68 protein-coding genes (2 of these 68 only partly in view) are annotated in these 54,523 nt (G+C 52.3%); 39 read left to right on the top strand and 29 right to left on the bottom strand.

Annotated elements, in window-relative coordinates; genetic code table 11:
* The 3 genes in view from RHK62_RS05955 to RHK62_RS05945 are tightly spaced (at most 12 nt apart) and all read left to right on the top strand, a layout consistent with a single transcriptional unit that may run on beyond the window.
* Positions 1-178, top strand: partial view of an iron-sulfur cluster assembly accessory protein gene (locus tag RHK62_RS05955; protein WP_206201439.1) — the 3' portion only. 176 nt of this gene lie to the left of the window's left edge; 178 of the gene's 354 nt are visible here — the last part of the coding sequence; its start codon lies beyond the left edge, outside the window; it ends in the stop codon at positions 176-178.
* Positions 179-190: 12 nt separating this feature from the next.
* Positions 191-628 (top strand): M48 family metallopeptidase, encoded by a 438-nt coding sequence (locus RHK62_RS05950; RefSeq protein ID WP_225901669.1) that lies wholly within the window; start codon positions 191-193, stop codon positions 626-628.
* A 2-nt stretch (positions 629-630) separates the two neighbouring features.
* Positions 631-900: a hypothetical protein gene (locus RHK62_RS05945; RefSeq protein WP_206201438.1), complete on the top strand. Its 270-nt coding sequence runs from the start codon at positions 631-633 to the stop codon at positions 898-900.
* A gap of 3 nt (positions 901-903) precedes the next feature.
* Here RHK62_RS05945 and RHK62_RS05940 read toward each other — a convergent pair whose 3' ends face one another.
* The 4 genes from RHK62_RS05940 to aat all read right to left on the bottom strand — a co-directional run bounded on the left by RHK62_RS05940 (position 904) and on the right by aat (position 3,348).
* A complete protein-coding gene (locus tag RHK62_RS05940; protein WP_206201437.1) occupies positions 904-1,164 on the bottom strand; it encodes a YkvA family protein in 261 nt (86 codons plus the stop codon).
* Between the two features lie 76 nt (positions 1,165-1,240).
* A complete protein-coding gene (locus RHK62_RS05935; protein ID WP_024125793.1) occupies positions 1,241-1,759 on the bottom strand; it encodes a hypothetical protein in 519 nt (172 codons plus the stop codon).
* Positions 1,760-1,833: 74 nt separating this feature from the next.
* Complete coding sequence (locus RHK62_RS05930) at positions 1,834-2,568, bottom strand: TPM domain-containing protein (RefSeq protein WP_310453437.1); 735 nt, start codon at positions 2,566-2,568, stop codon at positions 1,834-1,836.
* Positions 2,569-2,757: 189 nt separating this feature from the next.
* Entirely contained in the window at positions 2,758-3,348 is a 591-nt protein-coding gene (gene aat, locus RHK62_RS05925) for a leucyl/phenylalanyl-tRNA--protein transferase (protein ID WP_310453524.1), read from the bottom strand.
* 51 nt (positions 3,349-3,399) lie between these two features.
* Here aat and RHK62_RS05920 point away from each other — a divergent pair, with 51 nt between their 5' ends.
* The 9 genes from RHK62_RS05920 (at position 3,400) to RHK62_RS05880 (ending at position 11,497) form a co-directional block, all read left to right on the top strand.
* The gene (locus RHK62_RS05920; RefSeq protein WP_310453436.1) at positions 3,400-3,927 is read left to right on the top strand and encodes a pentapeptide repeat-containing protein; all 528 of its coding nucleotides are present in this window, start codon (positions 3,400-3,402) and stop codon (positions 3,925-3,927) included.
* Positions 3,928-4,047: 120 nt separating this feature from the next.
* Positions 4,048-5,040 carry an NAD(P)H-binding protein gene (locus RHK62_RS05915; protein ID WP_149817603.1) on the top strand — a complete coding sequence of 331 codons (993 nt, stop codon included), beginning with the start codon at positions 4,048-4,050 and terminating at the stop codon, positions 5,038-5,040.
* Between the two features lie 8 nt (positions 5,041-5,048).
* Positions 5,049-5,969 (top strand): NAD(+) kinase, encoded by a 921-nt coding sequence (locus RHK62_RS05910; protein ID WP_206201433.1) that lies wholly within the window; start codon positions 5,049-5,051, stop codon positions 5,967-5,969.
* Positions 5,970-5,987: 18 nt separating this feature from the next.
* Positions 5,988-8,060, top strand: coding sequence for an NAD-dependent DNA ligase LigA (gene ligA / locus RHK62_RS05905; RefSeq protein WP_399378006.1), 2,073 nt, complete (start codon positions 5,988-5,990; stop codon positions 8,058-8,060).
* 168 nt (positions 8,061-8,228) lie between these two features.
* A complete protein-coding gene (locus RHK62_RS05900) occupies positions 8,229-8,915 on the top strand; it encodes a V4R domain-containing protein (protein ID WP_310453523.1) in 687 nt (228 codons plus the stop codon).
* Between the two features lie 45 nt (positions 8,916-8,960).
* Positions 8,961-9,434, top strand: a complete 474-nt coding sequence (locus tag RHK62_RS05895; RefSeq protein WP_310453434.1) for an allophycocyanin — start codon at positions 8,961-8,963, stop codon at positions 9,432-9,434.
* Positions 9,435-9,455: 21 nt separating this feature from the next.
* Positions 9,456-9,926 carry an allophycocyanin gene (locus RHK62_RS05890; RefSeq protein WP_302676525.1) on the top strand — a complete coding sequence of 157 codons (471 nt, stop codon included), beginning with the start codon at positions 9,456-9,458 and terminating at the stop codon, positions 9,924-9,926.
* A 148-nt stretch (positions 9,927-10,074) separates the two neighbouring features.
* A complete protein-coding gene (locus tag RHK62_RS05885; RefSeq protein ID WP_297050936.1) occupies positions 10,075-10,962 on the top strand; it encodes a PRC-barrel domain-containing protein in 888 nt (295 codons plus the stop codon).
* 16 nt (positions 10,963-10,978) lie between these two features.
* The gene (locus RHK62_RS05880) at positions 10,979-11,497 is read left to right on the top strand and encodes a DUF721 domain-containing protein (RefSeq protein WP_302679064.1); all 519 of its coding nucleotides are present in this window, start codon (positions 10,979-10,981) and stop codon (positions 11,495-11,497) included.
* On the opposite strand, the gene cysE is transcribed toward RHK62_RS05880, so the two are convergent.
* The 3 genes from cysE to RHK62_RS05865 form a co-directional block, all read right to left on the bottom strand.
* Positions 11,494-12,234, bottom strand: a complete 741-nt coding sequence (cysE, locus tag RHK62_RS05875) for a serine O-acetyltransferase (RefSeq protein WP_149817618.1) — start codon at positions 12,232-12,234, stop codon at positions 11,494-11,496. The two genes, RHK62_RS05880 and cysE, sit on opposite strands and share 4 nt — an antisense overlap.
* A gap of 75 nt (positions 12,235-12,309) precedes the next feature.
* A complete protein-coding gene (gene cimA, locus RHK62_RS05870; RefSeq protein ID WP_206201427.1) occupies positions 12,310-13,920 on the bottom strand; it encodes a citramalate synthase in 1,611 nt (536 codons plus the stop codon).
* Entirely contained in the window at positions 13,917-14,471 is a 555-nt protein-coding gene (locus RHK62_RS05865; protein ID WP_206201625.1) for a late competence development ComFB family protein, read from the bottom strand. Before RHK62_RS05865 ends, cimA begins: the two co-directional genes overlap by 4 nt.
* Positions 14,472-14,836: 365 nt before the next feature.
* On the opposite strand from RHK62_RS05865, the gene RHK62_RS05860 reads away from it, so the two are divergent.
* Both RHK62_RS05860 and RHK62_RS05855 read left to right on the top strand, forming a co-directional pair.
* Entirely contained in the window at positions 14,837-15,016 is a 180-nt protein-coding gene (locus RHK62_RS05860) for a hypothetical protein (RefSeq protein WP_255521510.1), read from the top strand.
* A gap of 51 nt (positions 15,017-15,067) precedes the next feature.
* On the top strand, positions 15,068-15,946 hold the full coding sequence (locus RHK62_RS05855) for an FHA domain-containing protein (RefSeq protein ID WP_310438416.1): 879 nt from the start codon (positions 15,068-15,070) through the stop codon (positions 15,944-15,946).
* On the opposite strand, the gene scpB is transcribed toward RHK62_RS05855, so the two are convergent.
* The 6 genes from scpB to RHK62_RS05825 all read right to left on the bottom strand — a co-directional run bounded on the left by scpB (position 15,918) and on the right by RHK62_RS05825 (position 20,443).
* The gene (gene scpB, locus RHK62_RS05850; RefSeq protein ID WP_310438417.1) at positions 15,918-16,427 is read right to left on the bottom strand and encodes an SMC-Scp complex subunit ScpB; all 510 of its coding nucleotides are present in this window, start codon (positions 16,425-16,427) and stop codon (positions 15,918-15,920) included. The two genes, RHK62_RS05855 and scpB, sit on opposite strands and share 29 nt — an antisense overlap.
* Before the next feature lie 2 nt (positions 16,428-16,429).
* Positions 16,430-17,419, bottom strand: a complete 990-nt coding sequence (locus RHK62_RS05845; RefSeq protein ID WP_310438418.1) for a beta-ketoacyl-ACP synthase III — start codon at positions 17,417-17,419, stop codon at positions 16,430-16,432.
* Entirely contained in the window at positions 17,419-18,444 is a 1,026-nt protein-coding gene (gene plsX, locus RHK62_RS05840) for a phosphate acyltransferase PlsX (RefSeq protein ID WP_206201423.1), read from the bottom strand. The genes RHK62_RS05845 and plsX overlap by 1 nt, the downstream gene beginning before the upstream one ends.
* Before the next feature lie 117 nt (positions 18,445-18,561).
* Complete coding sequence (locus tag RHK62_RS05835) at positions 18,562-19,095, bottom strand: gamma carbonic anhydrase family protein (RefSeq protein ID WP_302676532.1); 534 nt, start codon at positions 19,093-19,095, stop codon at positions 18,562-18,564.
* Positions 19,096-19,160: 65 nt separating this feature from the next.
* On the bottom strand, positions 19,161-19,835 hold the full coding sequence (locus RHK62_RS05830) for a DUF4335 domain-containing protein (RefSeq protein WP_206201421.1): 675 nt from the start codon (positions 19,833-19,835) through the stop codon (positions 19,161-19,163).
* On the bottom strand, positions 19,835-20,443 hold the full coding sequence (locus RHK62_RS05825; RefSeq protein ID WP_225901665.1) for a DUF3038 domain-containing protein: 609 nt from the start codon (positions 20,441-20,443) through the stop codon (positions 19,835-19,837). The genes RHK62_RS05830 and RHK62_RS05825 overlap by 1 nt, the downstream gene beginning before the upstream one ends.
* Positions 20,444-20,638: 195 nt before the next feature.
* On the opposite strand from RHK62_RS05825, the gene RHK62_RS05820 reads away from it, so the two are divergent.
* Positions 20,639-21,076, top strand: a complete 438-nt coding sequence (locus tag RHK62_RS05820; protein WP_206201420.1) for a hypothetical protein — start codon at positions 20,639-20,641, stop codon at positions 21,074-21,076.
* A 25-nt stretch (positions 21,077-21,101) separates the two neighbouring features.
* Positions 21,102-21,563 (top strand): YbjN domain-containing protein, encoded by a 462-nt coding sequence (locus tag RHK62_RS05815; protein ID WP_206201419.1) that lies wholly within the window; start codon positions 21,102-21,104, stop codon positions 21,561-21,563.
* Here RHK62_RS05815 and RHK62_RS05810 read toward each other — a convergent pair.
* A complete protein-coding gene (locus RHK62_RS05810; protein WP_206201418.1) occupies positions 21,553-22,269 on the bottom strand; it encodes a pyridoxine 5'-phosphate synthase in 717 nt (238 codons plus the stop codon). The two genes, RHK62_RS05815 and RHK62_RS05810, sit on opposite strands and share 11 nt — an antisense overlap.
* A 146-nt stretch (positions 22,270-22,415) precedes the next feature.
* Here RHK62_RS05810 and rodA point away from each other — a divergent pair, with 146 nt between their 5' ends.
* On the top strand, positions 22,416-23,684 hold the full coding sequence (gene rodA / locus RHK62_RS05805; RefSeq protein WP_206201417.1) for a rod shape-determining protein RodA: 1,269 nt from the start codon (positions 22,416-22,418) through the stop codon (positions 23,682-23,684).
* 8 nt (positions 23,685-23,692) lie between these two features.
* Here rodA and RHK62_RS05800 read toward each other — a convergent pair whose 3' ends face one another.
* Positions 23,693-24,874: a pentapeptide repeat-containing protein gene (locus tag RHK62_RS05800; RefSeq protein WP_255521508.1), complete on the bottom strand. Its 1,182-nt coding sequence runs from the start codon at positions 24,872-24,874 to the stop codon at positions 23,693-23,695.
* A gap of 155 nt (positions 24,875-25,029) precedes the next feature.
* Here RHK62_RS05800 and RHK62_RS05795 point away from each other — a divergent pair, with 155 nt between their 5' ends.
* The 3 genes from RHK62_RS05795 to RHK62_RS05785 all read left to right on the top strand — a co-directional run bounded on the left by RHK62_RS05795 (position 25,030) and on the right by RHK62_RS05785 (position 26,598).
* Complete coding sequence (locus RHK62_RS05795; protein ID WP_149817644.1) at positions 25,030-25,161, top strand: photosystem II protein Y; 132 nt, start codon at positions 25,030-25,032, stop codon at positions 25,159-25,161.
* A gap of 152 nt (positions 25,162-25,313) precedes the next feature.
* Positions 25,314-26,006: a HEAT repeat domain-containing protein gene (locus tag RHK62_RS05790; RefSeq protein ID WP_206201415.1), complete on the top strand. Its 693-nt coding sequence runs from the start codon at positions 25,314-25,316 to the stop codon at positions 26,004-26,006.
* Between the two features lie 85 nt (positions 26,007-26,091).
* Entirely contained in the window at positions 26,092-26,598 is a 507-nt protein-coding gene (locus tag RHK62_RS05785; protein ID WP_310453433.1) for a hypothetical protein, read from the top strand.
* Positions 26,599-26,656: 58 nt separating this feature from the next.
* Here the strand turns inward: RHK62_RS05785 and hpf are convergent, their stop codons facing one another.
* Positions 26,657-27,274 carry a ribosome hibernation-promoting factor, HPF/YfiA family gene (gene hpf / locus RHK62_RS05780; RefSeq protein ID WP_302676538.1) on the bottom strand — a complete coding sequence of 206 codons (618 nt, stop codon included), beginning with the start codon at positions 27,272-27,274 and terminating at the stop codon, positions 26,657-26,659.
* A gap of 160 nt (positions 27,275-27,434) precedes the next feature.
* Between hpf and lipB the strand changes: the two genes are divergently transcribed.
* The 3 genes from lipB (at position 27,435) to RHK62_RS05765 (ending at position 29,809) form a co-directional block, all read left to right on the top strand.
* Positions 27,435-28,115 carry a lipoyl(octanoyl) transferase LipB gene (lipB, locus tag RHK62_RS05775; RefSeq protein ID WP_206201412.1) on the top strand — a complete coding sequence of 227 codons (681 nt, stop codon included), beginning with the start codon at positions 27,435-27,437 and terminating at the stop codon, positions 28,113-28,115.
* 220 nt (positions 28,116-28,335) lie between these two features.
* Complete coding sequence (locus tag RHK62_RS05770) at positions 28,336-29,319, top strand: RNA polymerase sigma factor, RpoD/SigA family (protein ID WP_315862953.1); 984 nt, start codon at positions 28,336-28,338, stop codon at positions 29,317-29,319.
* A complete protein-coding gene (locus RHK62_RS05765; protein WP_302679057.1) occupies positions 29,300-29,809 on the top strand; it encodes a cupin domain-containing protein in 510 nt (169 codons plus the stop codon). The genes RHK62_RS05770 and RHK62_RS05765 overlap by 20 nt, the downstream gene beginning before the upstream one ends.
* On the opposite strand, the gene RHK62_RS05760 is transcribed toward RHK62_RS05765, so the two are convergent.
* On the bottom strand, positions 29,806-31,590 hold the full coding sequence (locus RHK62_RS05760) for a mechanosensitive ion channel domain-containing protein (RefSeq protein WP_310453432.1): 1,785 nt from the start codon (positions 31,588-31,590) through the stop codon (positions 29,806-29,808). The genes RHK62_RS05765 and RHK62_RS05760 overlap by 4 nt on opposite strands.
* Positions 31,587-32,054 (bottom strand): ankyrin repeat domain-containing protein, encoded by a 468-nt coding sequence (locus RHK62_RS05755; RefSeq protein ID WP_302679055.1) that lies wholly within the window; start codon positions 32,052-32,054, stop codon positions 31,587-31,589. Before RHK62_RS05755 ends, RHK62_RS05760 begins: the two co-directional genes overlap by 4 nt.
* Before the next feature lie 94 nt (positions 32,055-32,148).
* Here RHK62_RS05755 and petN point away from each other — a divergent pair, with 94 nt between their 5' ends.
* The 5 genes from petN (at position 32,149) to dcd (ending at position 35,222) form a co-directional block, all read left to right on the top strand.
* Positions 32,149-32,238 carry a cytochrome b6-f complex subunit PetN gene (gene petN / locus RHK62_RS05750; RefSeq protein ID WP_011056671.1) on the top strand — a complete coding sequence of 30 codons (90 nt, stop codon included), beginning with the start codon at positions 32,149-32,151 and terminating at the stop codon, positions 32,236-32,238.
* A gap of 18 nt (positions 32,239-32,256) precedes the next feature.
* Positions 32,257-32,412 (top strand): hypothetical protein, encoded by a 156-nt coding sequence (locus RHK62_RS05745; RefSeq protein WP_206201408.1) that lies wholly within the window; start codon positions 32,257-32,259, stop codon positions 32,410-32,412.
* Positions 32,412-34,166 carry an arginine--tRNA ligase gene (argS, locus tag RHK62_RS05740; RefSeq protein ID WP_302679054.1) on the top strand — a complete coding sequence of 585 codons (1,755 nt, stop codon included), beginning with the start codon at positions 32,412-32,414 and terminating at the stop codon, positions 34,164-34,166. The genes RHK62_RS05745 and argS overlap by 1 nt, the downstream gene beginning before the upstream one ends.
* 126 nt (positions 34,167-34,292) lie before the next feature.
* The gene (locus RHK62_RS05735; protein WP_302676543.1) at positions 34,293-34,556 is read left to right on the top strand and encodes a hypothetical protein; all 264 of its coding nucleotides are present in this window, start codon (positions 34,293-34,295) and stop codon (positions 34,554-34,556) included.
* Between the two features lie 84 nt (positions 34,557-34,640).
* Positions 34,641-35,222 (top strand): dCTP deaminase, encoded by a 582-nt coding sequence (gene dcd / locus RHK62_RS05730; protein ID WP_181496856.1) that lies wholly within the window; start codon positions 34,641-34,643, stop codon positions 35,220-35,222.
* Here the strand turns inward: dcd and RHK62_RS05725 are convergent.
* From RHK62_RS05725 to RHK62_RS05710, 4 genes are read right to left on the bottom strand one after another with little or no spacing between them, the layout of a single operon-like run.
* Positions 35,189-36,265 carry an Era-like GTP-binding protein gene (locus RHK62_RS05725; protein WP_302679053.1) on the bottom strand — a complete coding sequence of 359 codons (1,077 nt, stop codon included), beginning with the start codon at positions 36,263-36,265 and terminating at the stop codon, positions 35,189-35,191. The two genes, dcd and RHK62_RS05725, sit on opposite strands and share 34 nt — an antisense overlap.
* Positions 36,258-36,410: a hypothetical protein gene (locus RHK62_RS05720; protein WP_190278162.1), complete on the bottom strand. Its 153-nt coding sequence runs from the start codon at positions 36,408-36,410 to the stop codon at positions 36,258-36,260. Before RHK62_RS05720 ends, RHK62_RS05725 begins: the two co-directional genes overlap by 8 nt.
* A 3-nt stretch (positions 36,411-36,413) precedes the next feature.
* Positions 36,414-36,875, bottom strand: coding sequence for a pentapeptide repeat-containing protein (locus tag RHK62_RS05715; RefSeq protein ID WP_310453431.1), 462 nt, complete (start codon positions 36,873-36,875; stop codon positions 36,414-36,416).
* Positions 36,876-36,913: 38 nt separating this feature from the next.
* A complete protein-coding gene (locus tag RHK62_RS05710; RefSeq protein WP_310453430.1) occupies positions 36,914-38,092 on the bottom strand; it encodes a peptidylprolyl isomerase in 1,179 nt (392 codons plus the stop codon).
* Between the two features lie 60 nt (positions 38,093-38,152).
* Here RHK62_RS05710 and RHK62_RS05705 point away from each other — a divergent pair, with 60 nt between their 5' ends.
* The gene (locus RHK62_RS05705) at positions 38,153-39,103 is read left to right on the top strand and encodes a metal ABC transporter substrate-binding protein (protein WP_310453429.1); all 951 of its coding nucleotides are present in this window, start codon (positions 38,153-38,155) and stop codon (positions 39,101-39,103) included.
* Positions 39,100-39,846 (top strand): metal ABC transporter ATP-binding protein, encoded by a 747-nt coding sequence (locus tag RHK62_RS05700; protein ID WP_302679049.1) that lies wholly within the window; start codon positions 39,100-39,102, stop codon positions 39,844-39,846. Before RHK62_RS05705 ends, RHK62_RS05700 begins: the two co-directional genes overlap by 4 nt.
* On the opposite strand, the gene speY is transcribed toward RHK62_RS05700, so the two are convergent.
* Positions 39,843-41,006, bottom strand: coding sequence for a homospermidine biosynthesis protein (gene speY, locus RHK62_RS05695; RefSeq protein WP_286649814.1), 1,164 nt, complete (start codon positions 41,004-41,006; stop codon positions 39,843-39,845). The two genes, RHK62_RS05700 and speY, sit on opposite strands and share 4 nt — an antisense overlap.
* A gap of 203 nt (positions 41,007-41,209) precedes the next feature.
* Positions 41,210-41,341 (bottom strand): hypothetical protein, encoded by a 132-nt coding sequence (locus RHK62_RS05690; protein WP_255451698.1) that lies wholly within the window; start codon positions 41,339-41,341, stop codon positions 41,210-41,212.
* A gap of 63 nt (positions 41,342-41,404) precedes the next feature.
* Here RHK62_RS05690 and RHK62_RS05685 point away from each other — a divergent pair, with 63 nt between their 5' ends.
* A complete protein-coding gene (locus RHK62_RS05685; RefSeq protein WP_302679048.1) occupies positions 41,405-41,581 on the top strand; it encodes a hypothetical protein in 177 nt (58 codons plus the stop codon).
* 18 nt (positions 41,582-41,599) lie between these two features.
* Here the strand turns inward: RHK62_RS05685 and RHK62_RS05680 are convergent, their stop codons facing one another.
* The 3 genes from RHK62_RS05680 to RHK62_RS05670 all read right to left on the bottom strand — a co-directional run bounded on the left by RHK62_RS05680 (position 41,600) and on the right by RHK62_RS05670 (position 44,382).
* Positions 41,600-43,417 carry an HMA2 domain-containing protein gene (locus RHK62_RS05680; protein ID WP_310438423.1) on the bottom strand — a complete coding sequence of 606 codons (1,818 nt, stop codon included), beginning with the start codon at positions 43,415-43,417 and terminating at the stop codon, positions 41,600-41,602.
* A gap of 21 nt (positions 43,418-43,438) precedes the next feature.
* Positions 43,439-43,693, bottom strand: coding sequence for a hypothetical protein (locus RHK62_RS05675; protein WP_206201399.1), 255 nt, complete (start codon positions 43,691-43,693; stop codon positions 43,439-43,441).
* 62 nt (positions 43,694-43,755) lie between these two features.
* On the bottom strand, positions 43,756-44,382 hold the full coding sequence (locus tag RHK62_RS05670) for a hypothetical protein (RefSeq protein WP_310453428.1): 627 nt from the start codon (positions 44,380-44,382) through the stop codon (positions 43,756-43,758).
* Positions 44,383-44,629: 247 nt separating this feature from the next.
* Here RHK62_RS05670 and RHK62_RS05665 point away from each other — a divergent pair, with 247 nt between their 5' ends.
* From RHK62_RS05665 to RHK62_RS05645, 5 genes are all read left to right on the top strand, one after another.
* On the top strand, positions 44,630-45,364 hold the full coding sequence (locus RHK62_RS05665; RefSeq protein ID WP_302679045.1) for a glutathione peroxidase: 735 nt from the start codon (positions 44,630-44,632) through the stop codon (positions 45,362-45,364).
* Between the two features lie 76 nt (positions 45,365-45,440).
* On the top strand, positions 45,441-47,114 hold the full coding sequence (locus RHK62_RS05660; protein WP_310453427.1) for a mechanosensitive ion channel family protein: 1,674 nt from the start codon (positions 45,441-45,443) through the stop codon (positions 47,112-47,114).
* Between the two features lie 102 nt (positions 47,115-47,216).
* Entirely contained in the window at positions 47,217-49,703 is a 2,487-nt protein-coding gene (locus tag RHK62_RS05655; protein WP_302679043.1) for a dynamin family protein, read from the top strand.
* A 41-nt stretch (positions 49,704-49,744) separates the two neighbouring features.
* Positions 49,745-50,239 (top strand): hypothetical protein, encoded by a 495-nt coding sequence (locus tag RHK62_RS05650; RefSeq protein WP_302679042.1) that lies wholly within the window; start codon positions 49,745-49,747, stop codon positions 50,237-50,239.
* A gap of 547 nt (positions 50,240-50,786) precedes the next feature.
* Entirely contained in the window at positions 50,787-51,155 is a 369-nt protein-coding gene (locus RHK62_RS05645) for a YccF domain-containing protein (protein ID WP_206201395.1), read from the top strand.
* Between the two features lie 180 nt (positions 51,156-51,335).
* On the opposite strand, the gene psaX is transcribed toward RHK62_RS05645, so the two are convergent.
* Positions 51,336-51,446 carry a photosystem I protein PsaX gene (gene psaX / locus RHK62_RS05640; protein WP_081711791.1) on the bottom strand — a complete coding sequence of 37 codons (111 nt, stop codon included), beginning with the start codon at positions 51,444-51,446 and terminating at the stop codon, positions 51,336-51,338.
* 207 nt (positions 51,447-51,653) lie between these two features.
* Here psaX and trxA point away from each other — a divergent pair, with 207 nt between their 5' ends.
* The 3 genes from trxA to RHK62_RS05625 are packed head-to-tail and all read left to right on the top strand — an operon-like array spanning position 51,654 to position 53,968.
* Entirely contained in the window at positions 51,654-51,977 is a 324-nt protein-coding gene (trxA, locus tag RHK62_RS05635; protein WP_310438425.1) for a thioredoxin, read from the top strand.
* Positions 51,978-51,998: 21 nt separating this feature from the next.
* Complete coding sequence (gene thiS, locus RHK62_RS05630) at positions 51,999-52,220, top strand: sulfur carrier protein ThiS (RefSeq protein ID WP_310438426.1); 222 nt, start codon at positions 51,999-52,001, stop codon at positions 52,218-52,220.
* Positions 52,220-53,968 (top strand): ABC transporter substrate-binding protein, encoded by a 1,749-nt coding sequence (locus tag RHK62_RS05625; protein WP_302679040.1) that lies wholly within the window; start codon positions 52,220-52,222, stop codon positions 53,966-53,968. Before thiS ends, RHK62_RS05625 begins: the two co-directional genes overlap by 1 nt.
* On the opposite strand, the gene mazG is transcribed toward RHK62_RS05625, so the two are convergent.
* A protein-coding gene (gene mazG / locus RHK62_RS05620; protein WP_310453522.1) for a nucleoside triphosphate pyrophosphohydrolase crosses the window boundary here: on the bottom strand, positions 53,965-54,523 show its final stretch. 563 nt of this gene lie beyond the right edge of the window; only the last 559 of its 1,122 coding nucleotides appear in the window; its start codon lies off the right edge, out of view; the stop codon is at positions 53,965-53,967. The two genes, RHK62_RS05625 and mazG, sit on opposite strands and share 4 nt — an antisense overlap.

The raw sequence follows: 54,523 nt of genomic DNA, 5'->3' as shown, positions 1-54,523 counted from the left end.
TCCCGATGATGAAGTCTTTGACTATGATGGCTTCAAAGTGGTCTCCGATCCCAAGAGTATGCTCTACATCTATGGCTTGGTGCTCGACTACAGCAACGCCCTTATTGGTGGCGGCTTTAAGTTTACGAATCCCAATGCCACCCAAACCTGTGGCTGTGGTACCTCATTTTCTGCCTAAGGAGTTCTGCCCTTGACCACATCTCAACCGGTGAGTGACGTTGAACGTCAATTTGAGGCGGCGATCGCCCGCTACAAAGAAGGGGCACCGCCTGGAGAACTGATTCCCACCTTCAAAGAGATTTGCCAGCGTGCTCAAAAAAGTAGCGCCGCTTGGACGTGCTTAGCGTGGCTCTATCTCCTCGATGACAAGCCCCAATCTGCCCTGAAGGCCGCCCAAAAAGCGGTCAAGCTCAATCCTGAAGACCCCCAAGCCCGCATTAACCTTGCGGTAGCGATGCTAGAAACAGGCCAAAAGGGGGTTCGTCCCCACATTGAATTGGCGCAAACTGTGGTTGCTGCTGTCGCTGAGCTACGCCAAGAGGTCATCGATAACTTTGCCGACGGCCTGCAGCGCAAACCCGATTGGGAGACCCTTGCCCGCGTCAAACAGTGGGTATTGGGGGGATAGCTATGGCACGGCTGCGGGACGTGATCAATTGGCTCTTGGTGGCGGATACCTTCTTTGTCTTGGCTAGCTTTGGCTGGTTTGTGGTTGCCCTTGTAGGGCGCTCCTTGGCGCTACCCCTTGGCTTTGATCTCTGGATCAGCCTCTGGGAACCCCTCTTTATGCCTGCGATTGGCATCTTGATGGCCGCCGCACTCATTAACGGTGCCCTGAGTTATGTGCAAAACCGCTGGCTGCTGCGCTCTGTTGGCAGTGACTTGCGATCGCGGGATTAATCCCTAAACTTGCTCTGCTTCCACATCTACCGTGGTGGTGATGTTGGGCGATCGCCGGCTTTTAATCCGCTCCACCAGCAATTGCGTTAGCTCACTGGCAAGGATCACCATGACCGTGACATCATCCAATTGACCGATGATCGGCACTAGATCGGGTGAAATATCCAGAGGACTGAGCAAATAGATCAAGCTGGCGGCAATGATCAACCAGCGATATTTAGGATGCCGCAACACATTCCGATACCAGTTGTAGAAGCCGCTCATGGCGTATCAACCTTGAATCCTGCTCCTATTCTGGCATAGGGACTCAATGGCCCTAGGTGGGGAAAACCGTCCGCGGTTAATCAAAGTAAAAGAGCGTCACCACCTTATGCTGCTCTTCCGCCAGTTCACAGGTTTGCAGCAGTGTGTGGCTATCGTGAAAAGCAAAACAAATCAGTTGCTGGCAGCGGGAAATAATTTCCTGATTGCAGAGGGAACTGGCTTCTGCGAGGGGCAGGTGATCGTTTTCGGGCTTCTCCACCAAGTGCATCACCTTATCCAGTTGTTGGCGGGACTCGCGAGGCTGGCGCTCAAGACTTTGGGGCAAGATCACCGTTAGCAAATTGGGGTCTGCCCGCATGGCTCCCCGAATTGCCGCTGCATTGGTTCCCACCGCACCTGAGGTCATCAAGCGGTTACCCGCCAGCACGAGGGCATAGCTCATCATTTCAATGAGGTGCTGATGCGTAATCGGGACGTGACGCGAGCCAAGGAGCGCAATCCGCTTCGGACCAGAGTCTTGGATTGTCGCTAATTCCTGCAAAAACTCATCAATTTGGGGGGAATCAATGCCCGGAAGATTCGTCGCCTGCGTCAAGAGCGTGTCTCATATGCTACGGAACGACGCTATTTTAGCATTTTGGCCTTCAATTCTAGTAGGGGTGAATCCAGTTACCAACTGCCCGAAGCCCCCCCACCTGAGGAATGCCCACCCTCATCATCACTGCGGCTCGAGTAACTGTCGTCATAGCTGGAGGAACTATTGAAAATAAACTTGACGATCGCAGAAATGATGCTGGAAGGAATAAGAATGATCAGACCAACAATGATGAAGATGCCCGTAATAATGTCCCCGCCGGCAGTGCTGGTGTAAGTTGAGGGGACAGAGCTACTGGAGGTGGTCAACTGATTGGTCCCCAGTTCATTGAGCAGAGCACGCACCCCATTCATGATGCCCTGCGCCATCTGGCCCCGGCGAAAGTCCGGCAGCATATAGCGATCAATCACGGTTTGCATGCGTGGGTTCCAACCACTGCCATAGGCACTGCCCAATTCAATCCGCACCTTGCGATCGCCAGGGGCAACCAACATCATCACGCCATCATTGCGCCAACGGCTACCCACGCCCCGATGGTTAAATAAATCCGTGGCAAAGGCTTCAAAACTTGAGTGTTGGTTGCTGTAATCGCGATAGGAAGGAATCGTTACCAGTAGGACTTGCTGATTCGTGCGTTGATGAAACGCTTGAAGTTCGGAGCGAACCTGTTCCCGCTGAGGATCCTCTAACACCTTCACTAGATCGTTGACGTAGGTATCGGGTAAATCAGGGAAGCGCACATAGGCTTGAATCGGCGACGGCGCCAGCGTCAACATCAAACCGGCCACCACAGAAAGGAGCGGCAACAAAGGGCGGTTTCGCCAGCGCAAAGTCATCATTTTTTTGAAGGGAGTGCGTCTTGAATCACAGTATAGCTTTTCTGCTCAAAAACATTCTCAATAATGTGTGTATTGATGACTAATTTATGACTAAGTTTGGTTTAAGAATAGATTAATTGTTTTTGATAGATAATTGACGCAGGCACTGGTCTGAGAGCATTAGAGAAATTGACAGGGTTGACGAATTGCCTGTGCCAATAACTGCCGATACTCGCGATCGCTGACAACATACGCCCCAAAGCGCTCAAGATGGGGATTTTGCAGTTGGGCATCAAACAGCAGAAAGCCGCGACGCCGCAGATGCTCCACCAGTTTCACCATCGCCACTTTCGAGCCGTCGGGGATGCGATAGAACATGGACTCGCCGATAAATGCGCCGCCAATCACAATACCGAGAATGCCCCCTGCCAGTTCATCGCCCTGCCACGTTTCAAAACTTACTGCCCAACCTGTGCCGTAAAGCAGATGGTACACATCCTTAAGACGGGGTGTTATCCATGTACTCGGGCGATCGGCACACCCCTCAACCACAGCAGCAAAGTCCCGGTTAATCGCAACTTGAAAGCGATTTTGATTGAGCACTCGCTGCAAAGACTTCGGATAGCAAAACCGCTCATCGAGGGGAATCAATGCCCGCTGGCGGCTGGTGTACCACTCTAGGTGATCGCCTTCCCCCATGAGAAAGTAGCCTTCGGCATAGCCATCATCAATAAAGATATCGCGTACCCACTCGGCCTCAGAAATCTCCATGCTGCTGATAATCTGAACAATAGACACTTCACATTAACTCTAGTGTTGCCTATGCTACTCTCATCCTCGGCTGTCACGACAACCATTAGCCGTTACTGGCGCTGGTGTGTAGCATTGCTATTGGCCATCCTGTGGATTCTGCTCACCCCCACGGGAGCGATCGCCGAAGATTACACGAAAGAAGCCCTGATCAATATGGATTTTTCCGGGCGGGATCTGCGGGGGTCGGAATTCACAAAAGCCAACCTCTTCCACAGTAACCTCAGCCACACCAATCTTCAGGGGGTAAGCTTCTTTGGTGCCAACATGGAAACGGCTAACCTTGAAGGTGCCGATTTACGCTACGCCACATTGGACACCGCACGGCTGACCAAGGCCAATCTCACCAATGCCATCCTTGAAGGTGCCTTTGCCTTTAATACCAACTTTGACGATGCCATTATCACCGGTGCTGACTTTACCGATGTGGAACTGCGGGAAGACGCCCAACGCAAGCTCTGCAACGTTGCCAGTGGCACTAATCCCGTGACGGGGCGCAAAACATGGGAAACGCTCCACTGTGAAGACTTTGCCACTTAATCCGTCTGCGTTTGCTCAAGATGATCCCCGCGATTGTCCGTAGAACACGCTGCGCGATCGCCCGTGTCGGGAATTCTGATAAAGTATTACAAAAGTTAAGATTTATGACTAGAGTTTTTCATGAACGTTTTTATTGTTGGCGGTACGGGTACCCTAGGGCGGCAAATTGTGCGCCGCGCTTTAGATGAAGGACATCAGGTCTATTGTTTTGTCCGCAGTCCAGCCAAAGCCACGTTTCTGCGGGAATGGGGCGCCACCATTCTTCAGGGAAACCTCTGTGCTGCTGACAGTATTCTTGAGGCATTGCAGTACGCCAAGGCCTCAGTGGTCATTGATGCCTCTGCCACTCGCCCCACCGATACCCTAACCATCGAAGCAGTGGATTGGCAAGGCAAAGTCAACTTGATTCAGGCTGCCCAAGCTGCTGATATTGAGCACCTGATCTTTTTCTCGATTATGGGAGCGCAGGACTATCCCCACGTGCCCCTGATGCAAATCAAACACTGTACCGAAGACTTCTTGCGCGAATCAGGGCTAAACTACACGATCCTGCGTCCCTGTGGCTTCTTTCAGGGCTTGATTGGCCAATATGCGATCCCGATTCTGGAAAATCAATCCATTTGGGTTTTGGGAGAGTCCACCGCCATTGCCTACATGGATACTCAGGACGTGGCCAAATTTGCCGTGCGTGCCATTGATCGGCCTGCCACCTATGGCAAAACCTTTGATCTAGCGGGCACCCGCGCTTGGACAGCCGATGAAATTATTAAGCTATGTGAAAATCTCTCAGGGCAGGAGGCAAAAATTACTCGCTTGCCCATTGGGGTTTTGCGAGCCGCACGGCAGGCCACCCAGTGGTTTCAGTGGACATGGAACATTAGCGATCGCCTTGCCTTTACGGAAGTGATTGCCAGTGGTCAAGTCTTCAATGCCCCGATGGAGGAAGTCTATCGCACCTTTGACCTCGATCCCAGCGAAACCCTGACCCTTGAGGCCTATTTACAGGACTATTTCACCCGAATTCTGCGTAAACTCAAAGAATTGGATTACGAAAAAGCCAAACAGAAAAAATCTGGACGCAAAAAACGCAGTCCCTTTAAGTCCACCCCCTAGGAGTTGCTGTGAAGGCGGGGATCATCTACAACGAAGGCAAACCCCTTGCGGTCGAATTGGCTACCCATGTCCGTCAAATCTTAGAGCTTCAGGGCTGGGAAGTGCACATGGCCACGGGGATTGGTGGCATTCTTGGCTATTCCCGTCCCGATAGTCCCGTCTGCCATACCCCCATTGATCAACTGGTGCCCCCCGGCTTTGATGCTTCCATGGCCTTTGCGGTTGTTCTTGGCGGCGATGGCACTGTGCTTTCTGCCTTTCGCCAGTTGGCTCCCTGTGAGATTCCGCTGCTCACCATCAACACCGGCCACTTGGGCTTTCTCACCGAGGGCTATGTCGCCGATTTAGAACCTGCCCTTGATCAAGTGCTGCGCGGCGACTACACGATTGAAGATCGCACGATGCTCACGGTTCAAGTCCTGCGCGATCAAACCGTTATTTGGGAAGCCCTCTCCCTCAATGAAATGGTGATCCACAAAGAACCCCTGACAGGAATGTGCCACTTTGAAGTGGATGTGGGTGCCCATGCCCGCGTGGATATTGCTGCTGATGGCTTGATTCTCTCCACCCCCACCGGTTCTACGGCCTATGCCCTCTCGGCGGGTGGCCCTGTGATTACCCCCGGTGTGGCGGCTTTACAATTGGTGCCCATTTGTCCCCACTCTTTAGCCTCCCGTGCCCTTGTCTTTGCCAACAGCGAACCAGTGTGGATCTATCCGGCGAACCCCTTCAAGCATCTCATTCTGGTGGTGGATGGCAATGCGGGCTGCTACATTCAGCCGGAGGATCAAGTTTTTGTACAACGTGCCCCCTACCGTGCCCGCTTCATTCGCCTGCGTGCGCCAGAATTCTTCCATGTGCTGCGGCAAAAACTGGGCTGGGGACTGCCCCATGTGGCCAAACCACGCCCCAAGAATAGTCAAGAATAGTCCAAATCCCTGGGGCAAATGGTCTCGAAGGAACCCCCGATGACGACAGCAGCCGAACGGATTCAACAACTGCGGCACCTGCTCCAGCGGGCGAGCTACGCCTACTATGCCCTCGATCAGCCGATCATGGAAGATGAAGTCTATGACCAGCTCTATCGCGAACTGCAGGAACTCGAAGCGGCTCATCCTGAGTACATCACCCCCGACAGCCCTACCCAGCGGGTCGGCGAAGCTCCCGTCAGTCAATTTGAGAGTGTCAGCCATCGCATTCCCCTCTATAGCCTCGAAAATGCCTTTACCTTTGCCGATATGGTGGCGTGGCAGGAACGCTGGCAGCGCTATTGGCGTAGCCTACGGCAAGAGGAGCCAATTCCCCCGACGGAATATGTCTGCGAACTCAAAATGGATGGCGTGGCCCTTGCTTTGACCTATGAAAACGGGTTATTGGTGCGGGGGGCAACTCGGGGCGATGGCCAACGCGGTGAGGATATTACCAGCAATGTGCGCACGATTCGCACCATTCCCCTGCGGCTAGCCATCGAGAACCCACCCCCAATCGTTGAAGTTCGTGGGGAAGCTTTTTTGCCTTTGGCGCGATTCCATCAACTCAACCAAGAACGCCAAGCCCAAGGAGAAGCTCCCTTTGCTAATCCCCGTAATGCCGCCGCTGGTACTCTCCGTCAACTGGATCCGCGCATTGTTGCCCAACGCCAACTGGACTTCTTTGCCTATGCGCTGCATTTACCTGAAGGGGGTAGCGTTCCTTGGGATGAGAACCAAGCAGGGGAACCCCAATCGCAGCGGCAAGTGCTCAATGCGCTGCAACGCCTTGGCTTTCGGGTCAATCCCCACAATGCCGACTGCCCTGACCTAGAGGCGGTGAAAGCCTACTACGACCACTGGCAAACCGCCCGCCACCAACTGCCTTATCTGACCGATGGCATTGTGGTCAAGCTCAATGATTTAACGCTGCAACAGACCCTTGGGTTTACGCAAAAGTTTCCCCGCGGCTGTGTTGCTTGGAAGTACGAACCAGAGCAGGCCATTACTGATGTGGTGGCCATTACCATTCAAGTGGGACGCACGGGTGCGCTCACCCCAGTCGCTGAACTGGTGCCAGTGCAATTAGCGGGTACCACGGTATCACGGGCAACGCTGCACAATGCAGACTACATTGCCGAATTGGATTTGCACATTGGCGATAAGGTGGTGATCCACAAAGCCGGCGAAATCATTCCAGAGATTGTGCGGGTCTTTCCCGAATTGCGATCGCCAACGGCTCAACCCTTTACGATGCCCACCGTGTGTCCTGAATGTCATCAGCCGGTGGTGCGCCCTGCCAACGAAGCGGTGAGTCGCTGTGTCAATCCGCGGTGTCCGGCGATCGTGCGCGGCCAAATCCTCCACTGGGCAAGTCGGGATGCCTTGGATATTCAAGGGTTAGGGGAAAAGCTAGTACAGCAATTGGTGGCCAAGGAGTTGGTGCACACTCCGGCGGATCTCTATCGCCTGACGGCAGCACAACTGTTGCGCCTCGAGCGCATGGGTCAAAAGTCCGCTGCTAAATTGTTGCAGGCGATCGCCGACTCGAAAGAACAACCGTGGCCACGGGTGCTCTATGGCCTAGGCATCCGCCATGTGGGGAGTGTCAATGCCCAAGTGCTTGCCGATCAATTCAAGTCTGTTGAGGAGCTGGCCGCTGCTACCGTCGCCGATCTGTGTGGGGTCTATGGCATTGGTCAGGAAATTGCCCAAGCGGTTCACGAGTGGTTCCAAGACCCAGCGCACCAAACCCTCATTGCTGATCTCAAAGCCTTGGGTCTACAACTGGCGGCGGCGATCGCCACTGCACCAACGACTGGGCAACCCCTTGCGGGCAAACGTTTTGTGATTACAGGTACCCTGCCCAGCCTCACCCGTGAAGCAGCCAAAACGCTGATCCAGCAACATGGCGGTCAAGTGAGTGAGAGTGTCAGTCGGCAAACGGATTATCTAGTGGTGGGCGAAAAAGCGGGGAGTAAACTGCGACGCGCTCAAGAATTGGGCATCCCCTGCATCAATGAAACAGAACTTATAGAAATGTGTCGTTAGACAAAAAATCAGTGGGAGTACGGAGTCACGACCCTGAAAAATCTTTTAGCCTAAAAAGTGTGGCTGCTTAGTACCTAACGTTCAAGTAACGTTCAAGCACAATAGGGGGCAACTCGCTGATCTATGGTTTCTGTCACGCCGTCTCGACCTGCTGGGAGTGCCAATGCTATGACCCGTGCTCAGGGCTATCAGCATCAGTTACACCAAACTCATCCGATGCGCACCAATCACTATAGCTTGCGGGACTATCTGCAATTTGATCGCCAACAGGGCAGCATTACCGACTGGTATGATCAGCGGATCGCTCTAGCGACAGAAGACTTTGTCATTGGCCTAGTGGAAGGTCTCGAAGAGGAAGTTGGCCCTGCCTCTGCCCTCGTCATGTACAAAATTGGCGAAGAGTGGGGCAAACGCGATGCGGTTGTCTTTAAGCAACACTTTGAGCAGGAGTACCAGCGCGAACTACGCAAGGCCACCTTGACATTTATCCTCGAGGCTTGGTGGTGGCCCTTTACAACCCTAGGCTGGGGCAACTGGGAAGTGGATCTCACGGAGCAAAAGAATGGTTTTATGTTCATCAATATCTTTGACTCCGTGGTGGCGCGCACCCTTGGGGATGTGGGTAAGCCCGTCTGCTACATCTATGCCGGTCTGTTTGCGGGCTTCTTTACGGGATTGATTCAAAAGCCCCTGAGTTGTATCGAGTTGCAGTGCTATGCCATGGGGGAAACCTACTGTAAGTTTCTCGTCGGTAAACAGGATCGCATTGATGCTGCTGCCTTCTGGCAAAACGAAGGAGCCACGGCACGGGATATTGAAAAACGCCTGCGCCAAGGGGAGTTGGTGAAACGATAAGCCACAGGTGAGTGTGTTCATTTATTTTCTAGCGAGGGTTGCCCTATGTTCCGTCAGTTGAATCACTTAACCGTTGTTGCCGATGGTCGCTATGCCCGTCCTGAGGAATTGAACTTTCTGCGGGATTATCTGGCCTCGGTGGAGAGTCGCATCAGTGCCTACGAAAAAATCCGCACTGAGGCGGAAATGATGGCGGATAAAATTCAATCCATGCAAAAGGCAGAAAATCCCCGCTGCTTCCATTTCATCAATGGCGATCGCTCAGAAATTTGCCGTCGTGATTTAGTGGATACCATTCGTCTGTGTGCCTCGGCCATGCTTTTTGCGGAGTTGGACTTGCTGCGGGATAATTTCTTACTTTGGTACCGCACCATTGTCAAATCCTTTAACTACGAAGCAACTGCCTCCTCCACCTATGGCAAGTACCTGCCGAATATGATAAAGCAACTGCTCACGCCCGAAGAACAACGGGTGATGCAGCCTGTCCTTGCCCTCGGCAGTTCAATTTTGTCAGAATAGAGTTGTTGTGGGGTGGGACTGATGCTGCGTCAACTAGAAAAACTCAGCCTTGAGGCCGATGGCCGCTATGCCAGTGCCAAGGAACTGGAATTTCTCAGAAATTATCTAGCGGCAGCGGAGCAGCGCATTCGTGCCTACGAAAAAATCCGCGATGCTGAAGAGAAAATCCTAGATCAGGTGGAGCAGCAACTGCGCGCCAAAAGTCCCCATATTTTCCGTAAGGGCAATCACGACTATTCCGCCGTGTGTCGGCGCGATCGCAAGCATGTACTACGCCTAGCGGCAGCGGCGATGTTATTTGCCGATTTGGATGCCCTGCGGGATGGCTTCTTGCTGTGGTACCGCACGATCATTAAGGCCTTCAAGGATGAGAAGGTGGCACAAGTAACGTACCAAGTCCTGCCCCAAGTGGTCAATCAAGTGCTCTCGGGTGAGGAAACACCGTTAATGCAGCCTGTGATGGCACTGACCCAGTCCATCCTAGGGGAATAGACTCACCCCACTCAGCAGTGTGGCAAAAATGCGCTAGCCTAGAAGCACCGATTGCACGGGGCAATTTATCACTCCTGCGATCGCCTTTGGCGTACCATTGGTATTCGCCGCTATAGTATTACTAAGATTCATTGGGATACACAAAGGCATGACCATATCGGCGCAATTGCTGCAACGGGCAGATTTGATCGGTACACAGGTAATTACCCGTGATACTGGTCGGAAGTTAGGCGTCATTAATCAAGTTTGGGTCGATATTGACCAGCGGCAAGTGGTGGCCTTGGGGGTACGCAATACCCTCTTTACAGGGGAGCAACGCTACATTCTTCTCGACAGTATTCGCCAAATTGGCGATGTCATTCTCGTTGAGCACGATGATGATGTCACCGAAGCTCTCAATACCTACAACTACAGCACACTGATTGATAGTGAGATTGTCACCGAAACCGGCGAAGTGCTGGGTAAGGTACGGGGCTTTAAGTTTGATCCTGAAACGGGTGACATTACGGATTTGATTTTAGCTTCCATTGGCTTGCCTTGGATTCCGGCGCAACTGATTAGCACCTACGAGTTGCCCATTGAGGAAATTGTCAGCACCGGCCCTGATCGCATTATTGTCTTTGAAGGGGCAGAAACCCGCCTGCGGCAATTAACAGTGGGTCTCTTAGAACGGGTCGGCTTGGGGGCACCCCCTTGGGAAAGCGACGAGGACGAGTACTATCAACCCGTTACGCCGAGCAGTAATCAATTGCCCTCCGGAGCGCGATCGCCCGTCTATCCCCCCCAACGCAGCCGCAGTGATTACGAAGCCGATTGGGAAACCGCTCCCCGGCGTCGGCGTCGCCAGCCTGAGTATGTGGAGTATGAGGAGGAGTATGAGTATGAAGAGCGTCCCCGCTCGCGTCAAGTTAAACCTCCAGCTCAAGCCATGCCCGTAGAACTGCCGGAATCGGAACCCACTGCCGATCCTTGGGAAGAGCAACAACCGATTCGCCTTGAGCAGCGGCAGAAGCAAGAGGAATACGATCACGAATAGTCGGGAATAGTCCACGATGGCCTATGTCCCACTGGCCACGGTACTTCAGCAATGGCAGCAGGCTCCTGAATGGCAGCAGCCGCAGCGGTTCTTGCGTCTCTTGGAGCAGTGGCCGCAGCTCGTGGGGGCGGTCGTCGCTGAGCACGCTGTTCCTGTGGAACTCACCAGTCAAGGGGTTTTGCATGTGGCCGTTGCCAGTAGTACTTGGGCGCACCATCTGATGTTCTCGCGATCGCCCCTCATGGTCAAAATTCAGCAGACCCTTGGCATTGTCCTCAGCGATATTCGCTTTTCCAATCGGGACTGGCACCCCCAACGCTCGGCGATCGCTAGCCATGAGGCCTTACCGAAAGTCGGGCATCTTCCCAATGTGACACCTGCCGCCACTCCCCAAGAGGCTTTTCAACGATGGCAAGCCCAAGTGCGTCAGCGATCGCGAGACTATCCCCTCTGCCCCCGCTGTCAGTGCCCTACACCCATCAAAGAATTGCAGCGCTGGGGACTCTGTGGCCTGTGTTATATGCGGCCAGCCTAGATGCCAGAGCCGTTGAGAAACTCCTCAATGGGGCGATCGCTGAGGCGGCAGGCTTGACCTTGGGAGGCTTGCAAATGTCCTTGCGCCAGAGCAGGCACCTTTTCCTGCTGTTGCAGTGTTTGCACCTGTTTCTCTAGGAGTTCAATGCGATCCAAGAGATAGCGAATTGCTTCGGCCTCAGAGTCTGGCAGTTGACCGTGTTCCAAGGGGGCAATTTTGGCACCTGCACGATAGACAATTCGCCCGGGAATCCCCACCACGGTACAATCCGAGGGCACATCCCGCAGCACCACAGACCCCGCGCCAATGCGCACATTGTCCCCAATCGTGAGGTTGCCCAACACCTTTGCCCCAGCACCGACAACCACATTTTCACCGAGGGTAGGGTGCCGCTTTCCCGTTTCTTTACCGGTACCGCCGAGGGTCACTCCCTGATAAATCAAACAGTAATTGCCCACAATCGCAGTCTCGCCAATGACGACCCCCATGCCGTGATCAATGAAAACGCCCTTGCCAATCGTGGCGCCGGGGTGAATTTCAATCCCCGTCAGCAGGCGAGCAATGTGAGAAATAAAGCGGGGGATAAAGGGAATACCCCGCCGCCAAAGCCAGTGGCTCAACCGATGGAGAACAATGGCCTGAAGTCCGGGATAGCAAAAAACAACCTCTAACCAATTGCGGGCAGCGGGATCCCGCTCAAAGATAATTTGGAAATCTGCTTTGAGGGTGCTGAGCACACGCGGCTCCTTGGCAGTGATGCAACCTAAACAGCAGTTTTGATCTTAGCGGATTTTGCCAAGGTCTAAGAGGCTTCAGGAGGCCACCAAAGGGGACGGTTGGGATCGCCGAGTGCGCTGTAGGCCATATTCGAGGGCTTCGGCAACCGCTTGGTAGGAGGCTTCAATGATATTGGCAGAGACACCCACTGTTGCCCAGCGATCGCGCCCATTACTGGATTCCACCAGCACCCGTGTTTTGGCTGCCGTGCCGGCATGGCCATCTAAAATCCGCACCTTGTAGTCCGTGAGGTGAAACTCGGCAATCTCTGGATAGAAGGACATCAAGGCCTTGCGCAGCGCCTGATCCAATGCCGAGACAGGACCATTGCCCTCTGCCGCCGTGAGCATCTCCTCCCCATTGACTTCAACTTTGACCGTGGCCAGAGACTGGCTGCGAATCGTGGCCTCCAGTTGACGTGAATCGGTGCGGCAAAAGACATCAAAGCCCTTGAGGGTAAAGGGTCGCTGGCGTTGCCCTAGAACCTCCTGAATCAGGAGTTCAAAACTCGCTTCCGCCGCTTCAAATTGATAGCCTTCGCTTTCGAGATGCTTAATCCGCTCCAAAATTGTCCGACTCAGGGGATGCTGCCGATCCAACTCAAAGCCAAGTTCACTGGTTTTCGCCAAAATATTGCTGATGCCCGCCTGCTCAGAAATAATAATGCGCCGTTGATTGCCCACCCAATGCGGCTCAATATGCTCGTAGGTACGGGGGTTGCGCTGCACGGCACTGACGTGAATTCCCCCCTTATGGGCAAAGGCCGACAGCCCCACGTAGGGCGCGTGATCATCGGGGGCAAGGTTGACAATTTCACTCACGTGGCGGCTCACTTCTGTGAGGGTTGCCAACTGCTCTGGGGTGACACAGTCATAGCCCAGTTTCAATTGCAGATTGGGAATCAGGGTGCACAGATTGGCATTGCCGCAGCGTTCGCCATAGCCATTGATCGTTCCCTGCACCATTCGCACCCCCGCTTGAACCGCCGCAAGGGCATTGGCTACGGCTGTGCCAGCATCGTTGTGGGTGTGAATGCCCAAGCAGTCCAAGGCACCAAAATGCGCCACCACCTCGGCGACCACTGCCTGAATTTGATGGGGCAGACAACCGCCATTGGTATCGCAGAGAACTAACCAATCGGCACCCGCCGCTAAAGCGGTTTCAAGGGTTTGTAGCGCATAGTCGGGGTTGGCAAAGTAACCGTCAAACCAATGTTCGGCATCGTAGATCACCCGTCGCCCATGGGATTTCAGGAACTGAATGGAATCGGCAATCATGGCGCAGTTTTCGGCCAAGGTGGTCTTGAGGCCGTCGGTGACATGCAGATCCCAAGATTTGCCAAAGAGTGTCACCCAACGGGTACCGGCCGCTAGAATCGGCTCAAACATTGGCTCTTCTGCGGCCTTGCGGCCGGGGCGACGAGTAGCACAAAAAGCAACGATTTCTGCCTGTTGGAGGGGCGTTTCCTGCAACTGCCAAAAAAACTGTACGTCCTTGGGATTGGCGCCCGGCCAGCCCCCCTCAATAAAAGGAATCCCTAGGCGATCCAGTTGACGAGCAATCCGCAGTTTATCTTCGAGGGAGAGGGAGAGACCTTCCCGCTGGGCACCATCACGCAGGGTGGTATCGTACAGCCAAATTTTCACTGTGCTGACTCTCCCTTGGGACGCTCATAGTCATTGGCGTAGGCTTGCAGCAAAGAACTGACTTGGGAAAAGACCTCTTTGCCGGAGGTTTTGCCGATGGCCGATCGCTCCGGATGAAATTGTGGCCGTGCCATGCTGCGGTTAATGGCCTCTTGGACTTGGGCGCGAATCAGATCCATGAGTTCCTCTTCAGCCCGCTGGCGTTGATACTGTGCGCCCTCTTCGGTTGTGGCGTAGAGCGGGGGAAGGCGGTTGAGGGCGTAGGCGGCAATATCTCCCAAATCAAGGGCGCATTCTTGCTCCGCTTCAATGGCGGCAATGCGGGTAATTGCCTCGGTGAGCACCAATTCTTCCATGACGTTGATAAATTGCTTGCGGGGAACCGCCACCACTTGCCCCGTCAAGAGAGCACCCATAAGGCGATCCAACGCCATATAGTCTTCCACGGAGAGTTCGGTGGCTTTGTCGCAAATGCGTCCGACTTCTGCCTCCTGCGTTGGTGTGAGATAACCATTGCGCAGTGCTTGTTCAACAATCTCTTGAATCCCCATACGTGTTTCCGCTGTAATTGCTGTAGGGGCACTCCCCCACTCAAATTTAGTATATGCCGAGGAACTGCCAAGGGCAGGGGCAATTTTGCACTGTAGGTAGTCCATATTTTAGAAAAAGGCGGTAACGCTAAGATAACGATGAGAACTGTTGCAAAGAACTGCCAAATCCTACGAAATCTTCATACCTGTATAGCCAAGTGGTAAAATTGTCGTAGGAAATAATTAAAGGCTAGCAGTCGCCCACATCATTCTCATTTCTTCTTCTGTTGCAGCCTATGGTTGTTTGGTTGTCATCTTTTTTACATACCGTAGAGCCATTACTAGTACCAATTTGTTTTTGTGTTGCTTGGCTGCTGCTGGCAATCATGGTGTGGAATGTGTGGCAATTCACCCAAGAAGGGCTGGCGATCGCCCGCCGCTTACATCAAATTCCCTGTTCTCGCTGTCGTTTCTTTTCAGGAGACTATCGCCTCAAGTGTTCACTACATCCCGATTGGGCAGCAACGGAAGCCGCCATTCAATGTCCCGATTATCATTTTGAATAGAGGACTGAGAGACCGAATTTATTCCTACAGGGAGTTGGAAGAGGGGTCACCTTGTTACCACAGTATCCACAATTGGTCATCTCCACAGAGGCCAGCACCTATATCGTCCCTCTTACCCAAGGCAATTCATGGGTGATTGGTCGAGGTAAAGACTGCACAATTGTTTTAGCGGATCGCTGGTCTTCCCGTCGCCATGCCATGATTCAGCGTCTGGATAATGATGATTATTATCTCATTGATTTGGGGAGTCGTAATGGCTGTGTGCTAAATGGTCAAATGATTCAGGTGCCGACGCTCCTCAAAACGGGCGATCGCTTTATTATCGGCAAAACAACCCTTGAATTTCGTACCGATGAGGCTGTCTCCACCACCCCGCCGGATGCTCCTCTTGCCCTTCAACCCACCATTCTCATCATTCAACCCCCCGGCATTCAAGTACAAATTTGGCAAGAATTGCTGCGTAGTCAGGGGTTAGAAGTTATCGTTGAATCGGGGCAAATCAATAGCCGCCGCATTATTAGTGATTTTGTGACCGTGATGCAGCGCAACCCTGACCTGTTGCTCCTTGATTCGCAACTGGAAACCCCGGATATTGGTAACCTTTTGAATTGGATCAAGGCAACCTATCCCAAGCTGCGCAGTTTCATTATTGACCGCTACGACAACCACATTTCCCCCATGCAGCGACAATGGGCAGTAGAACATGGGGCAATTGATTGGCTGCCCGCACTGCCCGATGAAAATCTCACCATGTTTGGGGCAGAAATTGCGGCTCAATTACGGCGCATTCTCAAGGCCTTGGGACGCAACAAACTAGAGCAAGACAAGCTCGCAGTGGCTCTCTTGAATCTGCAATTGGCGACCAATGATGATTTGCCCTCCCAGTTGCTCAGTGAGTATGTCAATCGTCCGCCCTTTTCCCCTGAATAGTTGGCAGTTGATCCACCTGAAAATACTGGTGAAAGCGCTCAGTGACTTGGAGGATGTAGGAGCGACTTTGGCTATCCCGCCGCCGCTGAATAAACCCAAGGGTGAGGAGTTCTTGAATGTGTTGGTAGGCACTGGATCCCCGCAGTTCAATCACCTCTGCTTGGCGCATGGGGCCACGAAAAGCAATCAGGGCTAATGTGCGCTGTGCCGCAACCCCCAATTCAACGGGGACAAGGGACTGAACCAATTCTTGAAAGGCAGGCTTGAGTTGCAGGCTGTATCTATCGTCAATTTGGACAATTTCAAGGGCCGTTTGGCGATGGGCATAGTCGTTGAGTAGCTCAATCAGTGCCAGTTCAACGGCCTCAGGAGCAGTGGCGGCGAGGGTTGCTAGTTCAGCAAGGGTGAGGGGCTGCGCCTTCAGGTAGAGAATGGCCTCCACCCGCATCGTTAATGTACGCAGGTCAGTGTCCCTTTGCATAGCTATTGCCAGCGGAACAGGGCAGCTCCCCAAGTTAACCCCGCACCAAAGCCAGCGGTGGCAATTAAGTCTCCGGGTTGAATATGCCCCTGTTGAATCGGAGCCGTCAGAGCAAGGGGAATCGAGGCGGCGGAGGTATTACCATACTGACCCACATTGCTAATCACCTTTTCCTGAGGAATGCCCAAACGCTGGGCAACCGCGTCAAGAATGCGTTGATTGGCCTGATGCAACACCAGCCAGTCAATGTCTTCAACCGTACACCCCGCGCGGTGCAGGGCTTTCTCAATGACTTCAGGGACTTGGGTGACGGCAAAGCGATAAACTTCACGGCCATTCATGGCAATGGGAGCAAATCCCCCTTGGGCGATCGCCAGCTGCTCCCCTAGAGATTGAGGGGTTCCGGCAAAGGCAAGGGTGAGGTGCTCATTGAGACGGCCATCACTGCGCAGCTCAAAGCTCAAAAGCTGATCCACGTCACTCGCTTGCAACACCATTGCGCCGGCGCCATCGCCAAAGAGAATGCAGGTGCGGCGATCGCCCCAATCCACCCAGCGCGACAGAATATCACCACCAATGACCAAGGCACTGCGGTAGGCACCGGTGCGCAAATACTGAGCCGCCGTAACCAAGGCAAAAAGGAAGCCAGAACAGGCAGCCGTTAAGTCAAAGGCCACGGCATTTAGCGCACCAATGCGAGTTTGCACCAAGCAGGCGGTGCCAAAGAGATCATCGGGCGTAGAGGTAGCCAAGATGATTAAATCGACTGCTGTGGGTTCTAGGCCGGCCATCTGTAGGGCTGCGCCTGCCGCTTCGCTGGCCAAATCCACAAGGCGCTGGTCAGGAGCTGCCACGTGCCGTTCTTGAATGCCGGTACGGGATTGAATCCACTCATCAGACGTATCCACAAGGGCACTGAGGTGGGCATTGGTCAAGCATTGACGGGGGATTGCCGCGCCCACGCCGCTAAATTTAACGCCCTGCACAGCCACTAAGCCTGATCCTCAACGGCAACGGCATGCTGGTAACAAGCTTGAATCCGCTCTGAAACGCGATGATCCACCGCTTCTTTGGCCAAGCGAATGGCATTAAAAATCGAAGGTGCTTGGGAACTGCCATGGCTAATGATGCAGATGCCATCCACGCCCAAGAGGAGGCCACCGCCATGTTCGGCATGATCAATGCGCTGTTTAATTTTGCGGAGATTGGGACGCAGCAGCGCCGTACCCAGTTGCCCGCGCCAGCCCCGAGGTAGCTCTTCGCGGAGAATTTGGACGAGGACACTACCCAAGGATTCAGCAAATTTAAGCAGAACATTGCCAACAAAGCCATCACAGACCACGACATCAAATTGTCCCGACAGGACATCGCGGCCTTCGGCATTGCCCAAAAAGGAGATTTGGCGATTTTGCCGCAGCAGTTGATGTGCCTTTAGGGCCAGATCATTGCCTTTGCAGTCCTCTTCGCCAATATTAAGCAAGCCCACCTTGGGATCTTCGACATCCAAGACGTACTGGCTGTAGATCGAACCCATGACCGCAAATTGCTCAAGGTATTTCGGGCGGCAGTCCACATTGGCACCGACATCGAGGACAAGAACGGATTTGCCGGGGATGAGGGTGGGTAAGACGGCACCAATGGCGGGGCGATCAATGCCAGGGAGTCGACCCAAGCGCAATAGCGCCGCAGCCATCGCTGCCCCTGAGTGACCAGCGGAAACAACCGCATCAGCCGCACCCGCTTTGACCAGATCCATCGCCACGTTAATTGAGGCCTTGGGTTTCTTTTTCAGGGCGGTCAGGGGTTCTTCCCCCATTTCCACAACATCACTCGCTTCGACAATTTGGGTCTTGGCTGTGGGGGCATGTTCATTGAGGTAGCGCTGAATGGGCACCGGATCACCCACAAGGAGGATATCGGCGTCTAATTCTTCACTGGCTCTGAGGGCACCGGCAACAATCTCATCGGGAGCATAGTCACCCCCCATGGCATCCACAGCAATCCGTGCACGAGTCATTGGCTGAACTCTTACGAGAAAATCCTTCAGAATTTTAGCAGATGACAGCCCTTTTCCTAAGAATGGCCAACAGCCAACACCGTCGGAATCAGTGTAGGACAGCCTTGGATGCAACCTCTAGGGATGGAACCCTAGATCAGTGCCTGTGCCGTTGTGGACATGGGCCAGTTGTTCATACTTACGGGCATGCTGACGTAGATCGGCGGCCTCAGTGTCACTCACTTCCCGCACCACCTTAGCGGGAATGCCCACAACCAAAGAGCGGGGGGGGACATCTTTGCTCACCACTGCCCCTGCACCGACAATACTGCCCGCTCCAACTCGAACGCCATTGAGAATCACGGCGCCAATGCCAATTAAGCAGCCATCTTCCACGGTTGCGCCATGAATCACCGCGCGATGCCCAACCGTCACCTCTTCCCCAAGGATCGTGGGTTGTCCCGGATCACCATGGAGGATGACGCCATCTTGAACATTGGTGTGGGCACCAATCTCGATGTACGCCACGTCACCGCGTAAAACAGCGCCATACCAAATGCTACAGCCTTCACCCAAGCGGACATCGCCAACAAGGGTGGCATTGGGGGCAATAAAGGCAGCGCGATCGCTGGCAACGGGGGGCCAAAAAGCACTAGGGGCAGTGATTACCATGGTTGATTCCAAGCATCAAAAAGCTAAACGACAGTTGCCAAATTGCGGGTAGGCCTGAAATGGGCTTACGGATTCGGGGTTGCTGGTGTCGTGGGTGCCGGTGAGGGTGTGACGGCTTCGGCGGTGGGGGGCACGGCTTCCTCGCGGGGGGGACGGCGTTCGGGCACTGGTAGATGGAAAAAGATCGCAGCCATGACGGCTAAGCTAGCAGCGCCAATCCCCAAAGGCATCAGTTGTTTGCGCAAAGGCACAGCAGGGGCGATCGCCTGCCGGGGGAGGGAATGGAATGTTGGTATCAGGGTAGGCAGTGTTTGGCTATCACTACAGAGTTGATCCAATGCCTCCACTAAATCCGCTAGCTGCAACCAAGTGAGCTGCACTTCTAGGGTTTCACCAGCGCCATTCTGGGCAGGGGTATCGGCATTTTCTGTAGGCGAGCCTTGCAATAGCTGGCGGGGAATATGCAGCACTACCTGATTAGAGGCCTGAATCTCGACCTGAATCGGGTACTGGGGCGATCGCCGTAACTTAACACCACTCAACCACGTTTGCGCTGCTGCAGGCACACTATTGAGCAATGCCACAAGGAATTCTTTCCCGCCCTTGACCCGCTGATTCTGGCCAATAATCTCCCACTCGCAGAGGGTGACAATATCCAACTGCTCTGCGCCGGCTTGACCACTCAGCCCTTCAATTCGCAGTGTGCAATTGGGCAATGAATACTGGCGTTGCAGCAGCATTAACTTACTTCCCCATCAAATAAACTAAACCAAAGGCGTTCCATGCCCTTTGTGCCTGCACAGAGCAGAAGTTGTGCCAACAGCTTTAGACCCAACTCATTGAGGGCTTGGTTATTTTTGTAGAGAAAGAGACCCGATCGCTGGAGGTTCATGCGTTTGCGAAAATGGCGGCGAAAGCGGTCTAAATACTCCGCCAAGGGGGCATAGGTTTCCGGGGGCAAATTTTGCGCCTGCAATTGATCCAACACCAAAAGTAAATGCCGCAGGATTGCCGTCTGCCGCCGCGCCACTTGCACAACCACTGCGGTGAGTGCCTTTGTTTCCGCTAAGGGCAAGGGGGTACGCTGGGTAATTTGGCGAAAGGGATTGGTGCAGCGAATTTGCCAAAATACGACCCGATTGGGGATCATCACTTGCAGTTGCAGATCTCGCAGCACTTGCAACATCAACTCAGAGGCATGCAAATCAACGCACTCTAGGGCAAGCAACAATAAGTCTAATTGCCAACGTGCCCGCCGAGGACACACACTCACCCCTTGGGGGTCGGGCAGTGCTGCCAACATCGGAGGTAATAGCTCAACTTCAGGGGATTCGATTGTTGCTGGCATTGAGTTTGCCGTTTCCATACTCTCTAGAGTGCTCACTATACAGCAATAATGACAGGACTCATGGTGAAATAGGCCTAAACGATCTTAGCCGTTTCTCCACTGACGACTGCCGCCTCTTTTTATATGTTGCCCACTGCGCTGATTTTTCGAAAAGCAGGCTAGACTTGAGGAGAACCACATGATTGTGAGGTTGCAATGAGTCAAGAGATTCCCCCCCCAGAAGCTTATGTGGTGCTTGGACTCGCTCATTGTTTTGTGCAGGTGGAGGGAAAACTCCAGCCCGTAGAGGTGATTGAGCCGATTCCCTCAGCGGCGTTGGAAGCCTTGCTCCATGGCTTGCCCACTTCTTATAGTGAAGCCCATGCCCTCACCTATGGTACAGCCCAAGATCCGCAGCAAGTGCAGCAGCAGTTTCCCCCCAGTGCCCATCTGTGTGATGACTATGGCGATCGCCTTGCAGCAGCCGCACGCACCTACATTGCCCGTCCCCAAAGTACCCGCCATATTCCCCTTGGCGAGACTTACCGCAACTTTAATACCTCCACAGAACGCAAACGGGTGCTCAACTCCGAGCGTATCGTTACCGCTGCCGACAATGTCAAACAACACGCCTACACCCACCAAGTCCTCTAACAAGTTGTCCTGATTCACGAAAGGAATGACCATGGTCAGTGAAGTGCAGCCCATCCCCGCAGCATCCCTTGACACGCCCCTAGAAAATGCGGTTGAGATTATTGAAACGGTGATTTCTAGTCTCCACCAAGGGGGCGCCCCCCTCGTTGGCCAAACGGACAGTGGCAAAATTTGGATGTTTCGCTATGGCAGTGCCGAGGTCTTTGTGCAGTTGAGTGGCCATACGGCGGAAGACTTTCTCACCATTTGGTCACCGGTACTGCCTCTGCCCGTAGCGGATGAATTGGCACTCTATCGTAAGCTCCTGACGTTGAACTGGCTCACCACCCTCGAGGCACACTTTGCCATTGCTGAAGACCAAGTCCAAGTCGTGGCTACCCGCACCCTAGGGGGGATTACTGCGGGTGAAATTTCCCGCCTAATTACGATTGTGGCGACACTCGCTGATGACTATGATGACGCCCTCAGGGCTGAGTTTAAGAGCTAATGAGGGCTTTCATATCCCGTACGGCTTGCACCATGCCCACAAGAACAGCGCGGCTGATAATCGTGTGGCCAATATTGAGTTCTTCAATGCCTTCAAGGCGGGCGATCGCCCCCACATTGGTGTAGGTCAGGCCATGGCCTGCATTCACCCGCAAGCCTAAGGATTTTGCCTGTTGGACACCATGAGCTAAAATTGCTAATTCCTGTTGTTGCGCCGCTTCCCCCTTGGCTTCGGCATAGCGACCAGTGTGCAGTTCAATAAATTGAGCCGTGGTTTTAGCGGCGGCTTCCAGTTGGGCCGGATCCGCGTCAATGAATAAACTCACAGGAATTCCTGCGCCTTGCAACGTTTGCACCACTTGGGTCAAGGGTTGCCGCTGACCCACCACATCTAGCCCCCCTTCGGTGGTGACTTCTTCGCGCCGCTCAGGTACCAACGTCACGTAATCTGGCCGAATGTCAAGGGCGATCGCCACCATTTCGGAAGTGGCAGCCATCTCTAGGTTCAAATGGGTGCGTACCGTTTGCCGCAGCAGGCGCACATCCCGCTCTTGAATATGGCGACGATCTTCCCGCAGATGTACGGTAATGCCATCAGCTCCCCCCAGTTCTGCCAAAACGGCTGCGGCTACGGGATCGGGTTCAACTGTGCGCCGCGCTTGGCGAATCGTTGCCACATGATCAATGTTGACCCCTAGGGTTGCCACTGCGATCGCTCCTTGTCGGAATAGAAGCCCAACCTTTCGGATAATACACCAAGGCAAGGTGCCATGTCGGTTGTCCGCGCTGGCCGTTTGCAACCTTTTGAGCCAGCCGATAGACTAACCCCCTAGGAGAGACAGGACAGTGGCTGATGACTTGGCGAGTACCCCGACGGCGGACTTTTGGCTGGTTTTATCCATGGCGAGGCGTGGATTGGCTGCTGTTAGGGGCTGTTTGGGCAACCACGGTCATTGGGGCGGTCTTCATCCACAGTAGTCAACTACACCTAGAGGAAAACGATAGTCTCCAGCATTTATTGGTGGGGGGGATGGGTACGATGCTTGCCCTGATCCTTGCCCGCGTTCCGGAATCGGTCTTTATGGGCAGTCATTGGGTCATCTACGGCCTGAGCTGTGCCCTGCTGCTAGCGGTTGATCTCGTGGGGGTCGAGGCCAAGGGAGCAGAGCGCTGGTTGGCGATTGGCGGCTTTAACCTGCAACCCTCGGAGTTTGCCAAAATCTCCCTCATTCTTACCCAAGCGGCGCTGTTGCACCGCATTTCAGGCCACTCTCTGAAGGGCATTCTCAGTGTCTTTGCAGCCACCGCCCCCCCCTTTTTCCTAGTTTTGACGCAGCCGGATTTGGGCACGTCTCTTGTTTTCATTGCCATTACATTGACAATGCTCTACTGGGCGAATACCCCCGGCAGCTGGATTGTCTTGATGCTTTCCCCTTTGGTGGCAGCGATTCTCGTTGCCCTGCCTCTGCCCTACCAACTGAACCTGATCCTCTGGTTGGTGTGGACACTGGCGATGGCCGTCGTCGCTTGGCGGAGCTTGCCCTTGGGCTGGGTCGGCGGCTTGGGGGGGCTGGTGCTCAATCTCGGGGGGGCTGGCTTGGGGCAACTGCTTTGGAGCGTGCTCAAGGACTATCAAAAAACCCGTATTCTCATGTTTCTTGACCCCGACAAGGATCCCCTTGGGGCTGGCTACCACTTGATTCAATCGCGGATTGCCATTGGTGCTGGTGGGCTATGGGGGCGGGGCATTTTTCAAGGCACCCAGACCCAGTTGGGATTTATTCCCGAACAGCATACAGACTTTATTTTTTCAGCGATCGCTGAGGAGACGGGCTTCATTGGCAGTTTAGTTCTCCTATGCCTTTTTTGGTTAATCGGTTTGCGCTTATTGCAAATTGCCAATAGTGCAGGTCATGACTTTGGCTCGTTGCTGGCGATCGGTCTATTTGCCATGATCCTGTTTCAAGTGGTGGTGAATATTGGCATGACCATTGGTCTGCTCCCCGTGACAGGAATGCCGTTACCGCTGGTGAGTTATGGCCGCTCAGCCCTGCTGGCGACCTATCTTGGCTTAGGGATGGTGCTCTCCGTGGCGAATCATCGCCCGCGATCGCGCTACTAACCGAGGCGCTAGCGTCCTAGTTTATTCGGAATGCCCTCACAGCCACCGGGAATCGTTTCACGGGAACGGCTACCACTCCAAGCACAGCAATAGTAGCGTTGTTCTTCGGAGAGGTTCTTGACATTGGTAAAGTTGACATCCTCGACCACTGCACCTGTCTGCGCCCCAGTGCGAAAGTTGGGAGGATGCAGGCGATCGCGGGGGCTGGCCTGATCAGCGGTGCCATAAAAGAAGCGAACCCGACTGAGATCGGCATTGGTGAAATCCGCCCCCTGCAAAATCGCCCCTGCTAGGTTGGCTCGCGTCAAATTACAGTTGCGAAAGAGGGTGCCTGTGAGATTGGCATCACTCAATTCGGTCCAGCGCAAATCGGTACCACTGAGATCAGCGCCCGCTAGCATGCTGCCAAGGTTAATCACCCGCACACCATACTCAATGTCTTCCTCATAGCCACCCAGCCCATCAAAAATCGCCCGTCCCAGTCGGCGATCGCGCTTCAGCGGCGAGAGTAACTTTGCGCCTGACAAAAAGCGAATGATTTTGGCCTTGCCTTCGGCATCGAGCCCCCCCAAGATGGCAGCAGTGCGTCCCTCGGCGATCGCCCGCTCCGGCGGCCAATCCTCCAATAATCCCTCATCGTCAAGAATGAGATCGGCAATCCCTTGGAAATAACTGTCAATCGTTTGCTGTTGGGTAATGCGGTTTTGTTGCGTCGTCAAATCCCGCGAGATCACGTATTGTCGCCAAGCCACATAGGCGGCCAAGAGCGCCACCAAAATCTGTCCCAAAGCACCGAAGCCCTCCGCCAGTGCCCCCACCGCATCCCAATTCGTACCTTGAAAGCGTCCTCGAATCCAGTCCATGGCGCCAGTCATGGCAATGAGTGCCACCACCGTCAAACTCAGGCCCAGTGAGGCCAAAATGAACTGCCGTTGCTGTTCCGTGAGATCTTCAGTAAACCAGTGATAGGTCGAAGTCCAGACCAAGGGGAAACTCAGTCCCCCCAGCACCAAAGCAGCCACCACACCCACCGCATCCCAATCGAGTCCCCAAGCCAGCAAGACAGTGACCATGGCGATCGGCATCAACACCGAACGCAGAGACTGCCAACCCGTGCGCCAACGATTACGAGCGGCTAACACTTTACTGAGACGCAAAGCAGCCGCCGTTTGGTTGTCACGGAGGGTCATTTTGTCTTCGCCCATCAGGATTTGGCCTACAGTTCAGGAATTAACCCAATCATAATCAGATTTTTCTTCGTTACATCCATAGAAAGTTCCCCTTCTCTCCTTAGAGAAGGCTGTACAATAATTCATAAAGTTTTCAGAAAACGTTTTGGGAGGTTATGGGTATGGATTGGCGTGTCCTGATTGTCCTGTTACCTGTCCTACTGGCTGCGGGTTGGGCAGTTCGTAACATTCTGCCCTATGCTGTCAAGCAGTTTCAAAAGCTCCTGCAAAAAGCCAAAGCAGCCTAGGACATTGATACGGCTGTATCCTCTGTGGAATTGTTGGGCAAGCGCTCCCCAAGGAACCAGACCGAGTGTGATCTTGGTTTTACTTTGGGGAGACTTTTTTATAATAGGAAGTATATTGTTAACTTTTGTAAATTAGCTTTCAGGTTACTGCCATGCCTTCCCTCGAACAGCTTGCCCATCAACTGGAAAGTCCCAATTCCCGCGATCGCCTGCTGGCGCTAGCCGCGCTACGGGATGTCCCCTCTGCGGATGCCGTACCCCTGATTAAAAAAGTCCTTTGGGACGAAAATCTACAGATTCGCTCAATGGCTGTGTTTGCCCTTGGGGTTAAATCCACACCGGAGTGCTTTGACATTCTGGTGCAGTTGCTCGAGAGTGAACCGGATTATGGTATTCGTGCCGATGCTGCGGGTGCCTTGGGCTATCTCGAAGATGGGCGTGCCTTTGAACCGCTAGTGCGCGCCTTTTATGAAGACACCGATTGGTTAGTGCGCTTTAGTGCTGCTGTGGCGCTGGGCAATCTTAAGGATCCTCGCGCGGTGGATGTATTGCGCTCGGCGCTGAAAAGTCAGGAAGTCGTGATGCTCCAAGGGGCGATCGCCGCTCTGGGGGAAATTGGCGATCCCAGTGTTGTCGAAGATATTTTGCCCTTTGTGACCACAGAGGATTGGTTGGTACGGCAACGGCTCGCTGAAGCTCTGGGCAATCTCCCTAGCCCAAAAACCCAAGCCGCTTTGGAATACCTCGCTAAAGATGAGCATCCCCATGTGGCGACGGCAGCCCAGATTTCTTTGCAACGCTTGCAAGAGCGACTTTCCTCCGAAGTTCAGGGCCCTGGCAATTGAGATCAAACTTTTTTGCCCACTGCGGTTTCTGCCACAACTCTCTAAACTGGAAAGAAAGGCGCGGCATCCGCAGTAACCTATCTCTATGTCTATCCGAATTAAATTTCTTCCTTACCTCGTGGCAGTGCTGGTCGGGGTGGTGGGTGCGATTATTCTTTCACAACTACATTTTGCGCTCTGGTGGGAGCCAGACCTGCTGACCCAACCGCCCCCCATTGTCGAGGCAGAACCAGAAACCACTACTGTTCAGCCCTTACCCCCTCCCCAAACGCCAGCCAACCCGCAACCGAATGGGCTACGCATCAGTAATCAAACGGCCTTTCCGGTGCGCGTGGTGTTGCTCGCTGCCAGCGATCGCGCCCATCCTAATGAAGGAGCAGTTCACTGGGATTTTGCCCCCATGGAGGGCAGTATTAAGGGATTACTATTAACGCTGCCAGAGGGCAAGCTGACACTTCAGTCAGGGGATATTGTCCTTGCTTTCACGCTGGATGGCTCCAAACGCTACTGGGGGCCCTATGTGATTGGTGAAAATAGCGAACTTCAGCGCGATCGCCAGACCCAAGAGTGGCAACTCACCCTCCGCCCCTAGCAGCAGGAAAACCAGAGGCAGAGGGCATCCCTTTTGTGATTGCTGTTTGAGTGTGGTTCTAGGGTGCTGCCTTAGCTATGGGTTTAGCCGCAGGGTGATGATTTTCTTGGGAGGTGGGGCGGGGTTGAATCACCCCATAGCCCCCATGATTGCGTTCATAGACCACGTTAATTTCTCCCGTATCGCGATTGCGGAAGACATAGAAGTCGTGATCCACCATTTCTAGGTGCTCAAGGGCTTCTTGGATACTCATGGGGGGCATGGCAAAGTATTTCATGCGCACGACTTGTTCGGGCAGTTGGGGGGTGCGATCGCCCACTAAGTCGGTCACCACTGCGGGCTCCACCACACTATTGGTGTCTTTAGCGCGGGACTTGTCTTGGCGTTTTTCTTTGAGTTTACGGAGTTTGCGCGCAATTTTGTCGGCAACGAGATCAATACTGGCGTAGAGATTTTCACTGCTTTCTTCGGCGCGAATGATGGAGCCATTGACAAAGAGGGTCACTTCAGCAGTTTGTTTGGGAGCGGTGCTACGGTTACGGGCAACGGAAAGATGCACATCAACTTCATTAATCACATTTTGGAAATGATGGGTGGCTCGCTCAATTTTTTGGTTCACATAGCTGCGAATGCCATCCGTAATATCAATGTTTTTACCATGAATCACTAGCCTCATAGGGTTGCCTCCCCTGAGCAAAACAGATACATCTAAGGCTGATCTACTTCCACCCTAACATCTCCGTATCGGCGATTACAGGGTGTGCTGCCGCTCTTCACCTTTATTCGTGTTCTGTGATAATTCTTATCCTCTAGCTCTTGACAATCTGGCACCCCCTATGAAAACTGCCCTTGGTTGGCATTGTGCCTTGGGGATCATTCCCTACCGCGATGCTTGGCGCTGGCAACAGCAACTGGTGGCTGAGCGCTGCCACAATCCCACTGCCCGAGATGTCCTGCTCACTTTGGAGCATCCCCCCATCTACACCCTTGGTCAAGGGGCAACCACCGCCCACCTTCACTTTGATCCTGTGGCTACTGGCATTGAGGTCTTGCGCATTGAGCGCGGAGGCGATGTCACCTACCACTGCCCCGGCCAATTGGTGGCCTACCCGATTTTGAATTTACGCCGCCACCGCTGCGATTTGCATTGGTATCTCCACCAGTTGGAGGAAGTCGTGATTCAAACCCTAGGGCACTATGGCATTAAAGGGGAGCGCGTCGCTGGCCTTACAGGTGTTTGGGTAGAGGGGTACAAGGTGGCCGCAATTGGGATCAAGGTGACCCGCTGGATTACCTTCCACGGCATTGCCCTCAATGTGGTGAACGATCTAAAGGGCTTTGGTCGCATTGTCCCCTGTGGCATTGGCGATCGCCCCGTCGGGAACCTACGGCAGTTTTGTGCCAACATTACCCTAGAGGAGGTGCGCCAGCAGTTTGTGACGGCCTTTGGCCGTGTTTTTGCCCTCGAATTTGCCCCCAAAGCCCTTGCCGATCTCCTGATCCCCATCTCTAGTTGACAAACTTTAATCTTTATTTCAGGAATCGGCTGTTATGAATTGGCAACTTTCGGGGCACAATTTAAGTCTAAGTAGATTAGGATACAGGCCAACTCCCTCTCACCTGCTAGGCTAACGCTATAGGAACCTCAGCTTTATCAGTGCGAGTCGTCATCTTCATCGCGATAAATCTTTTATCTACATTCTTCCTTGCCAAATACTGTTTAGAATCTGTGCTGCTATGATGAACTCCGCTTCCAAAACCCCATCCCCTACACCCACTGTTAGCACCGATATGGTGCGCACCTACCTACAGGAAATTGGACGCGTGCCGCTGCTGACCCATGAGCAGGAAATTATTCTGGGTAAACAAGTGCAGCAAATGATGGCACTGCGGGAAAAACGCGAGGCTCTCACCAAGGAACTGGGACGTGAACCAACCTTTGAAGAATGGGCGGCGGCCTCTCATCTCACGCCGGCGGAATTGCGCAATCTCCTTAAGCGCGGCGAACGCGCCAAGCAAAAAATGATTGAAGCCAACCTACGGCTGGTGGTTTCGGTGGCCAAGAAGTATCAAAAACGCAACCTTGAATTGCTGGACTTGGTGCAAGAGGGCACCCTTGGCCTTGAACGCGGTGTGGAAAAGTTTGATCCCACGCGCGGCTATAAGTTCTCTACCTATGCCTACTGGTGGATTCGTCAGGCCATTACGCGGGCGATCGCCCAACAGGGGCGAACCATTCGGCTGCCCATCCATATCACTGAGAAGCTGAACAAGATCAAACGCACGCAACGGGAATTGGCGCAAAAATTGGGACGCAGTGCCACCCCAGCTGAGGTAGCTGCGGCGTTGGAATTGGAACCAGAGCAAATCCGCGAGTACCTAACCTTAGCGCGCCAACCCGTTTCCCTTGATCTGCGCGTTGGGGACAATCAGGACACTGAACTGGGTGAATTGCTGGAGGATGACAGTCTTTCGCCAGAGCAATTTACCACGGTGGAGTCCCTCCGCGATGATGTCAACCTGTGGCTGGCGGAACTTACCCCGCAACAACGGCAAGTCCTCACCCTGCGCTACGGCTTGGGGGATGGCCAAGAACTGTCCCTTGCCAAGGTGGGTGAGCAACTCAACCTCAGCCGTGAACGGGTGCGGCAACTGGAGCGGCAAGCCCTCGATCACCTGCGGCGGCGGCGCCAGCAAATGTATGAATACTTGGCCAGCTAAGGCGTGGATTGAGGCGCTTGATCTGCAACCCCATCCAGAGGGGGGCTATTTCCGTGAGGTCTATCGCTCAGCAGGGAGTATTCCCGCAGCGGTTTTGCCTTCAGGCTTTCAGGGGGGCGATCGCCCCTACTGTACGAGTATTTACTTTTTGCTCCCCTCCACGGCCTGTTCGCGACTGCACCGCATTGCCAGTGATGAACTGTGGCACTTTTACACGGGCAGTAGCCTGACGATTCATGTGATTCTACCAACGGGCGAGTATCAGCCCCTGCGCTTGGGGATGAATATCGATCAGGGGGAGCAATGGCAACAGGTGGTACCAGCGGGAGCATGGTTTGGAGCAACGGTGGATGCGCCAGACAGTTTTAGTCTTGTGGGGTGTACGGTGGCGCCGGGATTTGACTTTCGCGATTTTGAATTGGGCGATCGCCAGCAATTGCAGCAGCAGTTTCCTCAGCACCAGAGATTAATTGAACGCTTGACGCCCTAGACATTAAAGAGCGTTTGCAAGCGGCGACGAATCCACTGCAAGGGGGGCAGGCTTTTGATTTCTTGGGAGTTCACGAGGCCGAGTTCTTGGAGAACCTGTTGTCGTGCCGCTAGCTCGTGGGCAATCTCTTCCGCCAATTGGGGTTGAGCTTGCAGCAGGCGCTGTACCGCTGAACGATGCACCACAAATAGAACTGTTTCTTCTAACGCCCGCACTGTGGCCGATCGCGGCATTCCCGTTAGCACTGAAATTTCGCCAAAGAAATCGCCCTCATAGAGGGTGGCTAAGATTTGATCCAACTGCTCAGAGCGCACTTCCACTGATCCCTCAAGGACAATGTAAAAGGCATCCCCCGGATCGCCCTCAGAGCAGATAATTTCCCCCACACCATAAAATTGACGATTGCCCAACTCAATCAGCATTTGCAATTCCGCATTGGAACAGCAGGAAAAGCAACTGATATTGCGCAGTAGATCAGCAAGGGAGGGTTCGGTTTTGACCATTTCAGGAGCTACTGGCTCACTCACCGCTGCGGTTTCGGGCACACTGGCCACAGAACGGTGGTAGTAATGAGCCAAGGAGCGCAGTTCCCCCAAGTCGCGCAACCGCAAATCCAACTGGGGAAAAGGCACTTCAATCTGCCGCTGCCGTAATTCCTGCTCAATGAGAAAATTGAGGGCGCTTTTAATGGGTTCAGAATCTTGGGGGCGGTTAATCCACACCAGTAGTTCAAAGAGGTAGGCATTCTCGCCAAAACCGCGAAACCAAACGCTGGGGGGTGGGGTGAGCAGGACGCGCGGATCCTGACGGGCGGCACTGAGGAGCGCTTCGGTCACCAGAACCGTATCACTGCCATAGGCGACACTCACAGGGATATGGATACGGCTATCGGGACTACCGTAACTCCAGTTAACGACGTTCTTTTCAATAAAGCGGTTGTTGGGGACAATCACGTACTGGCTATCGTTGGTGCGGATAATCGTAGCGCGAATTGAAATTTTCTCCACCGTGCCCAGCAGGCCATCCACTTCAATAAAATCGCCGACTTTAATCGGATGTTCCAACAAAATCGCTAAACCGCTAATAAAGTTACTGGCGAGGGTTTGCAAACCAAAACCAAAACCGATCCCCAAGACCCCCGCTAACACCGTCAGGGAACTGAGGTCAATGCCCGCGGTTTGTAGAACAACAATAAAGCCAATAAAGCTGAGGCTATAGCTAACCACACGGGTGATGGTTTCTTGGCTACCGCGATCCACCCGTAACTGCATGAGAATCCGACTCTTGAGCCACTCGCTCACCCAGCGGGAGGTAAAAATCACTGCGAGGGAGAGAAAGAGAATTAAAAAGAGAAAGTTTAGGGTAATTTGCGTCCGCCCCAACTCCATAAAGGGGGTGTTAAACACCACGGCCACCCGTTTGAGGAGAAACTGAATCGTGCTATCGATGCGCTCATGCCAAGGGGAAAGACTTTGAACCGATTGCAGAATCCAAGATAAAACGAGTGCCCAGAGTAAAATCCGCAGCGTCAGGCGCAATAGACTAGCGCCAAGGGAGAGCCAAGGCTGGGATTGTTGGCTGGCTTTTTGGTCAAGCCGCTGTTGCAGTTGATGAATCCCCAAGTTCAGCAGCAGCCAGTCCGTGAGCATCGCAATGCCAACAATCCCCACAATTTGAGCCGCTTCAATGAGCGCGACCCGCAGCCGTTGAGTTCGCGCCAGTTGAGCAATGAGAATACTTGAAGGGGCTGCTGCTAAAAATAAACTGAGGTACTTCATCATGGTCCTAAAGATTGTGCGCGAGCGGCTTTAATGACTGCCACCACGTCGGCATGTTTTCCATCCAACGCCCACACCAAAGCTGTCCAAGAATTCTGATCCTTGGCGTTGAGATCTGCACCTGCTGCAATCAGTTGTTTGACCGTAGCCGTCTCTCCTTTGGCTGCTGCGGCCATTAAGGGGGTCAAACCAAAGGTCGTTTGAGCGTTGACATTGGCACCGGCGGCTAACAGTTTCTCCACAATGGCGGTATGTCCACCGCCGGCAGCAGCCATCAATGGTGTCCAACCCTCGCTGTCCCCTTGGTTAACATCGACGCCGGCGACAATCAGGGCATTGACAATCTCCGTGTGCCCCAGTTCTGCTGCCAGTGCCAGCGCTTCCGTTTTCAACTCGATACCGTTGGCGATCGCCTCCTGGACAGCGGTCAGGTCTCCTTGCTCAATGGCGGTTTCAATTTCTGTCATTCCCTGCGTCATTGCCTGTAGCCTGCCTCTAATAAAGAAAAGATAATCTATCTGAGTTAAAATGAGGTCTGCATTGAGTTCAGGATCGCATGCAATGGATATTATCACGCTCGGTTGGGTGGGTGTTCTCAGTGTCTTTACGCTCTCGATCGCCTTTGTGGTGTGGGGTCGCCACGGCATGTAGCCACCTAGGACTGGGGCAATGACGGTTTCATTGGCGGATCTTCTGGTTCTGGTGGCCTTGCTGCTGCTGATTGTCGTCACTGGTGGCATTGGCTATCTGACTTTTGCGGAGTGGCGCGATCGCCGGCGGCTGCAAGCAGAGCAAAAAGAACAACAACGGGGGCGCAAGCGTTAATGGTTGCTCCTCTACGGCTTTTGGGCGATCGCCTCCTCAGTGCCCTGCAAACCGCACTTCCTTTAGATACCTATCCCCAGCCGCTCCTGCTGCCGGCCAGTCAAGCCAAGTTTGGCGACTATCAATCCAATGTTTGCCTGAGCCTCGCCAAGCAGGTGGGCAAAGCACCCCGTGAGCTAGCCCAAGAGGTGGTGGCACATCTCAATGTTGAGGATCTCTGTCAACCCGTCGAAATTGCTGGTCCGGGCTTTCTCAATTTTCGTCTCAAGCCAGACTTTCTGGCGCGCAGCCTGCAAGCCGCTATTGGGAGCGATCGCTTGGGGATTCCGCCAGCGCGAGAGCCACGCCGGGTGGTGGTTGATTTTTCTAGCCCCAACATTGCCAAGGAAATGCACGTGGGTCACCTGCGCTCCACGATTATTGGTGACTGCATTGCCCGCATTCTGGAGTTTCAAGGCCACAATGTCCTGCGGCTCAACCATGTGGGGGACTGGGGAACGCAGTTTGGCATGCTCATTGCCTACCTTGAGGAGGTTTATCCCGACGCCCTCACAACCGCCAATGCCCTTGACTTAGGTGACTTGGTGACATTCTACAAAAAGGCCAAGCAACGCTTTGACAGCGATCCAAACTTTCAGCAGAAGGCACGGCAGCAGGTGGTGGCACTCCAGCAGGGAGAAGAACAGAGTCGCCGCGCTTGGCAACTGCTGTGTGAGCAATCCCGCCGCGAGTTTCAAAAGATCTACGATCTGCTGGATATTGAACTCACCGAACGAGGGGAGTCCTTCTACAATCCCTTTTTGCCCGCGGTGATTGAGGACTTAGCCGCTCTTGGCCTCGTGGTGGAGGATCAGGGGGCAAAGGTCGTCTTCTTGGAAGGTTTCACCAATAAAGAGGGGCAGCCCCAACCCTTAATTATTCAGAAGTCCGATGGGGGCTACAACTACGCGACCACGGATTTAGCCGCCCTGCGCTACCGCATTGACAAAGACCGAGCAGATTGGATTATCTATGTTACCGATGTTGGGCAGTCCACCCACTTTGCCCAAGTCTTTCAAGTGGCGCAGCGCGCGGGTTGGGTGCCGCCCCATGTCACGTTAACCCATGTCCCCTTTGGCTTAGTGTTGGGGGAAGATGGCAAACGCTTGAAAACCCGTTCTGGGGAAACGATTCGCCTGATGGATTTGTTGACGGAGGCGATCGCCCGCAGTCGAGCGGATTTAGAACAGCGCCTTGCCACTGAAGGCCGTCGTGAATCTCCAGAATTCATTGACACCGTGGCACGGGCGATCGGTATCGGTGCTGTCAAATACGCAGATCTTAGCCAAAACCGCAACAGTAACTACGTCTTTAGCTACGACAAGATGCTCTCCCTACAGGGGAATACCGCTCCCTATTTGTTCTATGCCTATGTGCGTGTCCAAGGACTGACCCGGCGCGGCGACATTGATTGGCGCACCCTCTCACCAGATACCCCCCTTTTCCTAGAGGATGAAACAGAGCAAAACTTGGCCAAGCACCTTGTGCAACTGGAGGAAACCCTCGACCTTGTGAGCGCTGAGCTATTGCCCAACCGCCTCTGCCAATACCTCTTTGAACTGAGCCAGCTTTTCAACCAGTTCTACGATCGCTGTCCCATCCTCTCGGCAACTGAGCCAACGAAGCAATCCCGTCTCACCCTTGCCTATCTTACTGCTCAGACTCTGAAGCTAGGACTATCCCTACTGGGGATTCGGGTTTTGGATCGGATTTAGCGCCTTCTCGCTATACTGGGGCGCAGCACCACTGTTGTTTCTGGAATTTTCTAGAGTGAGGGAAGCCTGTTCTCTAACCTTTTGCTGGCGGTGATTTTCCTGCTGATATGGCCGCACATGTATCTCATGCAGTTTTATTTTCGGCTATTTCGCCGTGAGTTACCCAACAGCCTAGAACTGGGCGCTTTGTTCATCATGTTCGTCATGGCAGGGGGGACAGGTCTCGGTCTGCTAGGGGGTATCGCCGTGGGTTTGGGTCTATTGCCGTGGCTTTGGCCTGAGTTGGGTCAACTATGGCAAGGGTTAACGGTGGTCGCGATCTATTTTGTGAATTCGCTGATCTGGTTTGAACTCGGCTATCGCTGGGGTCAGTGGGAAGCAAAGCGTTAAGTCTCTTCACAGTGTTGAGCCTGTTCTATTCATGGGAAAAGGGCTGTAAGATACATTGGTTGTTTGTGCGATCGCGACAGCACAATGATTAAAAATGATATTTGGATTCGAGCCATGGCGGCTCAGGGCATGATTCAGCCTTTTGAACCGACACTGGTGCGGCGGGTGGCTGAGCAGCCCGTGATTAGTTTTGGCCTTTCTTCCTACGGTTACGATATTCGCCTCAGCCCGAAGGAGTTTCGTATCTTTCGCCATGTGCCGGGGACGGTGGTGGATCCCAAAAACTTTAACCCGGCAAATCTGGAATCTGCGCCCCTCCATGAAGATGCCAATGGTGCCTTCTTTATTTTGCCCGCCCATTCCTACGGTCTTGGGGTGGCGCTAGAACGCCTACAGGTTCCTGAAAATGTCACGGTTCTGTGTATTGGTAAAAGCTCCTATGCCCGTGCGGGGATTATTGCTAACCTGACACCGGCAGAGGCGGGCTGGCGAGGCCATCTGACCTTAGAATTCTCAAATTCTTCCAGTGCAGACTGTCGCATCTATGCCAATGAGGGAGTGGTGCAATTGCTCTTTTTTGAGGGTGAACCCTGCGATGTCAGTTATGAAACGCGGCGGGGCAAATACCAAGATCAGCCGGAGGCCGTCACATTGGCACGGGTTTGAGTGAGTTGCTGCAACAGCCGTTGGGGTCCATGGTGTCCCCATTGATAGCCCTGCTGAAGATAGGGGTCTAGGCGGCGGCGAATCTGTTGGTAGCCCCAGAAGATCACTCCCCCCTGGAGGACAACAGTCGTATTGACTCCCCAGAGTTCACTGCCGAAGGTCAAGCCTTGCCAACTGGAAAGATAAATCGCCGCATACCACAGTAAGACAAACTGACTCAGACTCCCAAAGGCCGGTAGGGGAAAGGGCACGGCATAGGCTTGGCACGCTTTGCGGATATAGGCAAGGGTACTGATTATCGCCAGCACGACATCGAAAAATCCCCCCGGCAGCAGCAGGCTACCCACCATCTGTGCGGTTAACCAAGACCATGCCGACGTGTCTTGCGTGCCAAGAGCTGCCCCGAGGTTCTGTTCAACTTGGCTGGCTTGGTGGAGAATTCGCAGGGCACGGGCTTGGGGAGCCTCCTGTTGTAACCACTGCTGAAGAAGCTGTCGCAGTTCTGGAATGCCTTGACCTGTTGTGCTGCTCACGGCAATACCTTCGGCCATTGGCGGGTAGAGATCCGCCTTGGTGAGAATGAGCTTGTGGGGAATCCTAAGGGTGTTTAGGCGATCGCGGGCTTGGCATTCGACGGGGGTAAGGCTGTCTTGGGTCACAAAAAGGACAAGATCGGCAGTCTCAACGGCACTCCATGTCATGCTTTCGCGGTTACTACCCGCGACTTCATCCAGCCCAGGGGTATCCGTGAGATCGACGATTTGATCTTGACAGTGCCAGCGAACCGTTCGCGGCCATCGAGTCGTGCCATGAAGGGCGCCCACAGGAAAAATCGCTTCGCCATAGAGGGCATTTAAAAGGGCGGACTTGCCGCGGCTCACTTGACCCAAGACAACAATGTGCCATGCACTCTGGTGGAGGCGATCGCGCAACTCATAGAGGGGCTGCCATTGGGCACTCAATTGGGGATGGTGCACCTGATGCCACGCGAGAAGTTCCTCTAGACATTTAGCCGTTATGTCTAGGATAGGGAGGCTACTCACGGCGAAGGAGCGACCAATTGGAGGCCACCACTAAACCAACCGCAGCAATTAAGACGACAGGAAAGGGAATTACCCACTGCCGTAGGTGCAATACGGCTTCGCTGAGCAGGAACAAAATAATAAAGCTGGCGATCGCAATCCCCATAGGCTAGCGACGGCGGCTGGATTCTTCTAAAAAGAAGGCCTTTTCCCCACTGGGCAAGGTGGCATCGCGGAATGTCCGTACCCGTGCTAGGCGATCGCGCCCCCCGAGAATCGCATCCACTAACTTTGCCCCCCCGAGAATGGCTCGATCCAAACGAGTGATGAGTAGGCTTGCCCCGCTGAGGTTGGCATTGGTGAGATTGGCCTTCGTTAAATCAGCATTATTGAGGACAGCCCCGCTGAGGTTGGCGCTGCTCAGGTTGGCACCGCGTAAATTGGCAGCATTGAGGTTTGCCCCCCGCAGATCCGCTCCCTGAAGATTCCGCCCCCGTAAGCGGGCATAGCTGAGATCACAGTTGGGGCAGTTGCCCGTGCGCCGCAGTTGTTCTAAATGGGCTGGATTGGCGGCCCAAGCAGGGGTACTGACTAGGAGCAGGAAAAGGGCAGGCGCAACCTTGGCAATCATCGCACTCTCTCAACGGTGTCTATACTGGACATCCTAACCTACGCCGGTTGTACCAGATTTTCAAGGCCATCCACCACCTTAGCCGAGAGAATTTTATCCCCTTGGCGCAGTTGCCGCAGGGTTTCTTCTCCCTCCACGACATAGCCAAAGACGGCATAGCGACCATCCAAAAGGTTCAGTCCTGCGGGGGTCAACTCCGGTTCAAAGAGCAAAAAGAAAAACTGCGAGGAACCACCATTGGGATCATCACTGGGTCGGGCTAAGGCAACGGTGCCATAGGCAGCAAACGGCAGCACAGGATGTTCGAGGTAACGACCCGCATCCTCAAGGGTGATGCCATAGAGGGGATACTTGTCGCCCTCCACCAGAATTTCAAGGGGAATGGCACGGTATTGGTTCGTTTCTGGATTAATAAAGCCCACCTCTGGCCCTGGGGGATCTCCTGCTTGCAGCACATAGGATTCCTCAGCACGGGTAAAGGGGAGGCCATCGTAGAAGTGGCGTTGTACTAAATCCACAAAGTTGCCGGCGGTCAGGGGGGCACTGTAACCATCGACAACAATCGTCAGGTTCCCCTTAGTGGTTTCCATTTCCACGGTGGCACGGCCCAGCAATCGCGGCAGGTGCTCGTAGCCCTTGGGAGGCGTATAGCTCACGTTTTGTACCATCATGGCCTCCAAGTCCCCCACTTTGTCGAGGGCAGCGGCTTTAGCGGGCAAGAGTTGGCTGCGATCTTTGGCTTTGGCGGCTTCCTGAAGTGTATCGAGGGAGGTCTCTAACTCCGCCAAGAGGGTTTTGGCCGCCTCCTGTTTCTCGGCAGGGATACTTTTGAGCAGTTCATCGGCGCGATCGCGAACAATGGCTTTCGCCTTGCTGATGTTACTGGCAATTTTTGACCACTGTTTGCCCCGCACCCAAAAAGAGATTTGTTCTAGATCCTTTTGCAGTTCTCGTACCGTTGGATTGTCAATCGGTAAGGCCCAACGGAGCAGCGCTTTGGGATCAGTAATGGCATTCCCTTGGGGCAGGGCAGCAATTAATGAATGATCAACAGGCAGCGCGATCGCCAGTGGCGGCAGCAGGAAGGTTTCCAACCAGAGGAGCAGTATCACCAAAACAGCAAGCCAGCGTTTGCGTCGTTTCACCGTTTCTTCCCATGACCGTCTCCCCCCAGTGTATCGGACAGGGCGATCGCCCTCCAAGGGGGAGCTTTTCATTTTTATTTCATTTTCTTGAAGCTTCTGTGTTAGGCTGAGAATTATGAAAGGATTATGAAAATGGAAAATGCAATGCGGCAACTGAGTTGGTTATTGGTGGGAGTACTCGTAGTGGGGGGATGTGCCGCTCTTGCGCCTGAGCAGCGGGAAACAACTGGTCAAATGCAAACCGACAGGGATGAACGCCCCTTGGTGCTGACCACGTTTACAGTCCTTGCGGATATGGCACAAGCGGTGGCGGGCGATCGCCTGCGGGTGGAGTCACTCATTAAAGCGGGAGCGGAAGTCCACGGCTATGAATTCACTCCTAGTGACCTTGTGCGGGGACAGGAAGCTGCCCTCATTTTAGAAAATGGCCTTGGCCTCGAACGCTGGGGCGATCGCTTCTACAACAGCCTACCGAATGTGCCCCGCGTCACGCTCACAGAGGGGATTACCCCCATTCCCATTCAAGAGGATGCCTACCGCGGACAACCCAACCCCCATGCTTGGATGTCACCCCAAAATGCCCTGATTTATGTTGACAACATTCGCAAAGCGCTCACAGACCTCGATCCTGCTGGCGCGGAGATCTATGCCGCCAACGCCGCAGCCTATAAAGCCCAAATTCGCGCCCTTGATCAAGAGCTACGTCAAGCCCTAGCAGCCCTCCCCGCCAACAAACGCTACATCGTCACCTGTGAAGGTGCCTTCTCCTACCTAGCGCGGGACTATGACCTTGAGGAAGTGTATCTCTGGCCTGTGAATGCCGATGAGGAAGGGACGCCGCGACAAATGACACGGGTGATTGACATTGTGCGACGGCAACAGATTCCCGCTGTCTTTTGCGAAAGTACGGTTAATGCCGGTCCGCAACAACAGGTGGCGCGGGAGTCTGGCGCCACATTTGGCGGCATTTTCTATGTGGATTCCCTATCGTCCCCTGAGGGCAATGCCCCCACCTATCTTGAGCTCCTGCGCTACAACATCCACACCCTGATTCGCGGTCTCACCGGGAGGACAGCCTCATGATTTCTAGCCCTGCCATTGATTTACAAGATGTGACGGTGGCCTATCATCGCCATCTTGCCCTCCATGGGGCAACGCTGCAACTGCCCGCCGGCACGATCTGTGGGGTGGTGGGCATGAATGGGGCGGGTAAATCCACCCTTTTCAAGGCCATCATGGGGTTTGTCAAGCCGATCCGAGGTCAGGTGCGCATTCATGGCTTACCCCGACAGCAGGTACAACGGCAGTCCTTGGTGGCCTATGTCCCCCAGAGTGAAGATGTGGACTGGCAGTTTCCGCTGCGGGTTTGGGATGTCGTGATGATGGGGCGCTATGGCAAAATGAACTGGCTGCGCCAACCAACCGCGCGCGATCGCCAGCGGGTACGGGAAAGTCTAGAACAGGTGGAATTGTGGCCCTTGCGGCACCGCCAAATTGGCGAACTCTCCGGCGGACAAAAGAAGCGAATGTTCCTTGCCCGCGCCTTTGCCCAAGAAGCACAGGTGTTGCTCTTGGATGAACCCTTTGCGGGTGTGGATGTAAAAACGGAGAAACTGATTATTGATCTCCTCATGGCGGAGCGGGAGAAGGGGCACACGATTCTCATCTCCACCCACGATCTCTCCTCGATTACCACCTTTTGTGATCAGGTGGTGCTGGTGAACCGCAGCATCCTAGCCTATGGCCGCACCAGTGAGGTCTTTACCCCTGAAAATCTCGCGCGAGCCTTCGAGGGATCCCTGCGGATCCCCCGCCGCTGTGACTAGCCCCGACGAATCGGCGTACCACAGGGATAGGTGGCTACAGGTGCTGCAGGGGGCAGGTCTTTCACCTTGTGCTGAAGTTGCGCTTGCAGGTAGAGCTGCTGCAGGCGTTCGACCATTTCGCCGCGGCGATCGTAGAGGCGTTTGAGGGGACGGGGTTGACAACGATTGAGGCAGTAGGCGGTAAGGATGGGAAGAGCGATCGTGCTATCGGTGTAGCAGACTACGGTATCCCGCAACCCTTGGGGATCCACCTTGCCCCAACTGACGGCTTCACTGGGCACAGCGCCCGAGAGGCCACCCGTATCCGGCCGCGCATCGGTAATCTGAATAAAGTAATCGTGCCCCCGTTCCTCTAATCCCAAAACCTCGTGGATCTGTGGCTGGGTTTGCAGCAGGAAGTTTTTCGGACTCCCGCCACCAATAATGAGAGCGGCGCTCTTACCATTTCCTTCAGCGGCTTCGCGGGCAAAGTAGGCAATCGCAGCGGTTTCATTGACATCAATGGCGGGGTCAATGATCAGTTTCGACCCTTCGAGGGCTATCGCCGCCACATTCATACCAATGGAGCTATCACCGGGGGAGGAGGTGTAAATGGGCACCCCACACTCATAGGCCGTGGCCAAGAGACAGGAATGGGTTTGTCCCCGCTGCACTTCCAGTTCGCGGACATAGCGCCCTAGGTGATAGTGAAACTCGGCGGTGCCCATGCGGCGTTGGAAGGTTTCACTGCGCAGCACTTGCCGCAAAAACGCATCGGTTTCAAGGAGCACATCGTAGTCAAAGATAATGTCATAGATGCGGATTTTGCTTTCCTTGCGCAGTTGCACATCATCGACAAAAGGATGCGCCGCATAGAGATCCATGCCGAGGGCATAGTGAATATCGTGGTAGAGGTTTGCTCCAGTACTGATGATGTAATCAATAAACCCAGCGCGCACCAAAGGCGCCAGAGCCGAGATTCCCAAACCCGCAGGCGTCATCGCCCCTGAGAGGCTCAGACCAACCGTCACTTCTGGCCGAAACACCCGTTGGCTCAACAATTGGCAAATTTCCCGTAGCCGTGCTGAGTTATAGGCGGTGAAGTATTTATCAATGAGTTCTGTCAGGCTGATATTATCGGGAATGGGAGCAGGGGTAATGGGGGTAGCAAATGCAGACATCGGTCGTTCCTCGCAAGCTAATTCCACAGCAGGCGCGGCCGCTCAGGCGGGAACTACCCCAACCATAGCATTGCTTAACCCGCTGAGGGGTGTTTCATGATTTTGAATAGCTAAAAACTTAAAGTGCCGTAACAGGGCGGAACGTGCTCAACACTTCTGATCGACCCAGTTCACAACGGTGTGAACCTCCAGTTGCAGGCCGATCAGCTCATACTCGGTCCTTCGCAATTATCCACAACCGAGAGTGCAGGGATGGCTGCTCGCCGTTGGCGCAACCCCATTTCGAGATACCAAGTGGTGATGTTGGGATAGCCCATCAACGTCAATTGTTTCACTGTTGACAAGTCCCATGCCCTTACATTACGAGATCACTATAACACTTCATTACCTAATTTGCCGTGCGCCGTGCCTATTATGTTTTTGGTACTTGTTTCACCGTCTTCCTCATTCTCTACCTCTTGCGAGGAACCGGTTGGCTGACGATGCTGCCGGGAGGAATTTTCTTAATCCTTGCCATGGCCAGTTGGTTGACGGGACTTTGGTCGCTGCTCACCTTCTTGAAGCAGCGCTATTGACGCTTGGATAGCCTCGCTCTATAAGGCCACCGCTAGTTGCGGGGATTCTAGGGGCAGCGGTTGCAGGGGGACGGTCGTTGGTGTACTTGGCAATAGGGCGGTACGAAACTGGGGTGAGTTTCCATGCCAAAACTCGGCCATAAAGGCAGTGGCGTTGTTGGTAACGACATTGACCACAGGATGCAAGCCCAAAAACATGCCGCCAAAGGTAACGGCTAAATTGGGTAGAGAAATCAAGGCAACATTTTGATAGGTGCGCTCTAGGGCATCGCGGGCAATGGCCATGCCACGGCCAAGGGCAGACCAGTCGCCATCCAAGAGAACGACCACTTTGGCATTGGGGGCAAAGGTAGGGGGCTGCCAGCGAATCGGTAGCCATGTGGCTTCAGGACAGGAGCAGGTGTCACCAAAGCTAATCCAACCCACCCGCCGCCGCTTACCCACGAGGTAGGCCTGCAGATCGGTGAGGCGATCGCTCGTCAGATCTGTGGTGCCCTCAAGGGGCGAGCCTTGATCTTGCAGCAGATAGATATGAAGGCCAAGGTGTCGCAATTGCTGAATCAGGATTTGTGCCCGTTGGGGCTGGGGAAGACCTGCGCGCGCATCAATCACCAAGCTCTCTAGTTGTGCCAGTTGCTCTAAAGTACCAGCGGTGGGTAAATAGATCCCCTGTTGCACAGCAAATACCTGCGCCGAGAGCATTACCGTCCGCAGCGACAGTTGCACACCACTGCCAAAGTCAAATTGTAGGGGGGCGATCGCTGGCCCATAGGCTCCCGTAGCCAACCAGAGGGCACCACTGAGGGCAAGGGTTGGCAGCACCGCATGGCGCGCAAATTCCCCCTGTTGGTGGGCAAGGGCACTGTCATAGACCGGTTCAGTGTGTAGCAGATCTGTAATGAGACCAAGGCGCGTTTGCCAACCGGTGCGCATCACCCGCAGCTGGACTTGTCCTGTCAGGATTTGACAGCCGGCATAGAGAGCATCGCCAGGACGACACACCCACACCTGTCGCGAGAATTCAAAATGGGCAGGCTCCACTTCCGCCAATCCAGCAACAACACTGCCATCTACGGGCACAACATCCCCCGGCCGCAGCCACAGGAGATCTCCCACTTGTAACTCCTGACTTTCAATCGTCAGGGAATGTCCTTGGCGTTCCACCGTCAGGTGTTCGTAGTGAGCCATCAAGACACTGGGATATCGATGCAACTGTTGTCGTCGCTGGCGATCGCGCACATCTGCCCGTACCCCCACTAGGGCAGTCTTCAAGGCAGGCGCTAAGAACTGGCCATTGACGGTATGCAGTGCCATCCAGAGGCTATCGAGCAAATCCACATTCGGGGGATGCCCCTGACGCATCTGATGCCCCACCCGCTGAAACCACGGCCAAGCACTGGCCAAGACCGTTGCCCCAACCACCGCGAAGGGCAATTCCAAGGGCACACTGAGGAGCGAGACCCCCAAGGCCACCAAGGGCAGACCCAAGCGTTCCCAATCGGTTTCAAGGCGAGCATCGGCCTCGACTTGTGCTTCGTAATCTTCAAGGGCGATCGCATCCGCAGGAGCCGCACTCTCCGGCAAGGGCTGCGGCATGGCCACCATGGCTTGCTGAAAACAGTGATTCAAACTTTCATAGACCGCCGCTTCATGGAGCAAATGGGGTTGATACTCCACCACCACCGTTGCCGCTTGGGGATTGAGCCGTACCCGCTCGACAATGGCCAAAGACTCCAGCAACTGCACCAATAACTCTCCGTAGGCCGAATCTCGCTGCACACGCGGCACCCGAAATCGCACCCGTCCTGTTGTGGCGTGGACAATTTGCTGCTCCATCAACGCTCCCATGAAGTTCAATCAAGACAGGTGACGCACCGTTTCTCGTGTGGCGTAATCCATAAAGCCATAGGCTAATGTTTCCAAAATCATTTCCCACCCTTCAGGTCTCGACAAATCAATACCTCTAACATCTACGATATAGATTGGATTTCCCTCTCGATCAAAAGCAATTGTATTTTCTTTTTCTGCGAAAATTATTTTCGGTGTTAGGCATCCTGTTACTTTTAATTTGTAGCCCGCTTTTTCACATATTTCCTCAAGTGTATAAATCATTTCATAGGAGTAACACCTTTTCTCATATTTTGGCGGTGGTATAAAAACGCGATATAGTTTTCTCATACTTCTAAATCGAGCAAAATTTGACTATTTTTCTGTGTTGACTTACGTAATGCACTTGCTTGTTGAGAATTGTTTTTGCACATTTCTAGATACTTTGAATTATCACTAATTGCCAATTTAATGAGTTTTATTTTTTCTTGATTTAAGTAGTTTTTCAAAATATCAATTCTTGGATTTTTCATCATGTTTAAGATGCGAATAATATCTCGCTTATCTTTATCGCCTTTTGATGAATGAAACCTGTCAGAATAAGCATCTAACTTAAGAATTAATAGATGCTCTAAACACGCACAGGGCAGATTATCAATAACTATTTTTTCTGCATTGACCTCACAAAAGGGTATAGCGAGATGATTATTTCTTTCAACATAGACATCAAATTCCCATCCATTCTTAATGAGCTGATACTTATTTAAGCGCCGGTTTGGTGTGATCTCTTCCAAATCTCGTAAATCTGCAAAATCAATAAGGGAGATGTAGAAGTCTCCATCATGACTGCTTTCAGCAAGATGCAATAGACCTTGGGATTTGCTATGCAGATAAACTGCGATTCCGCCAATAAAAATCGCACCGTCAGGGAACAGTTCAGCTAATTCTTGGCTGGTTTTAAGCAGTTCGTCCATCAGAAGCTTGCCAAAGGTTGTGGTCGTAATCGTACGCTGAGTAAGTCTACCTGTACGATAGCAAACTTGAGTCAAGCCACAAAGTTTTCCAAATAGCCTGTCAATCAGGAGACCATATCAGAAGGCTGTAGATCACTTCCTAGGTTAGAGGGGAGCACCTGAGATCAAAAACGAGCCATTGTCGCTTGACAAATCAAAGTCATAACGATTACACTTTAGGAAGTAAGGTTATGTAGAGGACTCCACCATGCTACCCAACCGTGAAGGGCAACGTGTTCCCGAAGTCACCTTTCGCACCCGTGAAGGCGATCAATGGGTCAATGTCACCACCAATGATTTGTTCAATGGCAAAACCGTTGTTGTGTTTGCTTTGCCGGGCGCTTTCACCCCTACCTGTTCTTCAACCCATCTCCCCGGCTACAACGAATTAGCACCCCTATTTCGTAACTGTGGCGTGGATGATATCCTCTGCATTTCCGTGAATGATGCCTTTGTCATGAATGAGTGGGGCAAAACCCAGCAAGCCGAGAATGTGCGCCTCATTCCCGATGGTAATGGTGAGTTTACCGCCGGTATGGGAATGCTTGTTGATAAGGAAGACCTTGGCTTTGGCAAGCGCTCTTGGCGTTATTCAATGCTGGTGAAGGATGGCGTCATCGAGAAAATGTTCATTGAACCCGAAGAACCCGGCGACCCCTTTAAGGTCTCGGATGCGGAAACGATGCTCTGCTACCTCAACCCCAGCTACAAGCGGCAATGTGTTTCTCTCTTTACAAAGCGGGGCTGTCCCTACTGCGCCAACGCCAAAACCATGCTGGCGCAAAAGGGCATTCACTACGATGAGATTGTCATCGGTGAGGGGGCTAGCCTGCGATCGCTCCAAGCAGTGACAGGGGCAACAACGGTTCCTCAAGTCTTTATTGACGGCCAATACATTGGCGGTTCGGAGGCACTGGCAGAGTACCTAGCGACCAATTGTTAAGGATCTTCGCTAAAGCAGCGGCAGGCAAGGATTTCACCCAAAAATGGAGAATGAACTGCCTGCATCCCCGCCATCTATGACAAAGCCACGCTTTTGGACACGCTTTTTCCTGTGCCTGTTGTTCGCTTTTTTACTGGTGGTGGGGCAGGCACAGTGGCCTTCAATGGCGCAAGATGCCCAAGTACCCCCAGCGGCGGCTGAGATTCAGGAATACCCAGTGATCCTCGATGGCGAAGTTTTGTTTGAGGTGCGTGAAGGCATTGGCTCCTTTACCCCCGAGGAACGGGCGGCAGCGATTCAACGCCGTATCCTGCAAGTGGCAGAGGATGAAGATATTCCCGTTGAGAGCATTACCATCAAAAGAGTGGGCGATCGCGACAATGTCAGCGTGGTTCAAGACAACCGCCCGCTCGTCACCATTACAAAAGCCGATGTGGGCGATCGCCTAGAAACGCAAGAAGAAATAGCGATTGAACTCGCCCAGCGCATTCGTGAGGCCATTACCCGTTATCGCCAAGATCGCGTTCCCCAAAACCTGCTCAAAAATACTGTTTTTGCAGTTTTAACAACGATTCTCACCCTGATCCTCTGTTCAGTGATTATTCGCATCTCCGGTAAGATTTTCCCGCCGGTAAGCCGCTGGGGTGGCGAGCGGATTCCCCCTTTACGCCTGCAAAATTTTGAGATTATTTCTCAGGAAACGGTTGAGCTTTGGCTATTGCGGATATTGCAGTTTACGCGGTTGGCGCTGCTGCTATTTATCCTCTATCTGTACCTGACGTTTGTTTTCAGTCTCTTTCCTTGGACACGCGCCTTTGGCAAGAATTTTCTCAATCACTTCTTGGGTTCCCTTGAATTTATTCTCACGAGTATTGGCAACTATCTGCCTAATCTGGTGGCGATCGCCGTCATTGTGGCTATCACCTACTACATCTTGAAAGGGGTGCGGTCGATTTTTTATGCCCTTGAAACCGAGCGTTTGGTCATTCCGGGCTTCTACACCGATTGGGCAAAACCCACCTACAACCTGCTGCAAATTTTAATTATTGCTTTGGCGGCAGTCGTTGTCTTTCCCTACTTACCCGGCTTTGACTCCCCAGCCTTCCGAGGTATTTCTGTGTTTTTGGGGATTCTCTTTTCCTTGGGTTCCACCTCGGCGATCGCCAACGTGGTGGGTGGCGTCATTCTCATCTATACTCGCTCCTTTCAGGTGGGCGACCTCATTCAAATCGGCGATGTTAAGGGGATTGTGGTACAAAAAACGCTCCTTGTCACCCGTATTTGTGCCTTCAATAATCAAGTGATTACAGTTCCCAACTCGTCACTGCTCAACAGCACAGTCATCAATTACGCTGTAGCCATTCGGGAAATGGGTCAGCCCTTGATTTTGCAAACTACGATTACCCTTGGCTATGATGTCCCTTGGCGCGACGTTTATGCAGCCATGATTGAGGCGGGTCGCCGCACTACAAACATCCTCAATGATCCTGCCCCCTTTGTGTTGCAAATTGCCCTCAATGACTACCACATCGCCTATGAGCTGAATGTTTACACCCGTAACTGGAAGGGGCTACGCTATACCATTTCTGAATTGCATCAAAACCTCCAAGACGCCTGCAACGAAGCGGGTATCGAAATCATGTCACCAAGCTACTTGGCACTGCGGGATGGCAACACCAGCACGATTCCCAGCAACTACTTAGGGGATGACTATCTCCCCCCCGGCTTCCGCATTACGCTACCGAAATAGCTCAAGTCATTGAATCCGTTAACAAACTCTAAAACTGGATGGCAATCCCAAAAATCCTGTGCTAGAATCAAGCAAAATTGCTAGTTGTACTTCACTGCTACCATGGAAATCTCTAGTCTTTTGGAGGCTGCTCTCGAACACCTCAAGGCTGTAGATACTGCTGTTAACCAGATTACTAAACGCGATCCACAAATTCTTAACCAGCCTCACTTACAGGCAATACTCCAACAGTTTTACGATACCTACACCGAAGCCAAAGAACGGCTAGAACATCCCACCTTTCGCATTGCTACTATTGGCACTACATCTTCAGGTAAATCTACCCTTGTTAATGCCCTTATTGGTCGTAGAATTGCGCCAATTGAAGCACAGCAAATGAGTGCAGGAATTTTACGCATTCATCACAGCCTTCAAAATAGATTAGTCATTAATCCCACGATTGGTTGGCAAAACCTCACTGATGAGGATATCTACAGTAAGATTAAGGAGTGCATGACTCGTTACCATGAAAGAAAAAAAGTAGAGTCCGACCTTCCCTTCCCTGAAATTGAGGTCTATTGCCCAATTTTGCCAGTCATAGATCGCTTAAAAATTGGACTACCAGAGAGCGTGAACATCGAAATTCTTGACCTACCTGGCTTGGAATCAATTAACGATCAAAAAAACTTAAAGCTTATTCAGGATACCATCAAAGGCTGCTTTAGTATCGTTACAATTAATTATCAAGAAACAGATAGTGATAAACAGGAAACGCTTCTTAAAGAATTAAAAGACATTGTAGAGTGGTTTGGGGGAGACCCCAAAATGATGATTTTCATTCTAAATAAGATAGATAGCCGTACGAGTGAAGACGACTCAATAGAAAAGCGCATTCAGAACTTGAAGGCACAAATACAAACAACCCTAGGGCTAGGCACACCACCTGAAATCATTCCAATGACAGCACTATTCCTCTACTATGCACAGCTAATTCATGCTTACTCAGAATCAGCCTATCAATTGGATATTCTAGAAAACCTGCTGCATGATTGTGCAAACATTTTTACAAGAGAAGAAAAATATAATGAAGAAATAGCTAATTTCTATGATGATCTAAGACGGAAATCTCGTCGTAAAACAGCACTTACATCAGAAGAATCTAAAAAACTTTTAGACTATGCCTTGAATATAAGTGGCAGCAAGATATTTTGGCAAACTTTAAGTAAATACTGTCAGTCATCATTTCGGCAAAGTGTTCTTGCACCCATTTTATTAGATTTCATTAACAAATCTAAAAATCTTCAAGCAGAGATAGGTACTGCTCTTGAAATTAAACGTAAAATCTCAATTGAAGAAATTGAAGAAGAAAAGCAAGAAATCGAAACCAAACAGAAAGAAATTCAAAAAAAGATAGAAGAAACTTTTGAAGAATTCAGTAACAAACTAAATCAGTTAAGTAATGTGATGATATCTAAAAGTACTGAAACTGAAAAAAGAAGCAAGATAAAAGAGTTAAGACTTCCTGAGCAGTGTCAAGGAAATGTTACTAAAACAATTGACTTTCCAAGTGAAGTCAAGACAGATCTATCAATTGAAATTTTAAGTCCTGTAAATCAATACTTGAGAGGCTCTAGAAATTATGATAGCCATAGTTTACCTAAGTCATACGATAATTTAAGGCAAATTCTTCAACCCCATCTATTCAATCGTGTTCTTCAAAATTGCCAAAACCTTAGTGAAGTTATTGACAAAAGCATCGATATTCTAATTAATGTTTTAGATGCGGATGACAACACAAAAAATCAAATAATTAACCAAGTAGAGGAGGCAATTGAGGGAGCTATTATTGTACTTAATTTTGATATAGAAGAAGCTTGTCAAGAACGAACTAGGTTTCTCATTCAAGCCCATCGCTCCACTCTTGAAAACTTTGCTAACTCCTACAGCCAAATTACTCTTGATAACTTGATCCATAAAATAAATGAAATTTTACCTCAATTGAGTATTGCAGAACGTATTAAGACTAGTATTGAAGCTGCTCGATCTTATCCTAATGTAGATGATCTTTTGAAAAACTTGTCAATAGCCAAAAGAATATCTATCCCTATTTCCAATCTTAAAGACACGGGGGAAGCTGCTGCAGGCGGTGCATTCTTGGCAGGAATGACTGGGGCTTTACTAGGTCTAATCTTTGGCCTTACAACTGCAGGGGTTGGTGCAGCTATTGGGTTTGGCTTAGGTGCAGCAGCTGGCTCTAGTATTGATCGTGACAATAGAATAAAAGAAATCAAAGATTTAAAACTAACAATTATTAACAAGCTTTATGAAAATTGGGAATCATCATTAGGGGCGTCTGAATTTAACAATAAAGTTGTTGAAGCGATCACAAGATGGGTTACAGCAATAATAGATGACTTAAGAGAAAGGATTCAAGAAACAGTAAAACAAGTTTCCGAAACATCAATAGAATACTTAGATAGCCAACGTCATGAAATAGAGCAAAAAAGACAAAAAAATGAAGATGAGTTAGATTACTTAAATCAGCAGAATAATTTGATAATTGATAATCTGACTAAATTAAAGAAAATAGCTGGGGTTGAATCTGTGTAATCTGAGTTTAGCTTATCTACTGTCTTATGAAGGTTAAGGGTATGAATTTTTTCAGTTTTAGTCTCAATCTTTTAGTGATTAGTGCAGGTGTAGTATTAGTTTTAGTTGCTGGGAGTATTTTATTAGATATCATAAAAAACAACTTGCCTTCTGAAAGAAATCTATTTCTGATTTTAGCAATTCGCGAATCAGATCGTAAATTTATTGAGAATATTAGTAAATCTCTAGATAAGCAAAGTTGCAACCTTCTCCTTCGGAAAGTGAAATATATCTATAGCTGTTCTAACCAAGATTGCGATATAATTTGGACAAATAAAAAAATAATAAATGAAAAAGACTGTAGGGAAACAGATTTCTTTTTAGTCAAAATCAAGCTAGATCCTAGTGTTTCCTCGATTGATTTCAGAAATAAAGCAAAAAGCTTGATTGATTTAGAAGAAGCACTTTCTCAGTTAGTTGGTAATGCAACGGTAGAAGAGATTTCAAAAGCAGTTGATCCTGAAATCATTGATCGGTACTTTACTAAGGTAGGGTAACATCATACAATTTCCGCTCACAGTCACTTTTGACGTTACTCCAGACATTCTGAATGGGCTTTTTAGTGGTGAGTTGCTACGCACAGGAGGAGTGATCTGTGAGGCTGCAATGGGTCAAATTGCCAAACACTTGAGTCACAACTGTTACTGAAGCAAGGTTCCCTAGCAGTGGTTCAAGAAGCGCACGAGCGCACGCTCTTCTTCAGGAGCAGATACCTCAGTGTCGAGAAATCGTTCAGCAGTGGTGCTTAGCGCTGCTTCCTACAGAGCGACCTCAACTCTACAGGGCCTATGCCTACCAAGCACCACAGTTCCAAAAGGAAATTCCAGCCGAGAGGGTGCAGCGACTCCTGCGCCTTTCCCCCCAAGATAATGCACTTACACCCCAACAGCGCTACAACCATGAACGGGATGTGAGAGTTGAGTTTGCGATGACCTATTTTGGACAACTGCCACCGTCATGGTTCCAGACTCAGATTGCCTATGCAGAATTCCTCGACTGGCTACTTGCTAGGCTAGGCTTAGGTAATGTTTAGAGCAGCGGATCATGAGTCTTCTTGGCAATATCATTTGGTTGATCTTTGGCGGCTTCCTGACGGGCATTGGCTATATGCTGGGCGGTGTGACGCTGTGCCTGACGATCATTGGCATTCCCTTTGGGATTAAAGCGATTCAACTGGGTTGGAGTGCTCTATTGCCCTTTGGAAAGCAAATTGTTGAAGCGCCCGATGCCAACAGCACCCTAACGATGATCTTTAATATCCTGTGGCTTTTGGTTGTGGGCTGGGGCATTGCCCTCAATCACCTCTTTTGGGGGTTGCTCTTGGCGGTGACGATTATTGGCCTGCCCTTTGCGCAGCAGCATTTCAAGCTGATGATTTTAGGATTACTGCCCTTTGGCCGTGAGTTGAAGTGATTACCAGTAATGGGGGGCTAGGGTGCCCCCTCGATGCTTACGCAAGCTTCAATTGCTGCAACGCAGACTGAAGCGGAAACAGATTGGGTCAGCCAACTGGAAGAAGATTCAACAGAAAGTGGCAAAGCTGCATGAACAGATTGCCCGCACCCGCAGGGACTTTCACTAGCGGGATGAGCGTCACTTGAGGATGCCAAAGTAGTAGGCGGCAACCAAGAAGTTAATGGCCAACAGCAGCACAGCCCAAAAGGTACGGAAAGCGTAGGTGGGTTTTGCAGATTTTGTTGCCATAGTTGACATCCTCTGGATAGGAAACGGCAATCCTATTATACGCCGATAGTCTCCTGTATGCCGAGGGCGACGTGATATACTGCAAATCAAACCTAGCCGCGAGCTAGACTGCCTAGGGTATCAAAAAATAATCTAAAGCCCAAGATTGGTCTAAAGGTTGCTAGAGTATATTTTTAAGGCTACAGATTCGTTATAAGGGTTCTGTTTATGTCCAGTGCATTGTCCGTTACAGATACCACCTTTGAAGAAGAAGTATTAAATAGTGATATTCCTGTACTGGTGGACTTTTGGGCGCCTTGGTGTGGACCCTGTCGCATGGTGGCTCCCGTTGTTGACGAAATTGCCAATGAGTATCAGGGCAGGGTCAAGGTTGTCAAGGTGAATACCGATGAAAACTCTAAGGTGGCCACCGACTACGGTATTCGCAGTATCCCAACACTGATGATTTTCAAGGGCGGTCAAAAGGTGGATATTTTGGTGGGTGCAGTACCCAAAACCAAAATTGAAGCAACCCTTGCCCAGTTCCTCTAAGCTGGATACGCCCCTACTGCTATGGTTCCTGTTGAGCCAGCGATCGTCATCCATGTCAATGGCACTCCTTGCACCCTGAGGCGATCGCTCTCGATTCTAGAACTCTGTGACCTGCTCAACATTCACCCCCGCCTTGTTGCCATTGAATACAATGGTGAGATTTTACATCGGCAGTTTTGGGAAACCACTTATGTGCAGGCGGGCGATCGCTTGGAAATTGTCACGATTGTCGGTGGCGGCTGATGCGCGGGTGGCGATGGCCTCTAATTGCGCTACTGGTTTGTCTATGCACCCTCAGCCTCGGAAGCTGTGCTGGCCTAATTACGCCGCGTGGCAACCAATTGGTGACCGCCGTCACCTCAGACCCAAAAACCTTTAACTATGCCCTGAGCCAAGAGTCCCCCAATGTCTTTAGCTACCTTTATACAGGGTTAATTCAAGAAAATGGCCTCACGGGTGAGCTGGAGCCAGCCCTCGCTGAATCTTGGCAAATTAAGCCTGAAACCCTCGAGATTGTCTTTCAACTCAAGCCGAATCTGAAATGGTCGGATGGGATGCCCCTCACCAGTGAGGATGTGGTCTTCACCTACAATGAGATCTATTTCAATCCTGAGATTCCCACCAGTAGCCGCGATATTCTCCGTATTGGCCAGAAGGGGCTGCTGCCCGAAGTGACCGCCCAAGGCGATCGCCAAGTGACGTTTAAGCTCCCTGAACCCTTTGCGCCGTTTTTACGCAATACTGGCTTGCCGATTTTACCCGCCCATCTGCTGCGGCAAGCGGTACGAGAACGGGATAGCCAAGGGCGATTGAAGTTTTTGTCCATGTGGGGAACTGATACGGATCCGCGGCAGATTGTGGGGAATGGCCCTTTTGTCATGGATCGCTATGTGAATAGCCAGCGGTTGATTTTTCGGCGCAATCCCTTCTACTGGCGATCGCCCCTGCCCCATCTGGAACGCTTTATTTGGCAAATTGTGGAATCCACCGACACCGCCATGCTGCAATTTCGCTCGGGCGGTCTGGATCTATTTGCCGTCACCCCTGAGATGTTTTCCCTCCTCAAGCGGGAAGAAAAGCGCGGCCAGTTTCGCATCTACAACAGTGGGCCGAGTCCCAATACCCTTTTCCTTTCCTTTAATCTCAATCGCGGTCGCCGCAATGGCAAGCCCCTTGTGGATCCCGTGAAGTCCGAGTGGTTTAACGATGTGCGGTTCCGTCAGGCAGTGGCCTATGCCCTCGATCGCCAGCGGATGATTAACAACATCTACCAAGGCCTAGGGGCGCCCCAACATTCCACCATTCCCGTACAAAGCCCCTTTTACTTCTCCCCAGAGCAGGGACTGCCCACCTACCGTTACGATGTGGCCAAAGCCAAGGCATTACTGCAAGAGGCAGGCTTCCGCTACGACAATCAAGGTCGCCTCTTTGACGCTCAAGGGAACCGCGTCCGCTTTTCACTGATTACCAATGCGGGCAACAAAATCCGTGAGGCGATAGCGACACAAATTCAGCAGGACTTGGGGGCGATCGGCATGCAGGTGGATCTGCAATTTTTGGCCTTTGGCACCCTCGTGGATCGTCTCTCCAATTCCCTAGAGTGGGAAGCCCATATCCTCGGTTTTACGGGGGGTGGCAATGAACCCAATAGCGGTGCCAATATCTGGCGCGTGGATGGCCTTTTGCATACGTTCAATCAGCAACCGGCACCCAACCAACCGCCGATCACGGGTCGAGTGGTGGCCGACTGGGAGCAGCGCATTAGTGATCTCTATGTGCAGGGAGCACAGGAACTCAATCTAGAACGCCGCAAGCAAATCTACGCCGAAGCCCAGCGGCTGGCTCAGGAATATCTCCCCTTTATCTACTTGGTGAATCCCCTCTCCCTCACGGCTTTTCGCAATCATGTGGTGGGCGCGAATCCCACGGCGCTGGGGGGTGCCCTGTGGAATCTCGATGAACTGAAAGTGGAAATGGCAGCCATGGATTAGGCCTCTTCGGGTTTGGTCTCCGGTGGCACTTCGGTTCGGTTGTCTGCGGCTAACTGTACCTTGGCCTGTTGCCATAGGGCTTCCAGTTCTTCTAGGGTGTAAGTTTCAAGGGGGCGATCGATGGCCGCCTCAATACACTCCAAGCGTTGGATAAAGCGTTGGTAGGTTTGTTGCAGGGCATTCACAGGATCTAGTTGGCACCAGCGGGCAAGGTTAATCACACTAAAGAGCAGGTCTCCCAATTCCGCAGCCTGTTGCTCGGCATTCCCTTGCAAAAGGGCCTCCTGAAACTCCGCCAGCTCCTCGTAAAATTTCTCCCATGCACCGCTAATGGTTGGCCAATCTAGGCCAGCGCGACTGGCTCGCTCACCAATTTTCATACCCGCCATCAGGGGGGGCAGGGTACGGGCATAGCGTTGCAGCTTTTGACTCAGGGGGAGGCGGTCTTCAGTCCCTTTTTCAGCCGCTTTGATTTGCTCCCATTGATCGCGCACCTCTTGCGCAGTGGTGAGTGCCACTTCACCAAAGACATGGGGATGGCGGCGGATCAGCTTA

The organism is Thermosynechococcus sp. HY213, from assembly GCF_031460975.1.
Lineage (GTDB): Bacteria > Cyanobacteriota > Cyanobacteriia > Thermosynechococcales > Thermosynechococcaceae > Thermosynechococcus.
This window is presented reverse-complemented; position numbering and strand designations above follow the sequence as displayed.

Coding starts and splice junctions, on each gene's coding strand:
- RHK62_RS05880 (WP_302679064.1), top strand. CDS start 10,979: ATGGCCTATGTCCCACTGGCCACGGTACTTCAGCAATGGCAGCAGGCT.
- RHK62_RS05715 (WP_310453431.1), bottom strand. CDS start 36,875: ATGATTGCCAAGGTTGCGCCTGCCCTTTTCCTGCTCCTAGTCAGTACC.
- lipB (WP_206201412.1), top strand. CDS start 27,435: ATGAAAACTGCCCTTGGTTGGCATTGTGCCTTGGGGATCATTCCCTAC.
- RHK62_RS05735 (WP_302676543.1), top strand. CDS start 34,293: ATGCAGTTTTATTTTCGGCTATTTCGCCGTGAGTTACCCAACAGCCTA.
- RHK62_RS05745 (WP_206201408.1), top strand. CDS start 32,257: ATGACGGTTTCATTGGCGGATCTTCTGGTTCTGGTGGCCTTGCTGCTG.
- RHK62_RS05860 (WP_255521510.1), top strand. CDS start 14,837: ATGGTGTGGAATGTGTGGCAATTCACCCAAGAAGGGCTGGCGATCGCC.
- RHK62_RS05830 (WP_206201421.1), bottom strand. CDS start 19,835: ATGCTGCTGCAACGCCAGTATTCATTGCCCAATTGCACACTGCGAATT.
- scpB (WP_310438417.1), bottom strand. CDS start 16,427: ATGCAAAGGGACACTGACCTGCGTACATTAACGATGCGGGTGGAGGCC.
- RHK62_RS05900 (WP_310453523.1), top strand. CDS start 8,229: ATGACCCGTGCTCAGGGCTATCAGCATCAGTTACACCAAACTCATCCG.
- thiS (WP_310438426.1), top strand. CDS start 51,999: ATGGTTCCTGTTGAGCCAGCGATCGTCATCCATGTCAATGGCACTCCT.
- plsX (WP_206201423.1), bottom strand. CDS start 18,444: ATGACTCGTGCACGGATTGCTGTGGATGCCATGGGGGGTGACTATGCT.
- RHK62_RS05655 (WP_302679043.1), top strand. CDS start 47,217: ATGGAAATCTCTAGTCTTTTGGAGGCTGCTCTCGAACACCTCAAGGCT.
- RHK62_RS05770 (WP_315862953.1), top strand. CDS start 28,336: ATGATGAACTCCGCTTCCAAAACCCCATCCCCTACACCCACTGTTAGC.
- RHK62_RS05765 (WP_302679057.1), top strand. CDS start 29,300: ATGAATACTTGGCCAGCTAAGGCGTGGATTGAGGCGCTTGATCTGCAA.
- RHK62_RS05940 (WP_206201437.1), bottom strand. CDS start 1,164: ATGAGCGGCTTCTACAACTGGTATCGGAATGTGTTGCGGCATCCTAAA.
- RHK62_RS05895 (WP_310453434.1), top strand. CDS start 8,961: ATGTTCCGTCAGTTGAATCACTTAACCGTTGTTGCCGATGGTCGCTAT.
- RHK62_RS05785 (WP_310453433.1), top strand. CDS start 26,092: ATGTCTATCCGAATTAAATTTCTTCCTTACCTCGTGGCAGTGCTGGTC.
- RHK62_RS05645 (WP_206201395.1), top strand. CDS start 50,787: ATGAGTCTTCTTGGCAATATCATTTGGTTGATCTTTGGCGGCTTCCTG.
- trxA (WP_310438425.1), top strand. CDS start 51,654: ATGTCCAGTGCATTGTCCGTTACAGATACCACCTTTGAAGAAGAAGTA.
- RHK62_RS05675 (WP_206201399.1), bottom strand. CDS start 43,693: ATGATTTATACACTTGAGGAAATATGTGAAAAAGCGGGCTACAAATTA.
- dcd (WP_181496856.1), top strand. CDS start 34,641: ATGATTAAAAATGATATTTGGATTCGAGCCATGGCGGCTCAGGGCATG.
- aat (WP_310453524.1), bottom strand. CDS start 3,348: ATGGAGATTTCTGAGGCCGAGTGGGTACGCGATATCTTTATTGATGAT.
- RHK62_RS05720 (WP_190278162.1), bottom strand. CDS start 36,410: ATGGGGATTGCGATCGCCAGCTTTATTATTTTGTTCCTGCTCAGCGAA.
- RHK62_RS05660 (WP_310453427.1), top strand. CDS start 45,441: ATGACAAAGCCACGCTTTTGGACACGCTTTTTCCTGTGCCTGTTGTTC.
- RHK62_RS05700 (WP_302679049.1), top strand. CDS start 39,100: ATGATTTCTAGCCCTGCCATTGATTTACAAGATGTGACGGTGGCCTAT.
- RHK62_RS05945 (WP_206201438.1), top strand. CDS start 631: ATGGCACGGCTGCGGGACGTGATCAATTGGCTCTTGGTGGCGGATACC.
- RHK62_RS05920 (WP_310453436.1), top strand. CDS start 3,400: ATGCTACTCTCATCCTCGGCTGTCACGACAACCATTAGCCGTTACTGG.
- RHK62_RS05710 (WP_310453430.1), bottom strand. CDS start 38,092: ATGAAAAGCTCCCCCTTGGAGGGCGATCGCCCTGTCCGATACACTGGG.
- speY (WP_286649814.1), bottom strand. CDS start 41,006: ATGTCTGCATTTGCTACCCCCATTACCCCTGCTCCCATTCCCGATAAT.
- RHK62_RS05800 (WP_255521508.1), bottom strand. CDS start 24,874: ATGACCCTCCGTGACAACCAAACGGCGGCTGCTTTGCGTCTCAGTAAA.
- RHK62_RS05885 (WP_297050936.1), top strand. CDS start 10,075: ATGACCATATCGGCGCAATTGCTGCAACGGGCAGATTTGATCGGTACA.
- RHK62_RS05705 (WP_310453429.1), top strand. CDS start 38,153: ATGGAAAATGCAATGCGGCAACTGAGTTGGTTATTGGTGGGAGTACTC.
- psaX (WP_081711791.1), bottom strand. CDS start 51,446: ATGGCAACAAAATCTGCAAAACCCACCTACGCTTTCCGTACCTTTTGG.
- RHK62_RS05835 (WP_302676532.1), bottom strand. CDS start 19,095: ATGGTAATCACTGCCCCTAGTGCTTTTTGGCCCCCCGTTGCCAGCGAT.
- ligA (WP_399378006.1), top strand. CDS start 5,988: ATGGTCTCGAAGGAACCCCCGATGACGACAGCAGCCGAACGGATTCAA.
- RHK62_RS05795 (WP_149817644.1), top strand. CDS start 25,030: ATGGGTATGGATTGGCGTGTCCTGATTGTCCTGTTACCTGTCCTACTG.
- RHK62_RS05625 (WP_302679040.1), top strand. CDS start 52,220: ATGCGCGGGTGGCGATGGCCTCTAATTGCGCTACTGGTTTGTCTATGC.
- RHK62_RS05760 (WP_310453432.1), bottom strand. CDS start 31,590: ATGATGAAGTACCTCAGTTTATTTTTAGCAGCAGCCCCTTCAAGTATT.
- hpf (WP_302676538.1), bottom strand. CDS start 27,274: ATGAGGCTAGTGATTCATGGTAAAAACATTGATATTACGGATGGCATT.
- RHK62_RS05915 (WP_149817603.1), top strand. CDS start 4,048: ATGAACGTTTTTATTGTTGGCGGTACGGGTACCCTAGGGCGGCAAATT.
- rodA (WP_206201417.1), top strand. CDS start 22,416: ATGACTTGGCGAGTACCCCGACGGCGGACTTTTGGCTGGTTTTATCCA.
- RHK62_RS05820 (WP_206201420.1), top strand. CDS start 20,639: ATGAGTCAAGAGATTCCCCCCCCAGAAGCTTATGTGGTGCTTGGACTC.
- RHK62_RS05670 (WP_310453428.1), bottom strand. CDS start 44,382: ATGGACGAACTGCTTAAAACCAGCCAAGAATTAGCTGAACTGTTCCCT.
- RHK62_RS05865 (WP_206201625.1), bottom strand. CDS start 14,471: ATGGGGATTCAAGAGATTGTTGAACAAGCACTGCGCAATGGTTATCTC.
- RHK62_RS05825 (WP_225901665.1), bottom strand. CDS start 20,443: ATGCCAGCAACAATCGAATCCCCTGAAGTTGAGCTATTACCTCCGATG.
- RHK62_RS05890 (WP_302676525.1), top strand. CDS start 9,456: ATGCTGCGTCAACTAGAAAAACTCAGCCTTGAGGCCGATGGCCGCTAT.
- RHK62_RS05790 (WP_206201415.1), top strand. CDS start 25,314: ATGCCTTCCCTCGAACAGCTTGCCCATCAACTGGAAAGTCCCAATTCC.
- RHK62_RS05755 (WP_302679055.1), bottom strand. CDS start 32,054: ATGACAGAAATTGAAACCGCCATTGAGCAAGGAGACCTGACCGCTGTC.
- RHK62_RS05665 (WP_302679045.1), top strand. CDS start 44,630: ATGCTACCCAACCGTGAAGGGCAACGTGTTCCCGAAGTCACCTTTCGC.
- argS (WP_302679054.1), top strand. CDS start 32,412: ATGGTTGCTCCTCTACGGCTTTTGGGCGATCGCCTCCTCAGTGCCCTG.
- RHK62_RS05815 (WP_206201419.1), top strand. CDS start 21,102: ATGACCATGGTCAGTGAAGTGCAGCCCATCCCCGCAGCATCCCTTGAC.
- petN (WP_011056671.1), top strand. CDS start 32,149: ATGGATATTATCACGCTCGGTTGGGTGGGTGTTCTCAGTGTCTTTACG.
- RHK62_RS05650 (WP_302679042.1), top strand. CDS start 49,745: ATGAATTTTTTCAGTTTTAGTCTCAATCTTTTAGTGATTAGTGCAGGT.
- RHK62_RS05680 (WP_310438423.1), bottom strand. CDS start 43,417: ATGGAGCAGCAAATTGTCCACGCCACAACAGGACGGGTGCGATTTCGG.